At 60.5% G+C, this 57,671-nt stretch carries 38 protein-coding genes (1 of these 38 running past the window's edge); 26 read left to right on the top strand and 12 right to left on the bottom strand.

Translation table 11 applies throughout. The features are described from left to right. Positions 1-184 precede the first annotated feature (184 nt). Both ASE85_RS09000 and cas9 read left to right on the top strand, forming a co-directional pair. On the top strand, positions 185-676 hold the full coding sequence (locus tag ASE85_RS09000) for a type ISP restriction/modification enzyme (RefSeq protein ID WP_056686896.1): 492 nt from the start codon (positions 185-187) through the stop codon (positions 674-676). A gap of 275 nt (positions 677-951) precedes the next feature. Further along, complete coding sequence (gene cas9, locus ASE85_RS09005) at positions 952-2,283, top strand: type II CRISPR RNA-guided endonuclease Cas9 (RefSeq protein WP_056686898.1); 1,332 nt, start codon at positions 952-954, stop codon at positions 2,281-2,283. On the opposite strand, the gene ASE85_RS09010 is transcribed toward cas9, so the two are convergent. The 3 genes from ASE85_RS09010 to ASE85_RS09020 form a co-directional block, all read right to left on the bottom strand. After that, positions 2,280-2,990, bottom strand: coding sequence for an IS6 family transposase (locus ASE85_RS09010; protein WP_056688561.1), 711 nt, complete (start codon positions 2,988-2,990; stop codon positions 2,280-2,282). The two genes, cas9 and ASE85_RS09010, sit on opposite strands and share 4 nt — an antisense overlap. 552 nt (positions 2,991-3,542) lie before the next feature. Next, positions 3,543-7,787 carry an RHS repeat domain-containing protein gene (locus ASE85_RS09015; RefSeq protein WP_056686900.1) on the bottom strand — a complete coding sequence of 1,415 codons (4,245 nt, stop codon included), beginning with the start codon at positions 7,785-7,787 and terminating at the stop codon, positions 3,543-3,545. After that, positions 7,784-8,305 carry a hypothetical protein gene (locus ASE85_RS09020; RefSeq protein ID WP_156358266.1) on the bottom strand — a complete coding sequence of 174 codons (522 nt, stop codon included), beginning with the start codon at positions 8,303-8,305 and terminating at the stop codon, positions 7,784-7,786. Before ASE85_RS09020 ends, ASE85_RS09015 begins: the two co-directional genes overlap by 4 nt. Before the next feature lie 258 nt (positions 8,306-8,563). Between ASE85_RS09020 and ASE85_RS09025 the strand changes: the two genes are divergently transcribed. From ASE85_RS09025 to virB11, 9 genes are all read left to right on the top strand, one after another. Beyond that, entirely contained in the window at positions 8,564-9,154 is a 591-nt protein-coding gene (locus ASE85_RS09025) for a hypothetical protein (RefSeq protein ID WP_156358267.1), read from the top strand. 123 nt (positions 9,155-9,277) lie between these two features. Next, entirely contained in the window at positions 9,278-9,559 is a 282-nt protein-coding gene (locus tag ASE85_RS09030) for a TrbC/VirB2 family protein (RefSeq protein ID WP_056688564.1), read from the top strand. Positions 9,560-9,562: 3 nt separating this feature from the next. Then, positions 9,563-9,847, top strand: a complete 285-nt coding sequence (locus tag ASE85_RS09035) for a type IV secretion system protein VirB3 (protein ID WP_056686908.1) — start codon at positions 9,563-9,565, stop codon at positions 9,845-9,847. Continuing rightward, positions 9,820-12,207, top strand: a complete 2,388-nt coding sequence (locus ASE85_RS09040; RefSeq protein WP_156358268.1) for a VirB4 family type IV secretion/conjugal transfer ATPase — start codon at positions 9,820-9,822, stop codon at positions 12,205-12,207. Before ASE85_RS09035 ends, ASE85_RS09040 begins: the two co-directional genes overlap by 28 nt. Next, entirely contained in the window at positions 12,207-13,442 is a 1,236-nt protein-coding gene (locus ASE85_RS09045) for a type IV secretion system protein (RefSeq protein WP_056686913.1), read from the top strand. The genes ASE85_RS09040 and ASE85_RS09045 overlap by 1 nt, the downstream gene beginning before the upstream one ends. Beyond that, the gene (locus ASE85_RS09050) at positions 13,439-14,224 is read left to right on the top strand and encodes a virB8 family protein (protein WP_056686915.1); all 786 of its coding nucleotides are present in this window, start codon (positions 13,439-13,441) and stop codon (positions 14,222-14,224) included. Before ASE85_RS09045 ends, ASE85_RS09050 begins: the two co-directional genes overlap by 4 nt. Before the next feature lie 62 nt (positions 14,225-14,286). Further along, positions 14,287-14,913, top strand: coding sequence for a TrbG/VirB9 family P-type conjugative transfer protein (locus ASE85_RS09055; RefSeq protein ID WP_056686920.1), 627 nt, complete (start codon positions 14,287-14,289; stop codon positions 14,911-14,913). Further along, positions 14,910-15,989 carry a TrbI/VirB10 family protein gene (locus ASE85_RS23860; protein ID WP_235523447.1) on the top strand — a complete coding sequence of 360 codons (1,080 nt, stop codon included), beginning with the start codon at positions 14,910-14,912 and terminating at the stop codon, positions 15,987-15,989. Before ASE85_RS09055 ends, ASE85_RS23860 begins: the two co-directional genes overlap by 4 nt. Next, positions 15,986-16,990, top strand: coding sequence for a P-type DNA transfer ATPase VirB11 (gene virB11, locus ASE85_RS09065; protein ID WP_082462737.1), 1,005 nt, complete (start codon positions 15,986-15,988; stop codon positions 16,988-16,990). The genes ASE85_RS23860 and virB11 overlap by 4 nt, the downstream gene beginning before the upstream one ends. Before the next feature lie 3 nt (positions 16,991-16,993). Here the strand turns inward: virB11 and ASE85_RS09070 are convergent, their stop codons facing one another. Further along, positions 16,994-17,326, bottom strand: coding sequence for a TrbC/VirB2 family protein (locus ASE85_RS09070; RefSeq protein WP_082462738.1), 333 nt, complete (start codon positions 17,324-17,326; stop codon positions 16,994-16,996). A gap of 495 nt (positions 17,327-17,821) precedes the next feature. Between ASE85_RS09070 and ASE85_RS23865 the strand changes: the two genes are divergently transcribed. The 3 genes from ASE85_RS23865 to ASE85_RS09085 form a co-directional block, all read left to right on the top strand. Further along, positions 17,822-18,331, top strand: coding sequence for a DUF3489 domain-containing protein (locus ASE85_RS23865; RefSeq protein ID WP_056686926.1), 510 nt, complete (start codon positions 17,822-17,824; stop codon positions 18,329-18,331). 18 nt (positions 18,332-18,349) lie between these two features. Beyond that, positions 18,350-18,766, top strand: coding sequence for a DUF2924 domain-containing protein (locus tag ASE85_RS09080; protein ID WP_056688577.1), 417 nt, complete (start codon positions 18,350-18,352; stop codon positions 18,764-18,766). 2 nt (positions 18,767-18,768) lie between these two features. Next, positions 18,769-20,183 (top strand): recombinase family protein (locus ASE85_RS09085; protein ID WP_235523513.1); only part of this gene is annotated, 1,415 nt, incomplete at its 3' end. Positions 20,184-21,281: 1,098 nt separating this feature from the next. On the opposite strand, the gene ASE85_RS09090 is transcribed toward ASE85_RS09085, so the two are convergent. From ASE85_RS09090 to ASE85_RS09120, 7 genes are all read right to left on the bottom strand, one after another. Continuing rightward, positions 21,282-22,310, bottom strand: coding sequence for a serine/threonine-protein kinase (locus ASE85_RS09090; RefSeq protein WP_056686934.1), 1,029 nt, complete (start codon positions 22,308-22,310; stop codon positions 21,282-21,284). Continuing rightward, positions 22,310-22,783 carry a hypothetical protein gene (locus tag ASE85_RS09095; RefSeq protein ID WP_056686937.1) on the bottom strand — a complete coding sequence of 158 codons (474 nt, stop codon included), beginning with the start codon at positions 22,781-22,783 and terminating at the stop codon, positions 22,310-22,312. The genes ASE85_RS09090 and ASE85_RS09095 overlap by 1 nt, the downstream gene beginning before the upstream one ends. A gap of 112 nt (positions 22,784-22,895) precedes the next feature. Then, positions 22,896-24,191: a HEPN/Toprim-associated domain-containing protein gene (locus tag ASE85_RS09100; protein ID WP_056686940.1), complete on the bottom strand. Its 1,296-nt coding sequence runs from the start codon at positions 24,189-24,191 to the stop codon at positions 22,896-22,898. Positions 24,192-24,583: 392 nt separating this feature from the next. Next, on the bottom strand, positions 24,584-25,543 hold the full coding sequence (locus ASE85_RS09105) for a 3'-5' exonuclease (protein WP_235523449.1): 960 nt from the start codon (positions 25,541-25,543) through the stop codon (positions 24,584-24,586). A 2-nt stretch (positions 25,544-25,545) separates the two neighbouring features. Then, positions 25,546-26,415 (bottom strand): hypothetical protein, encoded by an 870-nt coding sequence (locus ASE85_RS09110; RefSeq protein ID WP_162237439.1) that lies wholly within the window; start codon positions 26,413-26,415, stop codon positions 25,546-25,548. A gap of 32 nt (positions 26,416-26,447) precedes the next feature. Beyond that, positions 26,448-29,555 carry an RNA-directed DNA polymerase gene (locus ASE85_RS09115; protein WP_056686947.1) on the bottom strand — a complete coding sequence of 1,036 codons (3,108 nt, stop codon included), beginning with the start codon at positions 29,553-29,555 and terminating at the stop codon, positions 26,448-26,450. An 87-nt stretch (positions 29,556-29,642) separates the two neighbouring features. Beyond that, complete coding sequence (locus ASE85_RS09120; protein WP_056686951.1) at positions 29,643-30,731, bottom strand: CHC2 zinc finger domain-containing protein; 1,089 nt, start codon at positions 30,729-30,731, stop codon at positions 29,643-29,645. An 878-nt stretch (positions 30,732-31,609) separates the two neighbouring features. Here ASE85_RS09120 and ASE85_RS09125 point away from each other — a divergent pair. Both ASE85_RS09125 and ASE85_RS09130 read left to right on the top strand, forming a co-directional pair. Beyond that, positions 31,610-32,893: a PAS domain S-box protein gene (locus tag ASE85_RS09125; protein WP_156358269.1), complete on the top strand. Its 1,284-nt coding sequence runs from the start codon at positions 31,610-31,612 to the stop codon at positions 32,891-32,893. Positions 32,894-33,162: 269 nt separating this feature from the next. Beyond that, on the top strand, positions 33,163-35,445 hold the full coding sequence (locus ASE85_RS09130) for a TonB-dependent siderophore receptor (RefSeq protein ID WP_235523451.1): 2,283 nt from the start codon (positions 33,163-33,165) through the stop codon (positions 35,443-35,445). Positions 35,446-35,885: 440 nt separating this feature from the next. On the opposite strand, the gene ASE85_RS09135 is transcribed toward ASE85_RS09130, so the two are convergent. Next, a complete protein-coding gene (locus ASE85_RS09135; protein WP_156358270.1) occupies positions 35,886-41,948 on the bottom strand; it encodes an HTH domain-containing protein in 6,063 nt (2,020 codons plus the stop codon). A gap of 629 nt (positions 41,949-42,577) precedes the next feature. On the opposite strand from ASE85_RS09135, the gene ASE85_RS09140 reads away from it, so the two are divergent. From ASE85_RS09140 to ASE85_RS09190, 10 genes are all read left to right on the top strand, one after another. Continuing rightward, positions 42,578-45,946: an ATP-binding protein gene (locus ASE85_RS09140; RefSeq protein WP_056686963.1), complete on the top strand. Its 3,369-nt coding sequence runs from the start codon at positions 42,578-42,580 to the stop codon at positions 45,944-45,946. Beyond that, a complete protein-coding gene (locus tag ASE85_RS23345; protein ID WP_056686966.1) occupies positions 45,943-46,416 on the top strand; it encodes a response regulator transcription factor in 474 nt (157 codons plus the stop codon). Before ASE85_RS09140 ends, ASE85_RS23345 begins: the two co-directional genes overlap by 4 nt. Beyond that, positions 46,413-47,633 carry a 5'-methylthioadenosine/S-adenosylhomocysteine nucleosidase family protein gene (locus ASE85_RS09150; protein WP_056686969.1) on the top strand — a complete coding sequence of 407 codons (1,221 nt, stop codon included), beginning with the start codon at positions 46,413-46,415 and terminating at the stop codon, positions 47,631-47,633. The genes ASE85_RS23345 and ASE85_RS09150 overlap by 4 nt, the downstream gene beginning before the upstream one ends. Before the next feature lie 976 nt (positions 47,634-48,609). Beyond that, positions 48,610-49,374 (top strand): ComEC/Rec2 family competence protein, encoded by a 765-nt coding sequence (locus tag ASE85_RS09155; protein WP_235523453.1) that lies wholly within the window; start codon positions 48,610-48,612, stop codon positions 49,372-49,374. Beyond that, positions 49,371-50,048 (top strand): hypothetical protein, encoded by a 678-nt coding sequence (locus tag ASE85_RS09160; protein WP_056686974.1) that lies wholly within the window; start codon positions 49,371-49,373, stop codon positions 50,046-50,048. Before ASE85_RS09155 ends, ASE85_RS09160 begins: the two co-directional genes overlap by 4 nt. Positions 50,049-50,125: 77 nt before the next feature. Beyond that, positions 50,126-50,449 (top strand): hypothetical protein, encoded by a 324-nt coding sequence (locus ASE85_RS09165; RefSeq protein WP_156358271.1) that lies wholly within the window; start codon positions 50,126-50,128, stop codon positions 50,447-50,449. 53 nt (positions 50,450-50,502) lie between these two features. Next, positions 50,503-51,284 (top strand): IS5 family transposase gene (locus tag ASE85_RS22955; protein ID WP_200928331.1). Its coding sequence is split into 2 segments (ribosomal slippage): positions 50,503-50,827 and positions 50,827-51,284, totalling 783 coding nucleotides; the frame shifts between segments, so codons are not numbered across the junction. A gap of 317 nt (positions 51,285-51,601) precedes the next feature. After that, positions 51,602-53,338: a hypothetical protein gene (locus ASE85_RS09180; RefSeq protein WP_056686980.1), complete on the top strand. Its 1,737-nt coding sequence runs from the start codon at positions 51,602-51,604 to the stop codon at positions 53,336-53,338. Next, on the top strand, positions 53,335-55,203 hold the full coding sequence (locus tag ASE85_RS09185) for a hypothetical protein (RefSeq protein ID WP_056686984.1): 1,869 nt from the start codon (positions 53,335-53,337) through the stop codon (positions 55,201-55,203). Before ASE85_RS09180 ends, ASE85_RS09185 begins: the two co-directional genes overlap by 4 nt. Positions 55,204-55,214: 11 nt before the next feature. Continuing rightward, positions 55,215-57,671, top strand: partial view of an SIR2 family protein gene (locus tag ASE85_RS09190; protein WP_162237440.1) — the 5' portion only. Its footprint extends 1,290 nt past the window's final position; only the first 2,457 of its 3,747 coding nucleotides appear in the window; its start codon is at positions 55,215-55,217; its stop codon lies off the right edge, out of view.

Consider the following 57,671-nt stretch of genomic DNA (forward strand, 5'->3'; position numbering starts at 1 on the left):
CGTCACCAACGTCTTCGACAAATTCTACTAGACCATCGCTGCGCGGCCCACGCTTGCCTTTGCGACCGCCCGGTACAAACTCGCGCAGCCGCTCCCACTGATCGTCCCGCAGAACCTCGCCTTCCACACCAGCCTCCAAAAGCCAGTGTTGAATCAGAAATCTGCTAACACGGGAATCCCTAAAATGTCACTACAGCCTAAAGCTGGGCGCGCTTTGGCGGCTTTGCATGTCAACTATGAACAGGTGGAACTTTACCCTGTCACCTTTGCTCGCGGCGACACATCGCTTGTGCCACCCCCCGATCCCAAGAGTTTTTACCGGGTCGAGCAGATGAGGTTTGCGGGCAAGCGACCGAAGCTCGACAAGACCTCGTTGGTCTACAACGCCAATATCACCATAACCGGTATACCGCTCGCCGCATACGAATATGTGGTGAACGGCAAGCCCGCTCTTGAATGGGTTATGGAGCGTCAGTGCGTGAAGACCGACAAGGCCAGCGGCATCGACAACGACGCTAACCGCTATGCCATCGAAACGGTCGGCGACCCGGCCTACCCCATGCGACTGTTCCAGCGAATGATCACGGTGAGCTTGGAGACGATGAAAATCGTCCGGGGCCTTCCGTCGCTCGACATCCAGTCTGCAGGATTGGTCGGACAAAGCATCCCGGCATAAAGTTGTGTACTTCGCGCTGGCGCAGAGACAGCGCAGGAGGTCCAGTCGGTCGGACGCGGTAATTATATAAAGCCAAAACCCCCGCCGGTTTCCCGACAGAGGTCTTGTTACAGAGAAACCTCTGTATCAGTGCTTCAATAAGGAATTTCCCCGGAGGGATGATCCTTCACAGTGAAGCTCTGTTACCGTGGCTTCCCTACCGATTTGCCGCAATCAGATGAACTGGTTGACGCGATGCGGTCAAGCGGTTTCTATCCCGCGCAAGGGGGGGCGTCATGATTATCGAGGATTTGGCTTTTGGCATCGACCTGGGCATCGGCTCTTGTGGCTGGGCGGTGATACGCCAACCAGCATCGATCGAAGAAGCAGGCACAATCGACGGCATTGGAAGCTGGATTTTCGATGTGCCGGAAACCGACAAGGAACGGACGCCAACGAACCAGATACGGCGCGGCAATCGCCTGCTCCGCCGAGTGATCCGCCGTCGCCGCAACCGCATGTCTGAATTGCGCAGCCTGTTCCGGCAATCCGGGTTGCTCTCGATAGATTCCGCCGATGCGCTCAAGCTCAAGGGGCTTGACCCTTGGGAGTTGCGAGCAAGGGGACTGGACAAGCTGCTGACCAACCATGAATTTGCTGTGGCCTTGGGCCATATTGCCAAGCGGCGGGGGTTTAAATCCGCAGCAAAAAGCAAGTCAGCGAATACGGCGGGCGACGACCAGAGAATGCTTAAGGCGCTGGAGGCGACAAGAGAGCGGCTTGGCCGCTATCAGACGGTCGGCCATATGTTCGCACGTGATCCCGACTATGTTGGACGGAAGCGCAACCGCGACGGCATTTATGATCGTACCGCCAGCCGCGACGATCTGATCCATGAGGTCGGCGTCTTGTTTTCTGCACAGCGGCGGCACGGCAATCCTGGCGCTAGCATTGATCTGGAGGAGGCTTATCGCGCCATCGCGTTCCGGCAAATGGCGATGCAGGACAGCGAAAAACTCGTGGGTCATTGTCCCTTTGAAAAGGAAGAAAAGCGGGCGGCGAAACTCGCGCCATCGTTCGAAAAATTCCGCTTGCTGACGCGCCTCATAAATCTGCGCGTGACGACGCCGGATGGCGAGCGCCCACTCAGCCCCGACGAATTGGCGCGGGCCACGTCCGATTTGGGAAAGACCGCGAAGCTAACGGCTAAGCGGGTCCGTGATCTGATTGGCCTGTCGGTCGAGCAACGGTTCACGACCATCAAGCCGGATCAGGAGTCCGGCGACATCGCTTCCAAGACGGGGGAAGCTATGTCAGGCACGGCAACGCTGCGTAAGGCGCTAGGCGACTCTCTGTGGGTCGAAATGGACAGGCAGCCCGAACAACTCGATCAAATCGCCCACATACTAAGCTTCTTTGAGACTAATGATCGGATCGGCGCACAATTGCGCGCCCTAGGTCTCGACAACGCCGTGCTCGATGCGATAATGGCAGCCCTTGACCGAGGCGGTTTCGCCAAGTTCAAGGGCGCTGCGCACATTTCCGCCAAGGCCGTCCGCAGGTGCTGTCAGTCTAATGCGAACTCGTCTCCACCAAATGCATCTCAGGCTAGAAGGGCAGGGGCCTAGCTCGCGATTAGCCGCCACTCTGCCAGAGCGGCAGAGCGTCGTTCCTTGAATGTTTTGCGATCTACGAGATGGCGTTCCAGTGAGAAGTGGTTGTGCAGGTTGGCATGGATGGAGGCGAACTTTTGTAGTGCCTTCATCTGCCTGAAACGGAGCATTGCGCGCTCTCGTCGTCGGAAGGGCAGGTGGCTGTTCTCCACCCTGTTGTTTGCCCAGCGACCAACCGCCTGCTTCTCGCGATTGCCAAGCTCGTTCATCGCCGCGCCGTAGGATCTCAGCCCGTCGGTAGTGATCGCTTCAGGCGAACCGTGCCGCTTGAGCGCCTTCTTCATGAAGACCAAAGCAGCCTTCTTGTCGCGGGTTTTGGTGACGTAGCTCTCGAGGATTTCGCCCTCATGATCAACGGCACGCCAGAGGTAGACCATCTCACCGTTGATCTTGACGTACATCTCATCAAGGTGCCAGCGCCAATGGCGCAAGCCCTTCATGCGGCTGACCCGCTGCCTACGAATGTCGCCGGCAAACAGCGGACCAAATCTGTTCCACCATAGCCGGACGGTTTCATGGCAGATGTCGATACCGCGCTCGAACAGCAGGTCTTCGACATTCCGCAGAGACAAGGGGAAGCGGACGTACATCATCACGACGAGGCGGATCACCTCGGGTGACGAATTAAAATAGCGGAACGGGTTGCCAGCGGGCTTTGTCATGCCCGCTGATATCGCGCCGTCATTTGCTTTGACAGTGCCGAGCCATGACATATCCCTGTCGCCAAATGGGGATTTAGTAAACTGTCACCGTAATTCGTAATTCACCGTAATTCCGTAATTCTAATTCCCGTAATCCTAATCCTAATCCAATCCGTCCACCGTAATCCGTCACCGTAATCCGTCACCGTAATCCGTCACCGTAATCCGTCACCGTAATCCGTGTCACCGTAATCCGTAAACTGTCACCGTAATCAATCCCGTAATCCTAATCCTATCGCTCGATAGGGATTTAGTAACTGTCACCGTAATTTGTAATTTCGTAATTTCACAGAAGTCCTGACCCTAGGCCTTGATCACGGCTTTCCGCCCTCAGAATTTCCAAATAATATAAACGATGGGACTATGCAAAATATGGCATAGATCAATATTTTTAGAACGAAATTGCCGCCATTTTCACCGAAAAACATTAAACCTGCTCCATATGTCGAAAAAAATAGCACGGACATAAGGGAGGCATATCTCAGAATTTTGTAGATCATCTGATCACCATATTTATTTCAAGGCATTTTGACAGGATTTTTTCGCCTTATTTTCGAGAGCCTCGATTTCATTTCTATAATAATATGACAAGCCTATCGCGGCAATTGCCGTGAATACGCCAGCCTTTGCCCTCCCGCCCCACCGAATTGAGCGCTCAAGATTTCCAAGACCGGTGCTACCCTCAGGCATTCGAAATTTATTGACTCGCTGGTTGTATCGAACAGCTATTTCACCCCCAGCGGCGCCCACGATGCCACCGACCGCTATGGCACCGGCTTCTTGCGCCACATCGGAGATTAACTTCTGAGGGTCGCCGAGGGTATCGACAAGTATTCTACAAATGGTCGACGCTGCCTTGTCGCCCATTCCGTTTTGCGGCGACGCTGTGTTCGTTGATTCACCGCCCGTTATCGGCCAGCATGAAGCAGAATATCCATAGCTGACATAGCCCGGCGGACATATCGCCTTATCTGGCCCGAGCGTATATTGCCCATTTCCTTGCGGAACCTTCCTGACACAGCTCCCTTGAGATAAGTATGAGCCTAACCGACACTGGCCCACAACGACGATTGTGTCTCCTTCAAGCCCCGTCGGATCCACCATATTCACCGGATCCCCACCGACATAATTATACCAGTTCATGCCATCGCCATAGCCGATGGGATCGGTTTGCATGAACCGCCCCAGCAGCGGCGAGTAAATCCGCGCCTTGTAGCTGTACATCCCCAGTTCCGGCAGCCAGGCCTGCCCCGTATATTGGAACATGCCCACATTGCCGCTCGCCGGGATGCCATATTCGTCATAGCTGTTGATCTTGACCACCGCGCCGGCAGTGTCCGTCACCGCCACCACCGAGCCGCGCTCGTCGGCGGTGAGAAACTTCTTCACCAGGCTGCCCGAGCTATAGTCATACCACACCAGCGCCTCGTCGCTGCCGGGGCCATAGACATAGCGATGCTGGATCGACATGTTCGCCGGCTTCCATTCGGTCGCGATCTGCGCGCCGTCATAGTCGAACATCCGCGTCCACATCGTCCCGTTGCCGATGAACTTCATCCGTCCGATCGGGTCGGGATAGACCTGCGCGCCACTGTTGGAACTCACCAGCATATTGTTGACATTATAGCCATAGGTGACGCCGGTGCCAGTGGTCGATCCGCTCGTCATATTCCCTTTCGCATCATAGGTCGGGGTGATGGTCGAACCGATCTGCGTATATTGGTTGAGCGCGTTGCTGGTATAGGATCGCCCGGTGTCGACATGGGCGGTCCAGGCATAGAGATTGTTGGATCCCGCCCGCGACATGATCTGCCCCGCCGGGTTGTAGGCAAGATCGATCGCCTGGTCATTGGTGGTGTTGGTTCCAGCCAGGTCGATATTGAAGTCGGACATGTTGGGGCCGGTATAGCCGTAGCTCGTCTTCGCGCCATTGCCCAGCAGCAGCGAAGCACGGCGGCCCAGAGAATCGTAGGCGAAGGTCGCGAGCGTAGTCGAACCATTTTCCTTGATCGTCTTCAACATGCCGGTCGGATCATAGTCATAGGTGACGTAGAAATCGTCGCTCCAGGTCAGCCGCGTGCGCCGACCCGCGCCGTCATAGGCCATGGCAAGCGCATTCGTCTCATCGCCCTGGCTGACCACGCGGCCCAGCGCGTCATAGGCGTAGGTGACCTTGCGACCCAGCGCATCCTGCGCCAGCGTCATGCGGCCCAGATTGTCATAGGTGAAGCTGGCGTCCTGATCATAATAGCCGGTGCCGGGATAATCGACATTGGTCACCCGGCCGAGCGCGTCATAGACATATTGGGTGATGCTGGTTTCCGAGGAACCGCGCACGCTGGTGCTGACGAGGCGCTCCTTCTGGTTGCCGCTCGTCCCATAGACATTGGCGATCTTGTCGCTCGCCGCGCTGGTGCAGGTCGCCGCGTTGAAGCAGGTCCGTAGCAAACGCCCATGCCCGTCATATTGATAGGAAGTCGCGTTGCCCTTGCCGTCGATCGCCTTGATCACCGCATCATTATTATCGCGGTCGTAATGCGCATCGACCCGCTGCGACGATGTGCCATAGCCGCTGATGGTCTCGACCAGATTACTGGCGTCGTCATAGACATATTTCGTGATCCGGTCGCGACCTGTGCTGCCGGTCGCGCTATGGTTGCAGGCCGATACGGGCAAAGCGCCATAAGCCGCAACATTCATCCGTAACGCCACGCAATCCTGGCGGCCGAGCGGATCATAGCTGATCTGCGTACGCGAATAATGGGTGCCTTGATAAAGTACGGTCTGCGTCAGCCGGGCATAATCGTCATAATAGAGAATCTGATGCTGGATGCCGCCAAGGCCGGTGCCGTCATAATTGATGGTGGACTTGCTATACTGGCTGGGCAACCCGTTCGTGCCGTAGATGGTGTAATTCGCGCGCGGCTTGGCCGAACCGGTGCCATCCGGATCAGGAGTCCAGGCCAGGGTGTTCTGACGCGCCTTGTTCCAGCGGAACTGATAGACATTGCCCGCGCCATCGCTGCGGCTCTGGAGGTTGCCGATATCGTCATAGGTCAGCGCGATCGTCTGCGTCTGGTTCGGATCGCTATTGCCCGAGCGGGTCTCGACCTGTTGCAGCATTACGTTGGTTGGTGTGGGTCCCCCAAAATAAGTATATTCTGTCACTGTCTCTTTGGTGGTGCCAATACATGTCGTCGCTGGAACGCCAGTAGCGCTGCCCGATGAACAGGTCGAGAGGGCCAGAGGAAAACGAGTCACGGCATCCGTGACCACCGTCGCACCAGCCTCATTCTTGATCCAGGCTTGGAGATTGACGAACGTGGTGCGCACCTCCGGCCGAGCCGTAGTGGAAGTCGGCGCTGGTGCAGTCATCTTAGCGACCATGCCGGAAGAACCGTCATAGACATAATTAGTGACCTGGAGGGTCTGATCGGTCGTGCTCGTCGGCTTGTTGCACGTCTTCTGGTTGGTACAACTGCTCGGATAGATCGCCGACGAAGCGACATAGGCCGACCCGCCGGCGCCGGTCTTGGGAGTGACCGTTGTTTCGGTCACATTGCCACGTAGGTCATATTTGTAAGCGACCTTATTGCCTTCCGGCATCGTCACCTGCTTCACCAGATCGGTAGGACAGTTGGCATCTGCCGCGAGGCAATAAAGATAGCTGGTCGTGTTGGTATTTTCATCGGTGTTGGACGTCAGCAGCGTGGACGTGCTGTTGAAGGCGATCGAGCGATTTTTGTTGAGTGGATCATTCACTGTCGTGGTGCCGGTGCCATAGCTGTAGGTCCAGGTCTGGCCAGCCTTGGCAACCTTCCACACTTTGGGCGAGCTGGACGAAATATAGGTCACATCGACATTGTTGACGCTCGCGCCGGGCAGCTTGATGCTCGACAGCTTGCTGTTGGTGTAACCGTAGGTCGTCACGCGGCTTTCCGGATCAGTGACGGTGGAAATGAAGCCCCCGCTGTTTACGTAGCTGACATAGGGCCATGCGCCCGTAAGGGTGCAACTGTCCGCAGACCAGCTGCAATATTCCACGGCATTGTTGATGGCTGTCACTCGCGTCGGCATTGCCCATGCAAGGCGGCTGGCAGCGTCGGTCATCGTGTTGGACGCATAGCTCAGTTTGAGCTGATAGCCGGTCGAATTGGCGACGGACGCAAGTCGCGAGATCGTGACTGCTGCACATCCGGAGCATGGCGAGTAGCTGCCGACTTTATAGTCGAACCACAGCATTGTGCCATCAGGATAGGTCACCACCCAGGCCCGGCCCAAATTAGACAGCGAATCGTAAAGCGCCAGGCCATCCGTCGTGAAGCCGATGGTAAGGCCATCTCCAGACGTGAACGTTCCACGATCTGCGGTCAACGTGGAGCCATCCTGATCATCTGGCACGAAGGGAGACGTCGCATTGGCGCGCGTGAAGCTGTAGGATCGCCCCTCAAAAGTGATCGTCGGTGAATTGACGCTGCCGCTGATGACAGGAACGACGGCTTGGCGCCATTGCGACGAAACCCACTGACGAACATATTTCAATCCGTGATTGCCGTCCGGACCGATGGAAATGTCGGTAACCGACGTTACCAGACCACCAGTTGTGAGGTTGACGGATTGGGCATCGATTGCAGCCCGCGTCGGTGGCGGCGGTGCACCGTCCTGAGCCAGAGCAGGCGCGGCTGCCAAAGTGACGATGGCGGCCAGCAGCCCAAGCCATTTCCGGACGGCATGCTTCTGGTTCGACATGACGATCATTGTTCCCCCTCCTGCTGCGTGCCGACGGCAACGACGCGCGGCGCCTCCTTGGGTAGGGTTTGCTCAAGCGCCACATCGGCCAGCAGTTGATTCAGGGAAAATTCCTTGGGGGTTACTGCGCCCCGCTTGGCGGTGCCAGTCTCCTGCACGGCGATGACGCCGGTTTCAGCAAAGCTCGACATATCGATCGTCAAATCGGTCAAGCCGGCACCGGGCGCGCGTCCGGCTTGCCGGGCAAGATCCGGCGTGATGATATCCAGGACCGCATTGCCATCTGCATTCGGGCGGACCAGCAAAACCTGCGTGTCGTCGGCGCGCTGCACGATCGCCACGACAACCCCAGTCTTGGGGTTGGGATGCGCCTCATAGGTGGACGCCACGCCCAACATCACTGCGCTCTTCTCGCAGCTACCAATGAGTGACAGCCCCACCTCATCGCGACTTTCTCGAATTTCACACTGAACAGGCGCAGCAGAAGCCAGCGACGCCTGCGCCGCCAACAGCAAAAATTCGAGCATGTCTTAACCCCCGTGAGACTCGAATCCGATTTTCATCCAATTCGATAGACCGCACGATGGCAGGATGAATTTATTCATGCAATCCATAAAGATAGATTGCGTCGAAGAGTATGTCGTGCGAGCGGTGTCTCTTGTTGATTTCGCTTCGCACATAGATTTTGGCGACTCTCGCACGCCTGCTTGACTCTGCGATGGCTTTCGATGATCCCCGCCATGGAGCGATGCCGGGGCACGCGCTTGTGGGGAAATGGGGGACCGATGAACAGATTCTCGGCCGTTTTGGCAGCAGTTTTTCTTGCGCCGATCGCGGCAACGTCAAGTTCGGCAGAAACCCTCAGCTATTCTTACGATGCATTGGGACGGCTGGTGGGTGTCGTGGCCGACCGGGGGCCAACGGCCACGGCGACGTCGCTCTATCGCTATGATGCCGCCGACAATCGCAACTATGTGGGCGTCGCCAAGGCAGACGGCACGAAAATCCCGATTTTTCGATTTTTCAAGAATCCCAATCGCTTCTACACGACCGACTATATGGAAGGCAGCGAGCTGGGGTTCGATCCCGAGCAATTGGCCTTCTCTCTTTATCCCAGCAGCGGTTCGGGACTGGTAGGCCTGTATCGCTGCTACGCCAGCGCCAATGCGGCCTATTTTATCACTACGGCCAGCAATTGCGAGGGCCAGACCGTGCAAGGGTTGATGGGATATGCCTATACGACGGCCGGCACAGGCCGGCGCGCGCTCTATCGCTTCTACAAGGCCAGCACGGCAGATCACCTGGTCACGGTCAGCTATGACGAGGGCAATAATAACGGCTACACGCTCGTCTCGACCCTTGGCTATGTCATCTAATCCATAGCACCAGAGCCAGTTCTATTATGACAGCCCTGCCTGCTGGAATATTTTGTAAATTGGAATGTGTCGATGTTTCGCCTTATTGACCGGCTGGGCTCATACAAGCGCGCGCTGGTGCTGATGATGTCGGCCATTTCGACTGCGTCTCATGCACAATCCGGCTATGGCGACCCGGCTGGCTCGGGACCGATCGTTGGTGCATTGCAATGGCTTCAGGGCACGCTTCTGGGTACGGTTGCGACCGTTGCCGCCGTTATCGCTGTAGCAGCGGTTGGCTTCATGATGCTGACCGGCCGCATGAACTGGCGCTATGGCGGAGTGGTAATCTTGGGCTGCTTCATCCTGTTTGGCGCTGCCAGCATCGTGGGTGGCATCCAGTCCACTGCCTCTGCCGGTTACTGATCCGTGAGCGTGCTTGATCGTGACACGCTGTTCGTTGCGCTGGCGCGCCCGCAAATGTTTGCGGGCGTGACCTACAGCTTCTTCGTCATCAACGCGATCCTCACGACCGAACTGTTTCTAATCCTCAAGTCCCCATGGGTATTGCTCGCGGCGGTAGTGATCCATGCAGTGGGCTATCTGGCCTGCCTGCGTGAGCCACGCGTCTTCGAGCTATGGCTGGTAAAAGCCGCCCGCTGTCCCCGCATCCCCAACTATCGGCGATGGCATTGCAATTCCTATCATCCCTGAGCGTGACCGAGAAAGCGGCCAGACGCGAACGATCGGTCGGCAGCCGCCTTCCTTACGCCTCGCAGATCGATGACCAGACGCTGCTGACCCGCGATGGCCTGTTGATGCAGGTCATCCATCTGGGCGGCTTCCTGTTCGAGACGGCCGACACCGACGAACTCAACTATCGCAAGGGGTTGCGCGACACGATGCTCCAGGCGGTCGGGTCATCACGCTTCGCCGTCTATCATCATATCATCCGTCGCCGTGTCGATACCGAACTCGACGCCAGCTATCCCGACAGCTTCAGTGCCCGTTTGGATGAGGCATGGCGCGCGCGCCTCGGGTCGCGCCGCCTCTATGTGAATGATCTCTTCGTCACCATCGTGCGGCGTCCGCTGCAAGGACGCGGCGGCATTGCCGATCGCCTGTCCCGCAAACTAACGGGAGCGAGTAGCGCCCAGGCGGATCGCGTGGCTGACCAACGCGAACTGGCCGCCGCGACCGAACAGCTTGTTGCCGCGCTGGCCCATTACAAGCCGCGTATCCTCAGCAGCTATGACACCGACCTGGGCCTCTGTTCGGAACCGCTCGAATTTCTCTCGATGCTGCTTAATGGCGAGGCTCGGCCCGTCCGCCTGCCAGAAGGCGATATCGGCGAGTATCTACCCTATCGCCGTATCAGCTTCGGGCAGGATATGGTCGAACTGGCAAGCGCTGGCACCCTGCCCCGCGAGTTTCAGGCGATCCTCTCGATCAAGGATTATCCGGGACAGACCACGCCGGGCATGCTTGATGACCTGCTCCGCCTGCCGGTGGAAATGGTCGTGAGCCAGAGCTTTGCCTTTGTCGATCGGCAGGCAGGGCTTGGCCGCATGAACCTGGCCTTGCGCCGCATGCGGGCCTCCGATGACGAGGCGCTCAGCCTGCGCGGAGAACTGGGCAGCGCCAAGGACGATCTGGCCGCCGGTCGCGCGGCTTTTGGCGAGCATCATCTCACCATCGCGGTACGTGGCGCGGACGTGGCCCTGGTCGATGCCCAGGTCGCCGAAGTGCAGTCGGCATTGACCGACCTTGGCCTGATCGCCGTGCGCGAGGAGATTGGCCTCGAGGCCGCCTACTGGGCGCAGTTCCCCGGCAACTTTCCCTATATCGCGCGACGCGCGCTGATCTCCTCCCGTAACTTTGCGAGCATGGCCAGCTATCATAATTTCCCCAGCGGCAGGGCCAGCGGCAATCATTGGGGCGATGCCGTCAGCGTCCTGGAATCGACGGCGGCCGGTCCCTATCATTTCAATTTCCACCAGGGCGATCTTGGCAATTTCACCGTCATCGGCCCTTCTGGATCGGGCAAGACCGTGGTGCTCAATTTCCTCCTCGCCCAGGCGCGTAAATTCACGCCACGCATCATCTTTTTCGACAAGGATCGGGGTGCGGAACTCTTCATCCGTGCGATCGGCGGGATATACGACATTTTGCGGCCGGGCATGTCCGCTGCGCTCAATCCGCTCCAGATTGACGATACGGCCGAGAACCGCCGCTTCCTCGCCGATTGGCTTGCGCAACTGGTCGGCCGCCCCGGCGAGGCGCTGACACCGCAGGAACTGCTTCATATTCAGGAAGCCATCGACGCCAGTTTCGCGGTGCCGCGCTCGCACCGTCGCCTGCGCCATGTCGCGCAGCTGTTCCGGGGCAGCGAAAGACCGCATCCCAATGATCTCTGGTCACGTCTGCGTCCCTGGTGGGGCGAAGGCGAACATGCCTGGCTGTTCGATCATGCAGAGGATCGCACCGACATTGCGGCCATGACGGTCGGGTTCGACATGACCCGCATCCTGGACACGCCCATCCTGCGCACGCCGGCCATGATGTATCTCTTCCATCGTGTGGAAGAGCGGCTTGACGGAACGCCGGCGATCATCGTCATCGACGAGGGCTGGAAGGCACTGGACGACGATATCTTCGTCCACAAGATCAAGGATTGGGAGAAGACGATCCGCAAACGCAATGGCATTGTCGGCTTTGCCACGCAAAGCGCCGAGGATGCCCTGTCCAGCAAGATCGCCAGTGCGATCGTCGAACAGGCTGCCACGCAAATCTTCATGGCCAATGCCAAGGCACGGCGGGAAGATTATTGCGATGGCTTCGGTCTGACCGCGCATGAATATGATCTGGTACGCAGCCTTGCCGACAATGCCCATTGCTTCCTCATCAAGCATGGCAATGACAGCGTGGTCGCCCGCCTCGACCTGAGCGGCGAAAGCGAGATACTGACCATTCTCTCGGGCCGGGAACGCACCGTCCGCCTGCTGGACGAGATACGCGCCCAATATGGGGATGATCCCCAGGCCTGGCTGCCGCAACTGCTCAAGGTCGCCTGATGGAAGGCTGCGCACCCTTTGATGCGACCCAGGGCTATGCGATGGCGCTGACCCGCTATGTCGATTGTCAGGCCGGACTGTTGGGCGAAGCTGGCTATGCGGCCTTGTCCGCAAGCAATTCGCCGATCATCATGGCATTGGGCAGCCTGCTCACCATCCTCATTGCCTTTCAGGGCTATCGTCTGCTGCTCGGCGATCAGCTGCAAATCCGAGACGGAATCCTGCTCGCCGCCAAGATCGGCCTTGTGCTCGCCTTTGCCACCCAATGGTCGGCCTATCGATCGGTGGTCTATAATCTGGCAGTCGAAGCGCCGCAGGAGATCGTCGCGCTATTGCCAGGTGCTGGTGGTGGATCAGGTCGCAGTTTCCCCGCCCGTCTCCAGGGCAGCTATCAGACGATTGCGGAACTGACCCGTCCTGCTGCGGTCGCTGCGCCGATAGCGCCACCAGCGCCTGAGACGGGCGCTACAGCCCCGGCCTCGCCACCACCCATGGCATTCTCGCTTGCCGGTAATCCGCTTCTCGCAGGCGCTGGTATCCTGCTACTGATATCGGGTCTTGCCATATTGCTGTCCGTGCGGCTCATCACCGGACTGCTGCTGGCGCTTGGTCCGCTCTTCTTCGCCTGCCTGCTCTTCGATACGACGCGCGGGCTGTTCGAGGGGTGGGTTCGCGCGCTGCTAGGTGCGGCCATAGCCAGCGTGGCTGCCGGTCTGCTGCTTGGCATCGAGTTGTCGATCATCGAACCGCAACTCGCCACATTGATCGGCGCCATGCAGGCCGGCACGCTCCCCGTGCTCGCTCCGGGCGAAATCCTTGCGACCATCATCATCTTTGGCCTGGCTTCCCTGGTTGCTCTGGCCGTCTCGATGAAGATTGGCGCGGGTTTTCGTTTTCTTGAACAGGGCCGGATTCTGGGCTCGCGCCTGTCGGGACGCTGGCGTTCTTCGACCCTGCCGCCGGAAGCGAACAGGGCGAGCATTCAGCCCACCGATGCTCGCGCTGCCGAAGCGGGCCGCTCCCGCGCCGCGATGATGTCGGATGCCATCAATGTGAGCGATCAATGGCGCATGCGTCCTGCGCTGGCGGGGCAAGACGCGCCAGGCGACCGGCGCATGAACCTGCCTGATCGCGCCGATGGTGAGGTCCGGGCGACGCCCTATGGCCAGACCTACAGGCGCACGGGCAACCAGCGTAAAACCAAAAGCATAAGCCAGCGGAATGGCCGGACATGACCGATAAGAACAAAACCTCTACCGAGACGAAGACCGACCGCGAGGCCTATTATGCGCGGGCGACCAGCTGGGCGGAAGATGGTCAGGAGCGGCTGCGTCAGTCGCGTCGCATCGCCTGGCTCGTAGCCGGAATAGCCTGCGGCGTCGCTGCCATCGCGATCGTGGCGATCGCGCTGATGATGCCGCTCAAGACCGTGGTGCCCTACACGCTGCTGGTCGACCGGACGACCGGCTATGTGCAATTGCTCAAGGGCGATGGCCGGCAGTCACTCGCGCCCGACGAGGCTTTGCTCAAGTCCCTCCTCGCCCAATATGTCATTGCGCGCGAAGGCTTCGATATCAGCAGCATCCAGGCGGACTATCGCAAGGTCGGCCTGTGGTCGGCCGAGCGTGCGCGTAGCGACTATATGGCGATGATACCTGCCTCCAATCCGGCAAGCCCGTTCCAGCGCTATCCGCGTACCAGCGTGGTGGCCGTCGATATCAAGAGCGTGTCGCCGCTTGGCCCCGGTACGGCGCAGGTGCGGTTTGAAACCGAGCGCAAGGACCAGGGGCAGACGCAAGGTCCGCGTCAGGCCTGGGTAGCGATCGTCCGCTATCGCTTCATCGATGCGGCCATGTCGATGGAGGATCGCCTCATCAATCCTCTGGGGTTCCAGGTGCTGCGCTATCGTCGCGATCAGGAGGCCATGATCGAGGCGCCGGTGCAGGTCATTCCGGCGCAACAGGTGGCCATGCCTGACGGAAGTACGGCTCCGGTGTCCAGGGCACAGCAGCCATGATCCGCGCGTTCGCATCGGTCTTGTTACTTTTTTCCTGCGCACCATCTGCATGGGGCGAGGTATTGCCCCAGCCTTCCCCCGGCGACCCCCGTATCCAGACGGTCGATTATGACGCCGATCAGGTCGTGCGGCTTCCGCTCCAGATGGGTTTTGCACTCAGCATCGAGTTTGCCGCAGACGAGCGGATCGAGAATGTCGCCATTGGTGAAAGTGCAGGCTGGCAGGTCACACCCAACAAGCGGGCGGACCATCTGTTCATCAAGCCCACAGAGGGCGCGGTCGATACCAATCTCATCGTGCTGACCGATGCACGGCGATACAGCTTCCTGCTCGCCCCAGGGTCAGCCATCGGCATCAGCCCCTATATCGTGCGTTTCCGCTATGCCGGCATCGATATGGCGCAGCCGACGATCGTCAGCGAAAGCCACGCCACCTATCGCGTCAAAGGCGCAAAAGAGCTTATCCCGACCGAAATGTCCGATGATGGCCTGGCGACCATGATCCGCTGGCCAGCCGAGGTCGCCATTCCTGCCGTCTATGCGGTCGATGACCAGGGCGATGAGACCCTCATCAATGGTGCGATGCGGGACGGCGCCTTCGTTGTGGATTCGATCGCGCCGCGTTTTGTGTTCCGCTCGGGCAAGCGCAAGGCGGTGGCTCAGCGCCAGATCGGCAAGGCTCAACCATGAGCGAACAGGATGTCGATCCGAGGAGCGAACTGGACGAGCGTGATGTCGGGCCGATCGTGCGCAAGCCGTCGGCCGGGCTGTCAGGCATAGCGATCGCCGGCATATGTGCTGTTCTGGGTCTATGCCTCTTTCTCATTCTGGATGGCAATAGGCGCAAGAGTGACGAAGCCAATCGCCGGCCCGTGACCGTCGAGGCCGTGCTGGCCTCGCCTCAGCCCCTTGCGCTGCCGCTGGCGCCGCCAGTCTCGATCATAGCCGATGCCCCCGTTGCAGAACCCATGACGGGCGCTGCTCCGCCCATGCAGCAGCCTGTCGATCGGCAGCCATCTGCGCCATCGTCACCCACCTATTCGCAGCCCATGCCGCCGCAGTTGGCGGCTGAGCAGGCTGTGCCGCGCCCAAAGCGTGAAGGGAATGATTCTCCGCTGATCATCGATCTTGCCTCTGGGGATGGCCTTGGCAACGCTGCGTCTGCCGCAGGAGCGGCAGGCGACGATCAAGCCGTGCGCGCCAGCGTCATTCGCAATCGCGCCAATCTCGTGCCGCAAGGGTCGATGATCAATGCAGTGCTGGAGACACCAATTGATAGTCGCCGGCCCGGACTTGTCCGCGCCGTTGTTTCGCGAGACGCGCGTGGCTTCGATGGCACGCGAGTCCTCATTCCGCGCGGCAGTCGCCTGATTGGCGAAGCAGCGGGCGACGCCAAGGCGGGGCAACGGCGCGTTCTCGTCACCTGGACCCGACTGATCCGACCCGATGGTGTCGCGATCCGCATCGGCTCGCCGGCGGCTGACGTGCTGGGCGGCGCTGGCATTCGCGGCAAGGTCAACAATCACTTCATCGAGCGGTTCGGCAATGCGGTGCTGCAATCGGCGCTGACCATTGGGGTCAATATCGCCTCGCGTCCAAGGAGCAACTCGGTGATCGTCGGCCTGCCTGGGCAGATTGGCGCTACGGGTCAGAACCTGCTGCCCAACGTCGATCTGGCGCCCACCATCAAGGTGGCTTCGGGCGCGGAGATTTCGGTGTTCGTCGCCAGGGATCTGGACTTCAGCGGAACCGGGTTGCGCCGATGAGCGATGCCGCTTCATCCGGTGAAGGCAGTGCACCGAATGTACCGCTGTCGGACTTCCCGTTCCTGGACGCCTATCTTGCCCCCATATCCGGCATCCTTGTCCAGCCGGATGTGACCGACATCTATATCAACCATCCCGGAGAAATCTGGATCGAGCGACTGGGGGGCGGCATTGAACGGGAGGAAGTCCCTGCGTTGACCGAAGCTGGACTCTGGCGGCTTGCACGACAGATCGCCAGCCTGTCGCATCAGGGCATCAATCGGGAGCATCCCTTGCTGTCTGCGCGGCTGCCTGACGGATCGCGGGTCCAGATCGTTGCGCCGCCAGCGACGCGCGGGCCGCTCGCCATGGCGATTCGTCGCCATGTGTCGGCCAGCCTCACGCTGGAGGATTATGCCAGGAGCGGTGCGTTCGACGAACCGGAGCCTGAAACGGCGGAGCTGCCAACTATCGGTCGTGACGATCGGGTATCGATGTTGGCGGACGCCGTGCGGCAGCGGAAGACCATCCTTATCTCAGGCGGCACGTCTACGGGCAAGACCACCTTCCTCAATGCTCTGATACGCGAGATACCCCGCGAAGAGCGACTGATCCTGATTGAGGACACGCCGGAATTACAGGTGGATCATCCCAACGCAGTCGGGCTGGTAGCGGTTAAAGGAGAGCTGGGAGAAGCTAAGGTCAACGCTGACGATCTGCTCCAGGCGTCGCTGCGTATGCGGCCCGATCGTATCATCCTGGGCGAGCTTAGGGGCAATGAGGCCTACACCTTCCTGCGTGCTATCAACACCGGACATCCTGGTTCCATGACCACCATCCATGCCGACAGTCCGGTCAAGGCGATCGAGCAACTGGCGCTGATCATTCTACAGTCGGGCACTCGGCTTACGCGGGACGACATCGCCCATTACATTCGGGGCACAGTGGATCTGTTCGTCCAGTTGGAACGGCGCGGCGGCAAAAGGTTCATCCGCACGATCGCCGACAAGGACGCGCTGTAGGCGCTACCAACCGGGCGGTAGCGCCGCACCGGCATAGGGATCATATTGCTCTGGCGCGCGAGGCGGCGGAGGCGCAACTTCTGTCTCTGCGGTCTGACGGGACATGGCTGGCGCGCTCGCATTCACCGACACAGGCAGTCCCGATGTGATCACTGGCGCGCCGAAGATCAGGAAGCAACCGACAATCGTCCGCGCGCCGCGTCGCCAATCCATCCGCCCTTCAAGCAGCATGAAGCCGACAATGGCGACAGCCAGCGTGGCCGCGATAGTCGCTAGCGAACCGAGCATCATGCGCTCGATCCACTGCACTGCCGTAACCAGGCCGTTTGATGGCATATGTCCGCCTATGTCATGGCGCCGTGCGGCTGCACCCAACGGTTAGGACACAACCCAACATATGGCAAATTCACACCTCCACCATATGTCGCGACAGGTCATCAATGTCCAGATCTGCCCGCAGATGACGGTCGCTGATGTCTGATCGCTGGGGGTAACGTGAACTATCCGTTCGAAGACAAGCCGCCCGAACAGAAGGCTGCCGATACTCCCCAACGGCATTGGCCGCGTTCTCGATAGCGCGAGCGATACCGCTGATAATTTTCTGTATGAGGCCTTTATCGGGGGTGAGCGTCGATCACGCCATTGCATGCTGTCACGACACTTATCTTTGTCCACCCCGACAAAGAGCTCGACTTCGCCCCGCACCAGAGCGACAGCGGTTGCACGCAATCGCGCTGCGGATGGAACCGGCGCGCTGCCCCGCCACGCTGCTGGCCGGGGCTCTGGGTGGTGGGAGCGGCGCAGTGCCGCTCCTTGCCAAGGAGACGATCCATGCCCCGCAAGCCCCAACTTACCGACCTGCAGCTCATTCTTCTCTCGACCGCATGTGCGCGGGAGGACGGGCATCTGTACCCCCTGAAAGCCAGCATCGCCAGCAAGGGCGAGGACATCACCGCCGCGATCAGCGCGCTGTTGAAGCGCAGGCTGGTTGAGCGCGTCCAAGTCAGTGATACCGCGAAGGCGTGGATGCAGCAGGGCAATAGCCAGTGCGGCCTGGTGTTGACGGACAAGGGTCGCGGTCTGATCGATGGACATGGGGAGAGCGACGACCAGGTCGCGATACCCGCGCCATCCGTTCCACGCACCGGTTCGAAAAGCGAGATGGTGCTGACCCTGCTTGGCCGGGAGGACGGCGCGGCGCCCGCCGAGCTGATCGATGCTACCGGCTGGCTGCCCCATACGATGCGGGCAGCACTGACGGGTCTGCGCAAGAAGGGGCACGCCATAGAGCGCGGCCGCCGCGGCGACCTGAACGTCTATCGCCTGATCACCGGCGCTTGATCCATGAGCGCGAGCGCGATGAACGAAAGGATCGATACGGAACTGGCGGAGCTGGAGACGCTCTCCTCCCGCCTGCTTCGCGATCGATGGACCGCCATGGCGCTGGGGCCGATGCCACGGATCAGTCCTGCCATGCTCCGCCTCGCCCTTGCCTGGGAAATCCAGGCAAGGGCGCTGGGAGGCCACAGCCGCGCGACAAGTCAGATGCTGACCCAGCGCATGGCGGCCAAGACCAGCACGACCCTCGCCCTGCCAGGCATGCGGCTGGTGCGGGAATGGAATGGCGTCGCCCATATCGTGACGGTGGGCGAAGATAAGATCATTCGCTGGAACCAGCGGGAATGGCGCTCCCTGTCAGAGGTCGCCCGCGCCATCACCGGCACGCGCTGGTCGGGCCCGGCCTTCTTCGGGCTCAAGAAAAGGCTGGCGGCATGAAAATGGTCCGCTGCGCCATCTATACCCGCAAGTCGAGCGAGGAGGGGCTGTCCCAGGACTTCAACTCGCTCGATGCCCAGCGTGAGGCCTGTTCCGCCTATATCCTCTCCCAGGCCAGCGAAGGCTGGAACGAGGTCGGGGATCGCTATGATGATGGCGGCCTGTCCGGCGGGACCTTGGAACGTCCCGCGTTGCGGCGCTTGTTGAGCGATGTCGCTGAAGGCAGGATCGACATCATCGTCGTCTACAAGGTCGATCGGCTTACGCGGTCGCTGTTGGATTTCGCCAAGCTGGTGGAGGCGTTCGACAAGACCGGGACCAGCTTCGTCTCCATCACCCAGTCTTTCAACACTACGACCAGCATGGGGCGGCTGACTCTCAACATGCTCCTCTCATTCGCCCAGTTCGAACGAGAGGTCACTGCCGAACGGATCCGCGACAAAATCGCCGCCTCCAAGGCGCGAGGCATGTGGATGGGTGGCATTCCCCCGCTAGGCTATAAGCCCGACGGCCGCAGCCTCGCCGTTGTCGAAGAGCATGCCGATATCGTACGCACTGTCTTCGAGCGCTATCACGCCATCGGCAACGTCCGGTTGCTGGGCCACCAACTCAAAGCCGACGGCGTCCTGTCACCCGTACGCACCACCGCGACCGGTAAGACCATCGGGGGAGGGGCATTTACCCGCGGTCAGCTCTATCTCATGCTCAAATGCCGCACCTATCTGGGGGAGGTGCAGCATAAGGATAATGTCTATCCCGGGTTGCATTTACCCATCATCAGCCAGCCCTTATGGGATAAGGTGCAGGCCCGGCTCGCTGCCAATCTGCAAGGCCATCGCAACGGCATCAGGATGAAGGCGCCCAGCCTGCTTGCAGGCCGGATCGTCGATGAGAAGGGCAACGCCCTGATCGCATCCCATGCAGCCAAGGCCGCAGCAGGGTCAGCCGAGGCGAAGATCCGCTATCGCTACTATATCAGCGATCCACGCCACAGCTGCAGCAGCGATAGCGGCATGCGCATTCCCGCCGTCGAGATCGAGGCAGCAGTGACTGAACGGATCGCCCAGGCTTTTGACGACCCGCTGACATTGCTGGAACAGGCTAAGCTGCCGCTTGAGCCCGCTATACTGGCGCATATTGAACAGCGATCCACCGAACTGGCGGCACGCATCCGGCTCAGAGACCATGAACTGGTCCGGGAGATCGTCATCAGCACGCTGGTTGAGAAGGGGAGGGTAACAATCCTCTGTTCGCTCATCCAGATAGCGGCGTTGCTCGACATCGACGCAGACCTCGACGCCGCAGCCGAACTGAGGCTCACTTCCGCCATCCGCCTGACCCGGTCGGGCCGGGCGATGCGGCTGATCCAGAGCAATGGCCAGCATGCCTCTCGCCGGGTCGATCCGGCGCTGACGAANACTTCCGCCATCCGCCTGACCCGGTCGGGCCGGGCGATGCGGCTGATCCAGAGCAATGGCCAGCATGCCTCTCGCCGGGTCGATCCGGCGCTGACGAAGCTTATCGTCCATGCGCATCGCTGGTGGGCGGAGATCAGGCAGGGCGAGATCAACATCACCCGCCTGTGCGAGCGCGAGCAGGTGTCCGACGCCTGGGTCAGCCGTGTGCTACGGCTTGCCTTCCTTTCGCCCAAGGTGACCGACGCCATCCTGCGCGGCGAGCAGCCGGCCGGTCTGAGCAGCGCGGCATTGCTGGCCACAGGAGCTGTCGCGCCTGGTTGGCGGGACCAGGAGAGGGGACTGCTGTGCGGGGGGTAATGCCCATGACGGGCCGCATGGCCGATTGCGCTAACAACCCGCCATTGAAAGCGCGTGCGTCAGCGCTATATCAGCTCCTGTCACTCTTCCCCCTTTGGAGTGACAAACCTCCCTGAACTTCGGCCCCGTCGTAGAGCTCGCTCCGGCGGGGCTTTTTTTATGGGCACGTCGGCTGTCGAAAGCACGGAGCCGGCCGACTGTGGAAGGCGAAGGCGAAGGTTGCTGATCGCCAACGGAGAACTCACAGGCAGGTCGCGACCAACATACGTCACTCAGGCGCAAGCACTTAAATGTCCGCTTACGCCGAAACCCGTCTATAGCTTAGCCCTCAATCTCTGGGTCCGAGACGTCCTCATGTGTGCCGCGTCAAGGGATGAAAGGCGTACCGTGAGTTGCGGATCGTTCATGAGCCGAAAATAGGTATACTGACCACGGAAACCCCGGAGCGAGCGCGCGCTTGACATCGAAGGAACGATGGTTCACTTTTTGTTCACCGCCTGACATCAAGATGGCAGGGATACCATGAGCCGGAAATCGCCCAACCTGACCTTGAGTCTGCCGAAATGTCGCCATTGCGGTCGGCATTGGCGTCCCGTGCGGGGCGTCGTGGCTGCCGCGGCCTTCTGCTCGAAGTGCTCGGCCGAGCGCACGGCGACAGCAAGCGCCAGGTTAGGTCTCAAGAAGATCACGGGTTCCGATCTTACCGGCAGCTATCTCCTTCCAAGGGGATTGAGGCCGCGCTAGGCGAAGAAGGCCTCTAGCCCCTTCAGCGCCACGCTGCGACTCACGATGCCGGGCGATCCCGCCAGGCGCTTGTCCTGTCCCTTGCCGACCGGCTCACTCCGGGCTTCCCATTCATGACGCCGCGGCGAATGGCGCTTCCACTCTACGATTTGGCGGCGAGCACCTTTGACCTGTTCCCAGCGCACCAGCTCCGGCGTGACGCTGGATTCCCATATCGGCGTGGTCGGCAGGTTCGCCAGGGCCTTGAGCGCCTGCGACGCGCTCTGGCACCGAACCGCATCGTCGTCATTCAGCATCTTGCGGATGGCGGTGCGCCACGGCTTCGTGACGTGTGGTAGCCAAGTTAGCGTCCCGGCGAATCCGCCGTGTCTTACGATTTCTTGGGGATCGGGCGCGTCGTCGTACCAGATCTTACCGTGAAGCAGGCGATAGAGCGTCATTCCCACCGCCCAGATGTCCGACTTCGCGCTGGTACCCTTACCGTTCCAGACCTCGTAGGCGATGTGATCGCTGTACCCGGCCTGCGAAGCGTATCCCAGGACGAGTTCGTCGGTGACGAGCCCGAAGTCACTTATCTGCGCCTCTGCCTTGCCGTTGAGCAGGATGTTCGCGGGTTTGATGTCACGATGGACCATGCCGCGCGAATGCATGGCGCCCAAGCCCATAAGGGTCTCTGTGCCGACCTTGCGCACGGCGGAGAGTGTCATCGGGCCGCGGTCGAATGCTGACTGTAGAGAGCCGCCAGGACAGAAGGCCATGCAGATCATGACGCTGTCGCCATCCGGTGCCTCCACGACGTGATGGACCTGGACGACGTTACGGTGGCTTGCCTTGGCCAGGCTCTTCGCCTCGGCCAGATAGCCCGCCTTGTACTCTGGCCATATCGCGTCGTCGTGGAACACCTCGCGCTTCAGTACCTTCACTGCCACCTGGCCGTGCGCCGGGTCCTCACCTTGAAAGACCTCGCCGAAGTGGCCATTGCCGAGCCGAGCGCCCAGCTTCAGGTCGGAGACGAAGCCCGCCATCAGTCGTTCCGCGCCGCGACGATGAGCATCGTCGTCTCCCGGCTCAGCTTGCGAAGCGTACCTCCGGTGGTCTTGTCAGCCCAGAACGCGTCGTCACCGACATAGTCGTCGACGTTGCGATCGCCGTAAGTCCTGCTGATCACCGCCTTCGACAGGGCCTTCACGGGGCACTGCGATGCGGCGGCCGCAATGACGACGCCCCGCACCTCGGCACTGAGGAGGAGGCCGAGCGTCGCCGAGCCCTTGCCGGCTACGGCGCTCGCCTTCACGACCACCGCATCGATCCCGTTCTCCTTGATATGGTCGGCGCACTGCTGATGCAGGACGTTATATGCCGCCGAGCGGTCGCCTTTCTGGACCTTCCAGGTATCGTCCATCCTGACGACGATCGGACCGTCATCGTCCGGGATCTCGGCATCGACGACGATCACAGAATCCTTCGAGGCGCTCAGCCCCAGCCACCGGCTTGTCATTCAAGTCCCCCCTAGTTCGAACGGAATGAGTACAGGAGGACCCCATCAAAGGAAATCGGGATCGCGATAGAATCCGCGATGATTCAGCATCGAAAAGTTGGGTTGATAGGACTCATTTCTTCCCCGAGGCAAGGATCGTCGCTTCGGCTATGAGCGCATCCAGCACGCGTTCCAGCTTCTCCGTATGGTAGCCTTCCCCAGCGAGCTCAGCATCTGTCCGTTGAAAGAAGTGCTTCGCATAGCTCTCCTTGTATTCGAGCGCCCCGTGCCAAGCGTCGACATCCTTCTTGTAATTGCTCCACACGATCTGCGCCTGACCATATGACGGCAGTTCGAGATCGAGATAGCACTCGATCGCGGCAGCACGCCCGTTGATGTCGGCAGTCGATAAACCCTGCGGTCCATAAGCCGGAAAATCCCGGAACGCTTCGTGGTCGGGCAGCACCATCGCCCGCATATTGGAAGGCATGTCGAGGCCTTGCAGGCGACGGTACGCATCCTGCCCCTCCGCGTCGTTGTCCAGCAAGAACAGAATGCTGTTCTGCACATCTATTCTCACTAACCCTTCGGCGAATTTTACCAAGCTGCCGGTGCCCCAGAATGGATGATTCTCGTTCACGTCGATGAAACGGAAAAAGTCGGCGATATCTGGCCGGAGGACGTCGAGGGCGCGCTTAATGATACGGGCATCCGACGTCCCCTCGGTCGCGACGAGGATCGTACTGTAACGCCCTATACCCGGAACGAAGGACGACGCCTTCTCCCAGCCATTCTCGACCAACGGACCATACAGCCAGACGATCTCGGCGTCGGCGTTGGCGCCGTTATGCCCGAGCACCTGCATCATCGGATACGGATCCAGGATCATGACGGTCGAGGCAAAGAAACTCTTCTCCGACTGCCCTTCCTCACGCATCCACGGATAATAGTCGGGTTCGGTCGGTATGCGGCGTACCTCGTCAGCGTGTGCAGCGAAGCGGCCTGGAGGTGTCGTCTCCTCCCCCTCTAGGCCGGGCGGTATTCTGCGTGTGTCGAGGCTCGATAGCGGGTATCGTGAGCAAAAGGCGCAGAATTCCTCGAAGGACATAAACTCGGTTGGCAGGGAGACGGACGTGATATCGCGGGCGGTCTCGATAGCTTGCGACACGGCCGCTTCGTATCCGGCTCGAGCCGCCTCGATGTCGGCGCCGAGGAGATTCAACCGCGGAAGCGTCCGTCCGAGCGAGCGCACAAATGCCGCGTCAAATGGCTCTTCGTCATCGGCCTCGTCGGATGCGTAATCGACTTGGTCGCTCCGTCGGCGGGCTTGATCACCTTTCTGGAACAGGGTGCCAAAATCGATTCCCATGGAATTTTTCGACCAGCAAAGTTCGAGGCCATCGATCGTCAGGTCAATGATGGTGCCCATTGTGGTTTCTCCCCGTGATCGCGCGTTTGGACGACCAAGTTTTCAACTACGATAACGGCCTGTTAATGATCTGACGATCGCCATGATGCCTTGTCTGCAAACGGCCAATTGCGGTCGCTCTGCAAGCCCATCGGGCGACCCCTGGGTGTCGGGTTTTGGCAGAGAACCTGTCGCTAAACACCTTGCGTGGGAATGACCGAAAAGTACCACGAAGCGGCGTTCCGCTTCCGGCAGCACGCGACCAGACTCAGTCGCTCAGGTGCGCGCTATTGGTCGTCCGGTCTCGACAAAAGCTGCCACCGTCGGCAGCGCCCGATATCGATCATCTGGGTAGCTCTAGGGCGAACCTGCAAGCCTACATTTAGTCTTGAGTCTGAGCGCAACTATCGCGCCTAGCCGTCGCGCTTGAAGCGCGTCCTCGGCGTGATCGGAATGGAGCGCGGGCGGCCTCGGCCACGATACACCTCTGTTTCGAGCCAATCCTCTTCGTGGGAGAGCTCGGAAGCCTCTACTTCGCGCCACCAATGGCGACGGACGGCGTCCCATCTGTAACCCCGTGATTTCAATCCATCCTTGGCCTCGAAGGGCGCGCCGATGGCGTCGATACGATGGCTGTCGCGTTCGCACCGGTCCAGAAGGTGCGCAAGTACGGAGCGGCCATCTGGCGCCATGGTTCCAAGTAGCGTGATTAGCGCACTCGTGTCGTTTCCGGCGCGGTGGCCATCGAAGAACCATCCGCTCTGCAGCACGAGGTGGCCCAGTGCCCGACCGTCATAGCCGAGGTCGCGCCAATTCAGCTGAGATAGGCTGCATGCCCAAGGTAGGTCCGAGAGGCTCGGGAATCGCCGGTCTAGGAAAGGGCGATCGAACGCGGCGTTGTGGGCAATGACGATGTCAGAAGTGCCGACCATCTCGAGGATTGCCTCGTCGTCGAACCGCTGCCCGCACAGGTCGCGATCGACGAGTCCGGTCAGCTGTGAGATATCGGCGCTGAGAGGGCGTTGCGGGTCCTCCAACCACGACCTCGCGCGCTCGATCTCGACGATGCGCTTCCCGCCATCGAAGATCATGCGTTGGATAGCGATCTCGATGATCCGGTCGTTGGTCGGATCGAGACCCGTAGTTTCGGTGTCAACGACCGCCGCGATGCGCTCGCCGGCGACGGCGGCCCGCAGCTGCTCGACGCCGGCATTCGTATCAACTTCCCGCAGGACACGATAGCCAGGGATCGACGACAGCCTGAGTGCGAGATCCTCGCCGCTGAGCGCGTCGGAACCCGACGATCTGCCTCCCGCGCGGTCGGCCGGCGAACCCGCGAGGAGATGACTAATTTGGTCGAAGATGCCTGCCACGATTAGAGGTCCACGATGTGCTGATACAGCGGGGCGGCAAACTCGTAGCCCGGTGGAAGGCTCTTGAAGAGGTTGACCCCGTCGCTCTGCGGATAGTTGAGGTGCTGATGCTCATCGAGCTTCGAGACGGGCACCTCGATCACCTGCGCGGTGGCGAGGCCAGCACCCGAGTGCTGGTAAATCGTCCGCCGCTCAGGCAGCCGGTATGGCGAGACGGCGAGCGATCCGCCGTAGTGTCCGCAATTGCAAATGATCACGTTGCAGAAGGCCATCCTGGCGACGGCCTCCGCGACGTGACGGAAGGACGTGGCATCCTTATTGAGCGCGAGGATGAAGAGATGGTGGACCTTGCCACGATACATCGCGATCCGCTCGAGATCGAGGAAGTCGTAGCAGACCATCACGCCGAAGCTGCCAATATTTCCGCCATCGAGCAGCCAGACCGATGGGTCCTCCTTGAATGAACACGATATCGCCTGGAGCTTCTTCTTTTCCTCGGGTGCCGGATAGGTCTTCCCAATCCGGCGCGTCGTTGTCTTCGCTCCCATCTTCTTTCCGCGCCAAACGCGGGGAACGATGAGGAGCGCGTCGTTGTGGACTTGTCCTGCGGAGTTTCCATCCCGGTAGTCGAAGCCAGCGATCACCACAGATTCCATCTTCGTCGCCATGGTGCGCAGCTTTGCTTCGAAACCAGTAGGGACTGCCAGTTCGGGAAGTACGATGATGTGTGGAGGTGGTTCCTCCTGATGGAACGCCGCGAAGAAGGAGCGGATCTCGATGATCGCCCGCTCCTCCTCGCATGCGGTCATCTTCGTGTTCGTCACCCAGGCCGCGGCGGGATCGAGCGATGTCTGAATCAGCCCGATCTTCAACTTCTCCTCGAGGCTGGACACGTGTGGTGTAGTCATTGGAGATCCTCCGGATCGACCGCATCGCCCTCGCCCAACCGTCCGACGTGCTGCAGTCGGACAGGTATGAGCTGCCTGGGCTCGTATTCCAGGACGGTCATCTGGCTGCGGGTCAAGACCAACTGCGCCCTCTCAATCACATCGATCAGTTTGGGGAGGCTCTTGATCGGCCGGTCGAACTCCACGTCGTCGGCCGCGCCACCGAAGAGGTTCCCGAACAATGAGGGAAAGTCGAGTAGGAGGGCACTCTCCAGCGAGCGGGGAAGGAGGCATGCTTGAAGAATCTTGAGTGTGAACGACGAGATGGGCAGACGCTCGAGATCCCAGGCGACCAAGTCCACTAGGCCGCGCTCCTGTCCCCGGATGTTCCAAGCCGAAGGAAGGCTGAAGTCATGCCGCAGCGTTCCCCAGAGCAATTGGCCCACCGGTCGGAGCCGGCGTGCCCACTTGCGATCATTGTCGTCCAAGTTCTCACGGTATCTGTAATCCTCGAGCCCTTCCGGACGGAAGTGCACCGGCTTCGCTCGCGCCACCGACCGCCAGCCTTCCCAAGTAAGGCGCTCGTTCGTGAGGACGTCGGCCGGCGGGTCCTTCCAGAGCGGGTCGACGAAGACGTTCTCCGGGTGGATTAGGTCGAGGCCATCTATCTCTGGTCCGCCGAACTCGCAGAAAGCCGACAGTATCTGCCTTGCGATCTCCAGAGCGGTCCACTCCGATCGGCGCGGATCGTTCGGCCCTCGCTCCTTCGCAAAGACCGCCCAGTCCAGCAACGTCATCTCATTGTTCTCGGCGGCGAGGCTCGCCTTTACGGAGGCAACGACGGGATCCGATGGCGGGAGGCTGGAAAACTCCGTCGGGTTCGCGCGAGCGGCCTCGATCAGCCAGCCCGCATCGTCCGTGCGAAGCAGATCCGGAGAGCGGACAAGACGCGCCCACGCTTTGGCTGGCAGCCTTGCAGGGTATCGCCGCAGATTAAGCCAATCCTGTGGAATGTCCGGGTCGTGCGCGGCTTCGATTCTCGGCCAGTAGGACGGCGGAAGATCCCGATGCGCGCGCGTCGTTGACAGGAAAAGGTGATACCAGCTGCCGATCGGAACACGGGTGGCTGCGGCGAGTGCCTCGAACGTGTCACCGCCGATCGCCGCCATGACGCGCTGACGCATCTTCTCGGAGAGCTGAGGGGCGCCTTGCTCTACCTCTGCGGCGCCGAGGAGCAGAGCGGCGACATAGACCCGCCTAGCGTCATGCTGAAAGTGCTGGAGGGACGCCGTCTCTGCGGCCATGGGGACGAAGCGGTCCAAATCTGCGCCTAGCACGCTCTCCAAGAAGGAGATCGCAGCATTCCTCTCCCGGTGTAGCAGGTTAGGCCGGTTGGCGTCCGCGCAAGCGGTCAGGATGTGCTTGGAGAGTGCCTGGACGGCCGTCGCGCCGAGGTAGCAGCACAGGAGTCGAGTTTCCCCATCCCGGTTCTCGTCCATCCACCTCGTCAACTTGCCTAGGCCGTCGTGGCCTGTCGTGCGGCAGAAGTCTATGACGCGCAGGAACAGTCGCACCTTGTCCGGATGTGCTGCGAAGGCCTCGAAGAGGAGGCCGAAATGTCGATCCAGAAGATTGCGCCAACCCGTCCTTTCGAGATTGTCGAGTTCCGCGACGCGCTTCTCGAGCTCAGCGATCTCCACCTCGTTCGCTTCGTCGGCGGCTTGGCCGCGACGCCTGTTCTTTTCTCTCTTGTCGAGGTGGACCTGCATCGAGCGATGTGCGGCGAGAAGATCGTCGTTTGGGCGGAAAAGAGCCGGCGTAAGCAATGCGATCCGCGCGGCGGCGAATGCCATGCGGGTGTCGCCGCGGATCTCCTGCTCGGGTATGTTCGCAAGCAGCAGCCACTCTAGTTGCTCCAGTCGCTGACTGCGTCCGGCATCGGTCAGTAGGTCGAAATCGGTCGCGGCCAACATCGAAACTTGGGCGAGGGTGCGGGTCATGAGCTGCGTGGGCTTGCGCCCGTCGACCATCGACGCCTTCCTTGCGCGCCTCATCGCCTCTTCTGCATTTGGAGGCTTGTCGATCTCCTTTTCGTCCTCCAGCCTCTCTGGATGGAGGAGCCACTTGAGTTCGGGAGGCACGTATTTGTCGGGCTCGACGTTCACGCCGATCCCAGATGCTTCCAGCAATCCGGTGTAAGTTCGGATCCAGTCCAGAAGGGCATCGAAATCGTAAGCCAGGACCTCATGGTCGTCGACGAAGCGGAAGTGGGCAATTTCCCGGTTCTCGAGCAGCAGCCGGTCGGCTTCCAAGTCGATCGAGAGCATTGCCACGTTCGCAAGGAAGCCCCCTACGAAGAGGCCAGTCGGAATTCCGTCGAACTCTCCGGATGACACAAGAGGATTGATCGCTTCCCTCATGTCTTTCGAGACGCCTGAGGCATCCACTTCGAACACGAGCATCTGGCGGAGCAGTTCAGCCAGAACCGGTTCGCCGCCGATGCCGTCGACATGATCATGGAAACCCCGACGGATTGCTTCGACCCGCACGGAGGGATAGAACTTCATAAGGTCGAACGATCCGGCGAACATGGTGCCGCCGTCCGGAGCCTTTCTAACCCAGAACTGCGCATCAAGGTATCGCAAGCCGTCCGATTGGTCGAGGGCACGACGATCGCCTTCGTCGAGCAGCTCAGGGTCGAGCCGTTCGTTCACCATCCGCCGCACCGTAAGCGAGATGTGGCGTCGGTATAGTGGCCAGCTATGCTTGAAACGGCGATAGAGATGTCCGGCAGCATGCCTGTAAGGCCCGATGTTGAGACGCGATGGCTTTCCTGCTTCGCGTTCCTCATCATACCACGCGGCGCGATATAGCCGATTCCCGTAGCTCCAAGCGGGCATCTTTCGGTCCAACTCGGGTCCCAGGACCGTCGCGACCGCTGCCCAAGCGACTTGGTCGCGGACGGACACCTCGAAATACTGCCGCATCCTTGGCGCCCCCTGCTTGTCCGGGCTTTTCGGCTGCGGCACTAAGCGCAGGGGACGGTTGGACCAGCTGCCTTCGGCGAAGTCCGTGCGGATGGCGTCGAGTTCGGCCTCGAGATTTAGCTCGAAGGGCTGGATCATACAGGCTGTCAGCCGCCTGATATGCGCGGCGCACCTTGTGCCACGCCCAGAGCACAGTCTCTGGAAGCTGCAGCAACTCATGCCAAATCATGCGGCAATGCCTTTGATCCTTCGGAGATGGTCGTTTAGATCATTGGCTCCCAATGGCAGCCGCTTCGGTATCGCCGTTACCCCCATCCCCGCGAGCCGATCGACTAGGCGCCGGGCGAAGCGGGAGCCGGCGGTATCGCGGTCACCGAAGATTGCGACGTTGCGGCCGCGAAGCAAGTCGAGAGTCGTATCGTCGAGACGGGCATTGGCACCGACGAGGCCGATGGCGGGTATTCCGAGTTCGTGGGCTGAGATGACGTCGGTGACGCCCTCGCAAATGGAGATCGTGGCGGTGCTGTCAGACAGCGCGGACCGGTTAAACACGGGAGGCAGGAGGCTGTTCGGACAGAGCCAGCGCCACTGCGTGCCGCTGTCTGGGCGCCGTGCCTGAAGATACGCGATGTTGCCGTCTATAATGAAGGGGAACAGGAGGTAGCCGGCGGGAAAAACGAATCGGTTACCGAACTTGCCATCGCAGACGAGCCCGCAGCGCCGCAATCTTTCCAGGCCGAAGCGGGCTACCGCCGTCTTCATTGCTTCGCCGCGATCACCGATCTGGCCGACACGGAAATGCGCTATAGTCTCTGCACTAAAGCCGCGGCTGGCTAGGTAGTCGTAGCCGGACGAACTCAGCTTGGAAACGAGTAGCAGCCATTCGAAGGCTTCGTGGTCGGGCGCGGCGGCGTGTTCCGTCTTGGCGGGCACGATCGGGGGTTGCTTGGCGGCCGCCTCTCTATCGGCTGGCCTTTGCCTCATTTCCGGACGCACTGACGCGCCGCCGAGATGCCGACCAGTGAGCCATTCGCAAGCGTCGACGAAACTGATATCGCGCATCTTCATCACGAGATCGATCACGTCGCCGTTTTCGCCGCATGCATAGCAGGTGAAGCGGTTGGTCGCTGATCGAATAGAGAAGGAGGGATTGCGATCTTCGTGGCCGGGGATACGGCAACGTCCGGTGCCGCCTGCCGTCAGCCCGAATCCGAGGTCGATCGCGACCGCACGCATCGGGATTGCGCGGATGCTCGCAAGGTCGAACTTATTGCGGCCTGCACTGGCAATGCTTTTATAGTTCGTGAAACGCATCAGCTCTTCTACGTCTTGGCGACAGATTATTCCACGGCCGTTATCACTGGTCGATATATCTCGAGACTTCCAGCCTCTAATGTCAGGTTCTGCCGATACTCGTCGTTCGACGGGAATGCACCGAACGGCCGAAATGTCCCATTTCACGGCGATGAATGAAGGTCCGGAATCGGGCAGCCAATCTTGGCTCGGGAACGACCGGAATCAGGGCGGACGTTCCAGGCAGAGCAGAGGGCTTTTGGTAGATTCCCATGAAATCCGGTCACTCGATGCCCGCGGCATGAACGACTATCCCCGCCAATACCGCTATTCCTGCACCGACTTTGGGCTGCCGGGTTATCGAACTTGGGGGCTGCCACGGAGAGCACAACACCCCGGCTAGAGGCTTGACGACCAGGCAACTACGCTTGGGGTCCCCCCTTTATTGCCTGCCGAAGTGCTTGGCGCAATTGATCTGCGGAGTAGGGCTTTTGCGGCAAGCCCACGTCCGGCGCTCACTTCTGTGCAAGAACGTGGCTATGGGCATGGCTCCACCTTCGCACATATCCACCGCGCGCTGTGGATCGTAAAGTGCGCCGGGTACACGCCGACCGTAAATGCCTCATCGCCCAAAGCCGCCTGCGTATGAGTTGTCGGGGCAACCAACTGGTTAGTGAGACCGTTGCACAGCTTATCATGGATCTAGGCTAAAGAAAAATGTGGGTGCCCAGAGGGCAAGAAGCTTTTACTTCGGTCGAAGCCGATTACGACCAAGTTCGGCATCATCTTGCGAGTGTCGCAGGCGGCGATGGGAGGGCTTTGAGGAAGGTCATGCGCTCAATTCGAGCAGGGTCTGCGCCATGGGCAGAACAGCAGGGCAGGAAAACCTACGGATGCGCATGAACGAGATGGACGATCCGGAATCACGGCGGCTTTCCGCATTGGTTCGGTATGAAATATTGGATACACCTCGCGAGGTCGCTTTTGATGAACTGGCGGCGCTCGCGGCGAAGCTTTGCGATACGCCCATTGCGGTCGTGAACCTCATCGGCGACCGGCGCCAGTTCTTCAAGGCAGAGGTCGGCCTCGGTGTACGGGAGACCCCTTTCGAAAGTTCATTCTGTGCCAAGGCAATTCTCGAACAGGACTTCCTGCTAGTTCCGGACGCGACTCAGGACCGCCGTTTCGATTGCAATCCGCTGGTGGTCGGCGAACCCCATCTGCGCTTTTACGCCGGTGCCCTTCTCAAGACGGACGATGGCCTTCCTATCGGCACGTTGTGCGTGTTGGACTATGAACCAAGGCAATTGACCGAATTGCAGCAGGAGGCACTGCGCGTGCTTTCCCGACAGGTCATGATGCAGCTAGAGCTTCGTCGCGCATTGCAGGAGAGGACACGGCAACTCGAGGTAGCGGAGGCTCGCGAACAAAGCCTTCGCTTTGCCCGCGCCGAACTGAGCGATAGCGAGGCTCGGTTCCGCAACATGGCTGATAACACCCCGGTGATGATGTGGGTGACTGACCCGCAAGGTTACTGCACCTATCTGAACCGAAGCTGGTATGAATTCACTGGTCAGGCCAAAGACGAAGCGCTTGGCTATGGCTGGCTCAATGCGACACATCCCGAAGACAAGCCAACAGCAGAACAGGCTTTTCTTGAAGCTAATGGCGCCCAACGGCCGTTCAAAGCGGAGTACAGGCTGCGGCGTGCCGACGGCTCCTATCGGTGGGCGATAGATGCGGCAAGTCCCAGGTTTGGTCCCGCGGGTGAGTACCTCGGCTATGTCGGTTCCGTAGTCGATATCGATGAGCGGCGAGAAGCCGAGGACGCGCTGCGGCGGGCTAACACGCTCCTCGAAGCGGTGATGGAAGCAGTTCCTGGCGTGGTCTACGCCAAGGATCACAAAGGACGGATAATCGCGGCCAACCGCGGCACCACAGAGCTGGTAGGCAAGCCGCTTGAAGAGCTTATCGGCCGCACTGACAAGGAATTCCTGGACGACCCGATGCAAGCGGAAAAGGTTATGGCCAACGACGCCCGTGTTATGGCTCAAGTTCGAGCAGAGGCACTAGAGGAAGAAGTCAGCTTCCCGGATGCGGTCGCATGGGTCAGCGAGGTTGATCCCGACCTCCAGACTGCCGCTGAGGCGGCGAAGCGCTGTTTCGGCGAACCTGGCCCATAGAGGCTCATGTTTTTCAGCTGCTCATTCAGCGAAACTTCGGCGAGGCGGCGAAGGGCTCTCTGACATACCTGCCCTAACGTTGGCTCGGAAAAGGCTCAAAGGCTTGCCTCCAGCGGACGCATGATCAAGCCGATCGGGGTGCACGGCGGATTATGTCCACAGTGTATTGTGTGAATGACCGGTGACTTTTGATCGTCAGGATCCGTCTTCACCCACTTGCCCTCGCTGCGCCGGTGAACTCGATAACAAACCACTTTTAGGCGCTTCGAATGGCTTTTGACACTGTTGACAGTACACAATTGCGGCCCTATCGGCTGCGAATAATTCGCAATATCGCATCTGGCGCAGTGCTCGGGGATTCGTACGTTATGGTTAATTCGGGGGCCTCGGGCCGCATTCGGCGCGGACTTTCTTTGTTTGTGGCAACGTCCCTTTTGATCGGAGGAAGCGCGGCCGCGTATGCAGAAGCAGCGTCCGGTCCCAAGAACGACAGTGAAACGGATGAGCCGGGAAGCACCGACATTATCGTCACTGGTTCCTACACGACCAATGAAGAGCTCTCATCTGCAACAGGTCTTGGGCTTACCATCCAGGAGACGCCGCAGTCGGTGACCGTCATGACCGCGCAGCGTCTTGAGGACCAGGGGATCCGAACGCTGAGCGAAGTGATCAACAATGCCGCAGGTGTTTCATCCAAGGCGTTTGATAGCACTCGCAACGGCTTCTCGGCGCGTGGCTTTGCCATCGACAACTATCAGATCGATGGCGTTCCCCTCCAATGGGACGCGGGCTACAGCGCCGGAGAATCCGAGATCGACGTTGCCTTGTACGAGCGTGTCGAGATCGTGCGCGGGGCAACGGGGCTGCTTTCGGGTGCGGGCAACCCGTCCGCTTCTATCAATCTGGTGCGCAAGCACGCCGACAGTCAAGAATTTACGGCAACGGTTACGGCGGCGGCCAGCCGTTGGAACAACTATTTCGGCATGGTGGACGTTACCGGCCCCGTGACCGGCGACGGCAATGTCCGGGTACGCGGCGTTGCCAAATACGAGGAAAGCGATTCCTTCATTGACCTCGTCCACAATAAGAAGCTGGTCCTCTACGGCGTTCTCGATGCAGACCTGACGCCCGGTACCAAGCTGAGCATCGGCGCCAGCTATCAGGACAATTCGCCGCGCGGAACGCTCTGGGGCGGATTGCCGGTGTGGAACAGCGATGGCACCCGCACTGACTGGTCCCGGTCCAAGACAATCGGCGCAGACTGGACGAGTTGGTCGTCGACCAACCAGACCTACTTCGCCAATCTGACGCAGTCGCTCGGTAGCGACTGGGCCCTCAAGGTCTATGGCAGTTATTCGCGCAACCAGAGCGACATGCAGCTGCTGTATCTCTATGGGCAGGTCGATAAGGCCACAGGGCTTGGCATGAATCCGTCGCCGGCCAACTACAAGGGTGACCTTAAGCAGATCGACGTGGGCGCGCGCCTCACCGGCAAATACAAGCTCTTCGGCCGCGAGCACGAACTGATCCTCGGTACGAGCTTCGCACGCCAAACGCTGGATTTCTATGGGTTCGCGCCGGATTATGAAAATCTCGATCCGATCGGAAACTTCTACGAGTGGGATGGCTCCTATGCAGAGCCCGCCTGGGGAACGGCGTCGCATGACGTCGACTGGCGGACAAAGCAGTGGGGCTACTTCGGCGCCACCCGCCTTTCCGTCAGCGACCAGTTCAAGGTGATCCTGGGCGGAAGATTGAGCTCGTGGGAGCGCACGGGTGTGTCTTACGGCACGAACGCAGACTTTGGTGACCGCAATCGGTTCCTGCCTTACGCCGGCGTGCTCTACGATGTCGTACCAGGCCAGACGGTCTACGCCAGTTATTCGAAGATATTCCAGCCTCAGAGCAGCCAGGATCGCAACGGTGGATTTTTAGCCCCGGTTTATGGGGTAAACTATGAAGCGGGCCTCAAGAGCAGCTTCTTCGGCGGCGCGCTCAACACCGCGCTGTCGGTCTTCCGTATCGAGCAGGACAACTTGGCCCAGGTCGACACCGGCTACCTTGTCCCTGGCACTATCAATCAGGCATACTACGCTGCCAACGGCGCACGAAGCACTGGTTTCGAGATTGAAGCCAACGGGGAAATCTTGCCGGGTTGGGCGTTGAGCGGCAACTACACTCAGTTCAAGGCGAAGGATGCAGACGGTCAGCGCATCAACACGCTTTTTGCGCAAAAGCTGCTGCGGGTGTTCTCGACCTACCGTTTCGACGGAGCGCTCGACGGGCTCGCCGCTGGCGGCGGTGTCAATTGGGAAGGACTTAGCTACACCGATACGATGAACCCGGTGACTGGCGCTGCCGAACGCCTCAAGGTGAAGCCCTATGCACTCGTCAATCTGATGACACGTTATCAGATGGCGAATGGACTTTCTCTTCAGGTCAACGTCGAAAACCTTTTCGACAAGAAATACTACTCGCAGATCGGCTTTTACAACCAACTGGCATTTGGCGAGCCGCGTAATGTAACTTTCACCCTAAGATACCATTACTGATCACAATCGCTATGCTCGATGGGCCGCGATACGATCCATCGAGCACATAAATTGGTCGGAACGGATATCATATCTGGATTGGGTTCGGGCGGTCTACGGTATCCATTTTCGAAAAATTGATCGTCAACAGCGGATGCCGCGGGGTAGGCGTAACAGCTTTCCAAACATTGTATTTACTTCCTGCGACATTTCAAATTCGGTTCTTTGCTACCTGAACAACTGACTGCTTTCAGGCAGCCAACTGTACCTTGGGAGCGTCCACAATCAGGGCGGAAATTCGTGCGAGGGCAGGGCGGTAGTGGCAGGTCGCGACCAACTCAAGCCGTTCCGGCAAGGCCCAGGAAGGTCGGCTCGTGCCGCAACCGGTCATTGGTGGGGCGAACGGCGGTCGAGCAGGTATCGCCCCAAGCGGTCATTTGCGTAGGCGCATAATCTCGCCATCAATAAGTCGCGATTAGTTCGCCGGCGACATCCACGAACGGCTCTGCCTGCTGTCCCGACAGGCTACGAGCGAAATGGCGAGCGGCGACAATCGCCTGCTCGCGGAGAGGCTCGTGACGCGCGAGCCGAAGAAGGTCGCGCGCCAAAAATTGCAGGCGTTCAGGAATGTCGGCGATCAATGTCGCGCGCCAAATCGCGATCTCGAACAGCACCATGGCTTCGTCATCGCCCGCACGCGGGCCAAGGGCAGACGCGGCTGCATCAATCCTGTCACCCTGATCGACCCAGCCATTGACTGCGGCGAGCGCGGCAAAGGTGAGGAGGTGAAAGCGCGCGCTTTCCAGTTCTTCGCCCGGAATAGATAGATCCCAGTCCTTGGCACGCTCATGCGCAATGTCAGCCAAATTCTTTGGCAAGGGCGTATCGGCGCTGGCCTGACGCAGCAGATGCCAGCCGGCGAGAGCCTCACGGCTTGCGGGCTCGGCAGCAAGCAACGCTGTTAGAAAACTCTCGACCTTGTCCCGGAATGTTACGCCGGCATTGGGATAGACTGCATCGAACACGCCCCCGAGCGCAGCGTGAAGCCGACTGGCCATCGCGTTATCCGGCGATAATGACCCGCGGATGATGTCCATTCGCGGACGCTCACCGTCGTCGTTGGTTTCGACCACCAGTTGGCGAAGCTTGGCCTCCGCCCATTGCTGATGCGAAGCGTGTTTCTGAAACTGGATCAACGCGGGTGCTGCAATATGCGCCCGCAAGCGATCGACCGTCATCTGCTTGGGATTGGCGGTATCGTGGCTGAACAGGTCTAGTTGCTCGACCAAGATACGCGGTGAGATAAGCCGATTGCTCGCGATCATATCGAGAATCTTATCGATGATCACATGGCCTGAGACGAGGATCTCGGACAGCGCACTGGCGTGTGACCAACAGGCGGCGAGCTGCTGTCGCGCGGTCAGCGTGGCCCAGTCCGGGTCGGCATAGGCTTCGATAGCTGTGAACCGCGCTAAGGCAATGTAAAGGTCCCATAGGGGAGTGGCCTCGTCAGAAAGCGCGCGGTCGATCCAGCCGCGCACTCTGGCCGATATTAAGTCGCTCATGTCACAGGCAGCCAGCGCATCGGCAAGAAAAAGCTGGGTCCAGGGAGGTGAAGTTTCACCTTCGACCTCATCGAGGAAGCGGGCGATGCCGGGCTGGTCGAGCGACGCGAGGGCAGTAGCGATCGATGTTGGTGGGGTAATGGGGAGGCCGCCGAGCCTGCGCACAGCCACAACCAGTCCGCGCTCGTCGATGAGCGTCTGCGCTGCCCGCTCAAAATCGTGGTCCAAGCGAAGGTGACGGGTGAGCTTGCCGATCGCATCGGGTTCAAGATCGGCCAACGCAAAGGCACGCTTCTCGCGAACACCTGTGTCAAGATCGGCGTACCATTGCTGCATCGCCTCATGCGATTTTGCGAGGCTCGCCCGCACGCGCATGTAGGTCGGGTTCGTCGAGCCAAGCGACGCATTGAACGCGCCCAAGTCCTTGTCCGACATGTCCATGACGCCGGCCCGCTCTTGAAGCGCTTCCTTTCGAACAGTGGAGTCATCGCTGGCGACGCGACGCGGCCAAGCGTCGAGACGCATCTTTCTCCGACCGACCGTCAGCTTCAGATGGGGATCGCCGTCGCTCTCGATCCACGCTAAAGTCGCCGCTTCGCCGCGCATCGTCTTCAGTTTCTTGACATGACCGACAGCGGCATTGACGACGGCGTCCCAGAATTCCAGTTCATCGAAGTCAAGACCGTCGATCGTGATCTGCCCGTGATCGGGAAGATTGAATGCTTCGCGCATACCTGGGCGCTGAAGCAGTGGCACACGAAGTGGCAGCGGCATGGCATTTAGCACCCGTCCTGACAGGGCAAGCCACAGGCGATCTTCCATCAGTCCGTCGTCGGTCCGCGTGAGATGGCTTTCGATCATCTCTTCAAGGCCGTCGCGAATTTCAGGGCGAACGCGCAGCGCATTCGCAAGCACGTGCCGCCAGAACCAGTCGAAATAGGCGCGCTGACGCTCGTTAGACCTCTTGCTTGAAAATATCTGGATGGCGACGAGCGCCAGCCCGCCCAGATGGATGCCGAGTAGGCTGTCCGATCTAGGATCCCCGGCCGCCAGAACTTGGAGGGGAAAGAGGCTCATTTCTAGCGTATCGACGATCCAGGCCGAAGCGACTTCGGCATCATCAACGGTCCAGCTGTCATCGTTCCAGATGGCTGCGAGGGCTTGGCTTATAGCATGTCCGGAATCGAGCAAGAACGGAACTTCGCCTTTGTTACCTTGTTCGACTGCGGTCGGCTCGGGCCATTGCAGGCGCCGGCGATGGATAAGGGCATCGCCGATGTACCGGCGAATGATGGCTAGGTCGTCGGTCTCTCGAAGCTCGCCATTTCGCACCGCAGGTCGCATGAAGCGGGCGATCTCATCGCCCCGCAGCGGCATGAAGAGCCAGCGCGCGGCGCGCAGGCGCTGGCGAAAACCGTCACGCTGACGCTCTGTCAGCCGCCCATATCGAAAAAGTGCGTCGAGAAGTTCTACGGTCGTCGCGGTCCGGAAATCCCTATTGCTGATCGATGAGGTATAGCGGTCGTCGACCCATGCGATCCCTCCGTCCGTCGCCAGCGACTGGAGGAGTTGCATGAAGCTCCGGCCCGTATGCTCTGGCTGCTGAACATCGCTGACCGGAACGCTCTTGTAGGTGCCGTCCTCAAGGCCAACGCGGATCTTGCAGATAATGGCCGAGAGACTTTCCACGGTCGCCATGCGCCGATCGGCGTCAGCGATCGTTGCGCGCATATCAGCGATATCGTCCGCCTGGATGCCGACCTGAAACTGCGCGCACAAGGCGCCGAGGAGATTGGCTTCTTCCAATGTTACCGCGATGCCGTGGTCAAGCGTGACGACCGCGCCATTCGGAGGGGTTGCACCAACGGCAGCAGCGTCGAGGGTCGTTCCCAACGCATCGCGCGCTTTCGTCTCGATCCGCTTTCCGAGCGGCTTCGTTATGACGTCGAACAGGCGATGGAAGGACAAGGTGGAATTTGGCTGTCCGCCATCGCCTTCCCAAAGCACGTGAAAGGTGTCGATCGCGGATAGCTGCACCTGATCGTGAAGCCCGCCATCACCGAGGCGCGCCAGAACTGCGCGCATTGCGTCGATGCGTTCAGGCTGGGTCACCTCGCTGTCCGATCGTAGCGCCAGCAAGCCAGGAACGGCTTCGGGCGCGATCCAAAGCGGCGCGAAGGCGCGCTCGGCGAGTTCCAAAATCCCGAGCCCGTGCGCTGTCAGTAGAGCCGTGATATCCACCAGAAGCCGGACATCCTTGCGTTCATCCGGCCATGGGTCTTCCTCCAAACGCCGACCGTAGCGAGTCGAGAGAATCGAACGGCGTTCCGTGGGTTCGGGGGCCTTCAGGAGTGGGCCAAGATAGGTAGAGGCCAGCGCTTCTTGTCGGAATCTTGCCAAAACATAGACCGGCGCGTGCCCGTTGGCATAAAGCTCGAAGGTGCGCTCGACCTGCTCGCGGCGCTCCTGCATCATCCTTACGATGTCGTCGATCGAGATGAGCGTGACGCCGCCGCGCCCTTGCTCGCCCAATTGTTGGAGTCGGCCCGTGAGCACACGCTGTTCGGCCGCCATTTTGAGTTTAAGCGCCAGATCGAAGGCCGCTGTCACATATTCGTCGGGGGCATCGGCAGAAATTTGCCGGGTGATGCGCATCGCCGCGTCGGGATGAGACTGCAGGATCGCTCGCGCCAAGGCGATATGCCCTGGTGATGGCTTCGTCAGGGCTTCGGCATGTTGTTCGTACAGCGCCAGAGCTTCCGGCGCCGCCCCAATCGCAAGTTGGAGCTGAATCGAGCGCCACAGATCGTCGGGCCGCTTCGTTGAGTGGGCGATCAACAAGCTGACATCGCGTGCGCCGACCAACTCACCTGCGGCCACGAGACTGTTTGCGCGCAGTCTCTCGAGTTCAACGGGGAGCGTTCCGCCCGGGAAGGCGTCCAGATGCTTAAGCGTTGATAACACCTGCGAAGGCTGCCCATTTCGATAATAGGCATGCGCGGCCGCCGCCAGAGCCTCGGCGGTGCAGATCTGTTCGGTGAGATAAGGCGCCGCTTTCACCGCGCTTTTATGCCAGCCAGCTTCGATCAGCATTTGTGTGGCAGCCAAGATGACGCGTGGATCGCCGCCGCCGGCAAGCTGCTCTTCCAGGACCGCGGCGATAGCGACGCGACGCGGCTTTTTCCGGCGGGTGTCCATTGCGCGGCGAAGTCGGAGCCAGGGATGCGCGTCGAGCGCGCTCTCGCCTAGTGGGCGATGTGTCTCCATGTCGATAACGGCGAGCCAATAATCCCGCACCTCCGCATGGCCAGCGGTTGCTAGTGTGTCTGAACGCGTCTGAAGGATCTGACGCGCGTGCGAGAAGTCGCGATCCGCGTTTGCGAGCGCCACTCGGATAAACAGCGTCTCGAAATCATCGGGATCCGAGGCAAGCGTTGCATCACATTGCGCGATGGCGGCTTTTCTGTCGAGCGGGAGCGCGCGGGACAATGCCCACGCAATGAGCGGTGTGGGTAGGGCTCCATCGGCTTGCAACTGGGCGAGCCGCTGCGTCGTGTCTGCGTGACGCCAGGGCATGCAGGCCAGGACACCGAAATGCCACATGACCATAGAACGGTGCGCGGCCAAAACAGGATCGGCGATCAACGCACTGAGAAGAGATTCCGCCCTTTCCAAGTCCTTCCGGGCCGCATCCGACAGTCGGACCAAAGGCTGGTCGATCGGCGGTGGCCATTCACCCACCGCGATCTCAACGGATGGCGCTAGGGCGCGGTGAAAATAGCAGATGGCGAGCGCCTGCTGACAAGCACGCGTCTCGGGTTCGCGGGCAAGAGCTTGCTCTGCCAAGGCGACGGCCGCTTCGCGATCGTTCGCGGCCAGCTTTGCCAATGCCGCGAGCCGAAGGGTCTCGGCCCGAGCGTCATTCCCGTCGATGTAGGCTGCTAATTCATCGTAAGCTGTGTGCGGTTGACGCTGACGAAGCAGCGCCACCGCCCGCACTTCTGCCAACTCTGCCATATCCTCGGCCGAAACGCCGTCCAGCAGGGGCTGTGGGCCAAGTTCTTCAAGCGTTAAAATTGCTCGCAGCCTGATCGACTCTCCTTCGAGCGCGTCGGCTTGATCGAGCAGCTGTCGTACTCGGGTGAAGTTTTCCGAGGGGATGAGCAGGCCAGCCAAAAGCCGCAGCTTCTGGGCTTTGACGCTCGCACTCAGGGCGTCGGCGGCTTCAGAGCGCAGCGCACTTTCAAGTTCCGCGATAACACGAGGCGTTTCTCCCCGCCTTGCACGACGTTTGAGCTCCGCGATCTCACCGGTCTCAGCCTGATTGAGCCGGGTCACATAATGTTGGAGGCTGACTGCGCTCAAGTCCCAGCCGCGCTCGAGAGCCTGCTGCAAGCCGGTTAGTGGCCCTGTGGGCTTGCCGAATATTCGCTCATACCAGTCTTGGCCAAGATAGGTTCGAACTGCGACATTCGCACCGGGCAGCCGATCATAGATTTCGGACGAATCCCACACCGAAAATTGGATGCCAAGGGCTGCAAACTTCTGAGTTTGGGCGATGATCTCGTCAGTCGCCTGACGGCTCTTGATTGCGCAGCCAACGAATAGGATGAAGTGACGAACGTCCTTTTCCCGCCAGTGATCGTCCCAATGTTCGATGAACTTGTCAGCGGCTGCACGGATGTCACTTTGCCCGAACCGCCGTTCGGCTTTGGATTGACCCACTTCGAGATAAGGCACCGGGTCGTGTCGATGAAATGCTATATGATCAGCACCAAACTGCTCTTGTCCATCGGGACCGTAGAGGTTCGTGCTGAGGATGTCATGCTCGGCGCCATGCAGTGCGCGCGCAAATTGCTCGAACCTCCGTGAGCCGAGCTCCCAAAACGCATGTTCATCTTGCGGATTTTGCGAGAGCTTGGGATAACTTGGTTGCGGAGCGACCGAAGACTTTTTCATCGCCGTAGACAATATCTGGCCGCAATTAAAAGCGCCAGCGTTGAGCGCAAAGAACTACCAGTTTTGGCACAACCGGACGTTCTGGCGGGTGGCGGCCAACGGTAGCTTTGTCCCACGACGCGGCGTTCCGCTTCCGGCAGCACGCGACCAGAGTCGGTCGTCCCCGTGGGGTTCCAAGAGGGGCAGCTTACGCCGACACCGGTCATTCCGAGGTCATTGATCGCTTTGGTGGAGGTCGCCGACATAGCCGTCATTCCGTGCTTCGGATTAGCTCGTCTCAAGCGGCTCTACATTCAGGGATTTGAAAGCGACAGAGAAGTCGACGCAAGCTCCCGATCGGCTTGTAGTAAAGTGAGCTTCAATGCGCCTGCGCTGCCTCTCATTCCGCGCAAGCACTCTGCCTTAACGAAGGCAAAACAAACTCGATCTGGCTTTGCGTGAAACTCGCTGCTGGCTAGCGTTTGGATGAGGGTTGTAAAGAAAGGTCGACTTTGAGATTCGAGGTTTACATCTTGATTTTATTGCCTGAGATAGCCAAATCAAAACCTTGATCAAGATATATTCGCCGATCAGCGGGTCGCTCTTCGACTACGGGTTACCCATGTAATTGTGGACCAGGGGGCTGTCCGTTGCCGCGCAAGACCACTCGCAGGAAGCCGCGTGCGCAGCACCTCAACCAGGTGCGCGGGGCCGGGCGTGGCCCCAAAGCCCTGCTGCTTGCCCGTATTCTCTCGGCGACGGGCGAACGATCGATCATTCCCTGGACGGTGCGCAATCTGCGGGTTGCGGGCGCGGTCTCGGCCTTGCGTCCGCACTCGCCGCCTGCACTCCACAGCCAGCCCATTTTGCCCTCGCTCGAACTCGGCGTCGAACTCCAGTGGGCGGTTGAAAGCCTGGTTACCTTTGCCCCGCAGGTCCTGACCGGGCTTCGCCTGCAGCGCGAGATTTCGGATCATCTGATTGCGGGGCAAGGTGATCAGGCACTCGCGGCACTGGACGCGATGGACGAGGCCATCGGCCTGTCGCTTACCTCGATCGCCACACGGCTCGCAGTCCTCCAACTCCACGGAGGGCTTGAGGCGCAGAAGGACGAGCTCGCTCGTCTTCGCTCGAGCGGCGTCGCGCAGAACGTCCAGTTCTTCGCCTACTGGTGGAGCGTGCGGGCCGAAGAGAGCTCATCCTGGAAGAACTTCGCGCGCAATTTCGAACGGCGTATGGCCGTCTGGGACATCAGCCAGGAATTGCGCACCCACATTGCATTCCAGGTCCTGCGCCGGCTTCCGCCCGCCGGCGATGAAGCCCAATTAATATCGGCATCCCACCAGGGCGCAGCGATCGATCTTTACAACGCGGTGCTCGCCTGTGCGGGCACCGCCATCGCCGAGGACCGGCCAACGGCAGGCATACTCGCCAGAAGTTGTTCGCGGCTCGCCGAGCATATCCACGATCCGCGGCTTCGAAAACTTCTCACGCTTCATGACCCCGACGCGGCCGCGCTGACCCTTAAGCGCGCGCCAACAGCATGGCGCGATTTCGGACTGGGCATCGGACCAGAGCCTGCATCGCCTCCCGCAGGCATCGGCGACCTCTTTGCCCGCGCCCTGCCGTGCCTCGAGCCCGATGCCCGCGGCACCCTCTCGCAGCGTATCCGCCATGCCCTCACCGAGATCGCCAGTGCCGGGGGTGACGAAGCAGGCCGAGCCGAACTAGCCAAGCTCGGCGCGATGTTCGATCATCTGCCCATGGGTAACTGGATCTCCGAGCACTGCGGACCCGGCAATCCGTTTTCCGCGGTTGACCCCACCCGCGCGCGGTTGCTTTTCTGTCTGACTGGCGAAGTCGAACCCGAAAGCCTCGCCTGGCTCGACCCTGTCCGGTATACGCGCCTCGTTGCGCTGACCGGCAGTGCCGCGCCGCTGAGTTGGGACTGGCACCGATCCTGTGCCGGCAATCTGGCTCCAGCCATGCTCGCGGCGCGCCTGTCACCGCAGGCCTCTCTCGAATTGAGCGCAATGCTCGAGCTATCCGATGCTCCAGCATCTCGTCTCAGCACCCTCGCCGACGAGCTCGACGAGCATTCGGGCGCCCCGAGCGAACTTTCGCTGCAGTGCCGCCTTCGCGGGCTCGAACGGTCTGCGGGCGTCGAAGCAGCAATCGCGTTCTGCGTCGACCGCATGCTGGCCGATGCGAGCCTCGCGCATTGGCTGCCGCTCGCCGCGCTCGCACGAAAGATCGAAGACGAGGAGATTCCACGTTCGAACATCGATGTGCCGATATTTCTCGATTTCACGGCGCGGATGCACGGTGCAGAGTTCGCCCCGGCGCGCACCTATGCCGCCGAGGACTTTGTCCTCACGGTTGGTGCAACTACCCCGTTGGGCCTGGCCGGCACCGGAAAGCCCGAGGATGCAAACGACCGTCTGCGCTACTTCTTCGGGGAAGTGTGCGTTCCAGCTACGCTCAGGACATCGACCCTGTTCACGACCCAGCAGGAACTCGAGACCGACCGGATCGGGCTTTGCCTGTGGCTGATCGACGCCGATCCGCGCCAAGCCGACCGGTACGAAGAGGAAGCGCGCGAACTCGTCCGCTCGCGCCACATCCGGCAAGGGCTCCAGGCGCTCCAGGGAAGCAAGCTGGCGCTCGATATCGACAATCTCAGGCGCTGGGCCGAACGCGTCGTCAAGGAAGACTACGAACGTTACATGGACTTGCTCGAGCAGGGCATCTTCACACTAGACGAAGCGTTCCACAAGTCGGTTTACGCTGCACTCGAGGCCGGTTCCGTGGCGCAGAAGGCGCTGGAAATTCCCGACAACGAGGCTGCCGCTCTCTTCGCAAGGCTGTGCCGGACGGTGCTGAAGGAATTCGCGCTGAGCCCTGAGCACGGGCTCGACGCCTATCTCAGCCTGCGGATCCGGCACGGCACCTTGTCGGGCCACCTGCGCGGCCCGATCGAACGCGAACACCTGATCACCCGCAAGAATTCGGCAGGAGCCTACACGGATAACGACTATTGGATCGAGCATCTTGCCGGTGAACTCGGCTTTGCAGAACTCGAATGGCTTGACGATGCCCTCAAGGCATTCTCGGCGGGGTACGACGGCCTGATTGCCGAATTGACCAACGAGTTTATCCAGATTCGCAGCGAGGACAAACCCAAGGGAATGATCTCGACCATTCCATCGAGCACTCTCATCACCCTGATGATCACCGACATCGCGCCCGGCCAGTCCTTCGACGACTTCTTCGTGCGCTCGGAAGAGTATTTCTGGACCGTGGTCGCCTCGAGCAAGGAGGAGATCCACCGCGGGATCGAGGCCGTAACCGAACGGATGTCCACCCTCTTCGACCGACTCGACGACGCCGTCCGCAGCGTCGCCCCCGATGGCGCCGGCCCGCTCAGGGATGCCCTGATCCGGGCCAAGGGCGCCGCGCTGCAAGGCGTCGCATCGATCGCGCAGTGGCTCAGTCCGCCCACCACCCAGGGATCGCTGATCCTCACCGTCGAGGAGCTCGTCCACGTGTCGCTCGAAGTGGTCAAGGGGTTCTATCCCGACTTCCAGCCCAAGGTCGAACTCGATATCGCTGAACTGCCGAGCTTTCCCGGTGTCTTGCGGCTATTTTCCGACATTTTCTTTAATATTTTTGAGAACATCGTGAAATATTCGGGAACCCCGACCGACCCCGTTATCAAGATCGCCGCATGGGACGGAGAAGACCAGATCTACTTCCGGGTCGAAAATTCGGTCGCGGCGATCCGGCCCGAAGACCTCGCCCGGGTCGAGCGCGCCCGCGCCATCATCGCGGATGGCTCCTTCCGGCACTTGGTCCGCGGCGAAGGCGGCACGGGGCTGCCCAAGCTGGCAAAGGTCATTGGCTACGGCGCGGGTGGTGGTACCTTGAGTTTCACGCTTGACGAGGAAAGCAAGATCTTTGCCGTGGAGTTCAGTCTGCGCAAGATCCTGGTTGCGGAATTGGCGGGAGGACAAGCATGATCAAGCTGCTGATCGTCGAAGACGACCTCAACAAGAAGGAACAGCTTCTCCAGCTGGTGGCGCAGAGGTTTCCAGCCTTCGAGGTTCGAACCGCGGAATCGCTAATCGGCGGCGTGCGGGTCTTGCGGCAATGGAAACCCGATCTCGTGGTGCTGGACATGACCCTGCCCAACTACGATCCTGCAGCGGACGGTGGGTCGAGCGGGGGTATGGAAGCCTTTGGCGGGGAAGAATTCCTGCGCCAGGCCGACCGGTTTGGCCTCGCACCGGCCGTGATCGTCGTCACCCAGTTCGAGACCTTCGGCGACCTCGGCGAAAGCAAGGACCGCGACGAACTAGCTGCCCATCTCATCCAGGCCTTCCCGAGAACCTACCAGGGGATGGTCTACTATCACGCCAGTCTGAACGCCTGGGCCGACGAACTCGAAACGAGCATCCGGTTGGCGCTGCGGGGAGCCCTGAAAACATGATTATCGGAATCGTCGACGATGATGTCTCCAAGCGCGAGACGATCCGGGCGATCGTTGCCCGCTGCGGCGGCGATTCAACGATCCTCCAGTGCGGCTCGCTGTCGGCGGCCCGGCGAATGCTGCGCGATAGCGCGCTCGACCTGTTGATTTTGGACATCGCCCTGCCCGAGCACGAGGATTCTGGCGACCCGGTAAAAGACGGCGGCATTACCCTGCTCGGAGAGCTTACCGCCAGCAACCGCTTCAAGATGCCCAAGCATGTCATCGGTCTGACCGCTCTTGCTGAAATCCACGAAGACGCCGTGTCGCGGTTCGGAAGCGAACTATGGTCTGTGCTGCGCTACGACCCGGCCAGCGAGGAATGGGCCGAGCGACTTTCCGCCAAGGTTCGCCATCTGCTGCGCCTTAAATCGTGCCAGGCAAGCGCAGAACCCGGCTGCGACCTCGCCCTCATTGTCGCGCTCAAAACTCCGGAGCTCGACGCTGTACTCGCCCTCCCGTGGGACTGGGCGGTCGTCGACCGCGACGGCGATGCTACCGTATACCACCGCGGGACCTTTCGCCGACGTGATGGCACCCTGGGGACCGCCATTGCCGTGCGCGCAGGCCAGATGGGCATGCCGGCCGCCACCGCGCTCGCAACGAAAGTTGGGCTGCTTTTTCGCCCACGATGCCTCGCCATGGTCGGAATCTGCGCCGGCAACAAGGATGGCACCGCGCTCGGCGACCTCATTGTCGCCAATCCGACCTGGGATTACGGCAGCGGCAAGCACGCGATGAAGGACGAGACCCCGTCATTCGAACCGGCGCCCTACCCTCTAGCGCTCTCGACCCGGGTTCGCAGCATAGTCGAGCGCCACGAAGGCGAAACCGATATGCTGAGCGCGCTGCGGAAAGCCTTTCCGGGCAAGCCGCCCGCAAGCGTGCCGAACCTCCATATCGGGCCGTTTGCCAGCGGCGCAGCCGTTGTGGCGCGCGGCTCGATGGTCACCGAGGTCAAGGAACAGCAGCATCGAAAGCTGCTTGCCATCGACATGGAGGCGTACGGGGTCGCGATGGCCTCGCACGAATTACCCGAGCCGCAACCCGAATTCCTGATCGTCAAAGGGGTTTCCGACTTCGCCGACGAGGACAAGGGCGAAGCACACCGAGACTATGCCGCCTTCATGAGTGCACGTTATCTGGCGCTCCTGTGCACCGATTACGCGCTTTGCTGACGTTTTGGGCGAAAACGGTGGGCTCCACTGATCGTGAAAACGGCTCCCCATTCAGTCCTTTTCCGCAAGTTCCGGCCGCAAACCAGCGAAGAGCAGCCAGGGTCGGCGTCCCCCTTAACGAAGCAGCCGACACCTTCCTCATTCAGGGATCTGACCCACAATGGCGATTCCCTACAATTGCCGCTGAGACACCTGGGGCTAGCGAAACGCGGCGACCCGAACGACTTTGATTCTCAAAGTTCTCAACTGAAGCGGCGGTGCCCGACGGTTGCCGCCGCTCTTTCTCCACCACACGCTCACTCGTCCGATCCGTGGCTTGTGTAACGCGCACAACCGATTAGGACCGGTCACCTATCGGCGCAGCGCCCGCACCTCGCGCACCAGTAGCAGGGTTTTGAAGCGTTCGATAAGGCCGCGCGCGCTCTGCCGAGCAGCTGACCCGCCGGCTCGCTCGCGATATTGTCTGCTATCCCCGATAGTGATCCTAAAAGGAGCCGTTCCGGTCAGTCCGTAATCCTGGACAAGCGAGAGAGGCGTTGCGCTGCTCTACGAATGACCGGCTTCGGTTTAGCCAGACGTTCAGAGCCGTAGGAATATACGACCGGTTTGTCCCAGGCCCTCCCTTCCGGTGTCGACCCTTCCAAGACGCTCAGTGCTGATTTTGCCGTTCTCAGGTGCAGCCCGTCCGCTTTCCCGTTCTGGATGTCCAAGTCTGGCTGTCAGCTTCTGGCATAAAGATAGTGAAACCTGAAGATCGCGCCAGCTACCTGAAGCCAACGATTAACGCCGAGCGCGAATGCGCAGAGAGAACAATTATTGAACATGCGGAACGACCGCCTATCTTGATGACAGAGGTTTCATCGGGGGAAGGCAAGTCGTGCTTGAGGGGGAAATGGTTCTTCGGATATGGGATGTTGAGCACGGTGCTTGCGCTATGCTTCAGCACCAGATCGGCGCCTACGGAGGTCGTCTGGCCATGATCGATTCTGGCTGCACGGATACGTGGCACCCCAGCTCCTACATCAAAAACCACATGGGCAGATCAGTGCTGGACTATCTGTTCATTACGAACGCCGACCAAGATCATATGTCTGATCTGAAAGGGTTGGACTCGTCAGGTGTCGCGGTCACGACGCTCGTTCGGAACCCGACCTACTCGGGTCAGCAGATGGCGGGAATTAAGGCAGTGAGCGGTCCGTTGACGCGCGATGCTGAATGGTACGTCAGCGCCTGTGACCGATTCAGCTCGCCGGTCAGCGAACCGTTCGACAATCACATGGCCGGGATAACTGCGACTTGGTTCTTCAACCCCTATCCGCAATTCGTGAAGACGAATGACCTCAGCTTGGTCGTGTTTATCAAATATGCCGGTTTCAAGATCCTGTTCCCCGGCGATCTGGAAGGACCAGGCTGGCGCGCCCTGCTTGATCGAGCCGACTTCCGAGCAGAACTGATGAACACCAATATCCTCGTCGCATCGCATCACGGCCGGTTTAGCGGGTTCTGTGAGGAGGCGTTCTACCACTTCAAGCCCGATGCTGTCGTAATCTCCGACAAACCTATCATGCACGAGACGCAGCGTATGGTGCCTGATTATCGCCGTCTGGTTTCCGATCAAGGTGTCATGGTTCGGACGAACAGTAAGCGAAGGCACGTTTTGACCACGCGCCGAGACGGATGGATACAGTTTCGTGTGGACGGTAACGGCGGATACTTCATTGACACGGAATACGCCGGATGAGCAGCAAATCGCTCAAATCAGAGTATCAGAAATGGCTCTGGATGCTGGCAACGGCAGACCTAATCGTTGTGCTTCTGGCCTTGGTCCCCGGCATTCCTTCCAACGCTAGCCTTGCACAATTGGGGAACTGGCGATTGCTGACCACGGTTGTCGTGCCGATCGGCATCCTGCTGCTCGTAAACGTCTTGCCGCACAAGGTGAAGTGCATGCTGGTCTATTGGAAGCCTTATGGTTGGCTTCCCGGCTGCGAAGTGTTCAGCAGGTTCGCTCCCGATGATGTTCGCATCGACATGGTAAATCTCACGAAGAATGTCGGGCCTCTGCCTACCCACTCGGGCGCGCAGAACGCGCGCTGGTATCAGCTCTACAAGGTGGTGGAGAACCAAATCGAGATACTGGAAGTGCATCGCACGTTCTTGATGTATCGCGATATGGCGACCCTCAGCCTTCCCTTTGTCGGTCTAGCTCCGCTCTGCCTGTATTTTGCAGGCGCGTCGCAAAAGGCGCAATGGATCGGGGCTGGCATCTTCCTCATCCAGTTCATTCTCACCGCGATAAGTGCACGGTGGAGCGGGATACGTTTCGTCTGCAACGTGCTGGCGATCCACTCTGCCCGGAAGGTCGCGGGTGCGACGACACCGCGCGCGCGCAAGGCGAGGCCGAGTTTACGTTAGGCGGCGTGGACAAATTCGTCCTGTGATGCGGAGAGTGTTGACGACCGTGGTTCGTCCGGTAGCTTCAGGATATGTTGATGAACCGCCTGTTTCTTTTCGGCTATGAATCGCCGACCGAAAGACAGTCAAATTCGGACCATGGGACCGACTTTGAGTCCAGCACTGGGGTTTGGATCGCCAGCGCGTCCGAACAGGAAGCTGTGGACTGGGGGCGAGCGATTGCGGAGCGCTTTGTGACTTGGCTGTGCGAACACGAGGGGAAGCCCCCATATTCGTGGATCACCGGTCAGTTTGCGCACTGGGTCGAAAACGATCTGGCCGTGCTTTCCTCCGCTAATGATCTTCCCATCGTCCCGGTTGGCGGAATGCCGGATTTTGCACTGCTGACAAATGCCGCCTGAGGCATTGACGTAGCGAGAAGAGATTGATTCAAGACTGCTTTTTGGAGGCGGGCTTGAGCAGGGGCGATCTAACCGAAGCGGAATGGCACGTTCTGAAGGACTTGCTGCCGATCGAGCCTGAGAACCGTGGCCGAGGCAGGCCACCCGAGCAGAACCGCTCCATCATCAATGGCATTCTATGGCGGCTCCGGTGCGGAGCGCCATGGCGCGACGTTCCGCCTAAGTATGGGAGTTGGAACACCATCTATCGTCGGTTCCGGCGATGGAGCGAGGCCGGGGTCTGGGAGACCGTAGCGGTGACACTGGCCGAGATCATGGCGGACAGCGGCCACTACAGCATCGACAGCACCACAGTCCGCGCCCATGTCTCGGCAGCGGGCGGAAAAGGGGGGCTCATCGACGCGCTCTTGGCCGCTCGCGGGGCGGGTTCACCAGTAAGCTTCACTGCCTGGCTGATGCCCTCGGACGACCGCTCGCCTTCCATCTAACGGTCGGCGAGGCGGCAGATTGCAAGGCGTATGATGACCTGATCGGGCTGCCGGAGCGGGCACCGGTCGCGCTGCTTGCCGACAAGGGCTACGATGCTGACGCCATCCGCGCCGATCTTGCCGAACGGAATATCGCCGCCGTCATCCCCGGCAGATCAAACCGCCGCGTGAAGATCGAGCATGATCGGGCGCTCTACAAGCAGCGTAACCGCATCGAGCGCATGTTCGGCCATCTCAAGATCAACCGCGCCATCGCCACCCGATATGATCAACTCGCCAATAGCTTCCTCGGAATGGTCCATCTCGCCACCGCCAGATACTGGCTCAAATTTGTCCACGCCGCCTAGGCTTCGTCAAAGGCGCCGCATCTGATTGCTCACACCATCATAGGTTATGGCCGCTTTCGGGATGGCTAGTGAGCATTTCTAACGGCCGAATGAGGTCACCAGTGCGTATCGGCGCAAAGATGCGTTCGATAAGCACAGGGTCTTGTTAGATTGGACCAACTATCTTTTCGGGCAATCCGCAGCGGGCGAGCAAGCCGCTTGCGGCCCCGATGAAACACCACCAATTGCCGAAAAGGGGATTGAGGCCGCATAGCGAGGTTATCCAAACGGTTGGGATGGCGCTTGCAGGGGGGCGGCAGCGGTGGTTGGATCGCGGGATGGCGAAGGATCACGATTCGGACAAACTCGATGCCAGCGGTCTGCGCGCTGCGGCGCGCGAGGGCGATCTCGAACCGTTCCTCAAGCGTGCTCAGCAAAGCTTAGACGACCAAGAATGGGCGGAACTTGTCGCTGAAACCGTCGGCGCACACCGTGCTGGCGAGATCGATTTCATCGCAGCGCTGACCGCAGAGAACGACGAACGGACCAACTACGCGACCCAGCGTTTTTTGGAACTGGGGCTGCCGCAGCTCGACGTAACGCTAGTTCAGATTCTGGATCTATTGACTGCGCTCTCCCACCGCGATTCGCGCCAGGGCATTCCTTATTATCTGGTGGAAGGATTTGGCGGCTGGTGCGAGGCGGCGCCGGCACGCCCGTTGGCGGCGATCGCGGCGATTCGCTCTGGCGAAGCGCCGATCGAGCTGTTACGCGCAACGCTGCTCGCAGGCCTGCGTGTCGATCGCGTGCATTTCCTGCCGTTCGCGCTCCGGCTGCTGCACGACGGAAATGCCGAGGAATATACCGTCGCGGCAAGCTTGCTCGGGCTGTTCGAGGCGTTCACCGGTGCCGAGCTTGATCAAGCGGTCACTGGGCTCGAGCAAGCGCTACAGGCTGGCAATGGTCCGTCGCTGGCACCGACACTGCGGGCACTGCTCGCCATTGCGCTGCGCGTACCCGAACGCGAGTCGACCGGACTCGCAGCGCTCGACGCGGTGGCAGACCGCGCAGATGCTGGGTTACGCGAAGCCATCGCCACTGAATTGATGTTCGCGCGCGATAAGCTTTCGCCAGCATTAGGCCGCGCGGCGCTGCCGCTGCTACGCGATACCCAGCCGAACGAAACGTCGGCGATCGATGCGATCGACCATATGCTCTCGCAGCATCTCCACGGACCATTGGCACCCGAGATGACCGCACTCCTTGACCATTTGCTGGCGGAGCGCGTAACCAAGATAAAGGCGCTCGATTCGACCCGGTACGCGATCTACCAAGACGCGGACAGCCTGCTGACTGCAACGGTCGCGCGCTGGCTGGTGTCGGAGCGCCTCGCCCACACCCGCGCGGTCAAAGCGATGTGCCGCAATGTCGCGGGGGATCCGCTTGAATTCACCCTCGACTTTAGCGGCTATGGCTTGAACGCTATCGAAGCCGAGCGGATCGGGCGGCGCTGCTGTGCCTTGCTGATGGTGTATCCCGAGACATTGGCCTCAATCCTGGCCAGTCTGTTACGCACGGGTCCCAGCGAAGCGGGTCATGCGATCGAGCAACTGATCGTCAATCCGCTGCTGATCACCTACTGGATCGGCCCCCGTCGCACGCTGGAACGCCTGCTCCCTACGGCGGACACTGCCCTAGCGGCTGCCCTGACCCGCATTTTTGCCGCGCATGACGACTATAAAACGGGAATTGAAGCCGTACGCAGGTTACCCGAGCTTCAGCCCTCATCGCATCACCGCTTCCTCGTCGCGACCATGAAGCGCGAAGAGCAACAGAAAATCGCGAAGGCCGCGCATCGCGAGTCGATCCTCGGCAGCCTGATGTCGACCTCGATCCTGCTCTACGGGGATAGCGCGATCTATGAAATGCATGTCGAGCCGGGGAAGACCGTGCGCCAGGAGACCCCGCTGGTGTCGCGGCGATACTCGCACGAGCTTCCCCGCCTCGACGTGATCGATCCCTTGGGCTCCTGGTATCAGCGAACCGTGTTGCTGCGGGATGAGGGGGACGAATGAATCCGATCGTTCGCGAGTTCTTTCGTGGACTCAAGGAGCGCAACGAACTCGACGCGATCCTGCCCGAATTGCTGACCACAATGGGTTTCGAGGTGATTTCGCGGCCGATGATCGGCACTGTCCAATATGGCGCCGACGTCGCAGCGATCGGGACCGATGACGACGATGTCCGCAAACTGTTCCTGTTCGCGATCAAGCGCGGGGATTTGGGACGCGAGGGATGGGATAATGGCGTGCAGGCATTGCGCCCCTCGCTCAACCAGATCCGCGACGCCTATCTGCTCGGCGTCGCGCCCGAACATAAGAATTTGCCGGTCGTCGTGGTCGCCACGATCGGCGGCGTGTTGCTAGAGACCGCCAAGCTTTCAGTTAACGGTTACCTTCAGACCGAAGGGCGTCCCGGCCTCGAATTTCGCTTGTGGACCGGTGACACACTGACCGGGAAAATCGTCGATGGTGCGCTGCGCGAGGAAGTCTTCTCGCCCGAGCTGCGCGGGCATTTGCGGCGCGCGGCTGCCTTGGTCGATGAGCCCGAGTCGGCGCTCGACCAATTCATGCAGCTGGTCGAAAAGGTTATTGTCGATACTAGCCAGTCCGCCCCGTCTCGCATCCGCATCCTGTACCTGGCACTCTGGATTTTGACGGTCTGGGGCCGCGAAGCTGACAATCTCGACGCACCATACCGGGCCAGCGAGTTACTCGTGCTGCGCGCGTGGGAATTGCTTTGGCCGGAGGTCGAGCAGGAAAAGGGGCGCAAACGCGAAGCCAGTTACACGCTGCATGAGGTGATCCAGCTGCATTTGCGCATCTGGGACGAATTATACGGGGCCAAGATCCTGCCGCGCGCCGCCAATCTCCATGCGCTGAGCTTCGCGGTCTGGTCGCATGAGAGCGTCGATATCAATTTGGCATTGTTCGAGACGCTCGGGCGGGTTGCGCTAGGCGGGCTGTGGCATGCCTGGCTGCGCATGCCGCCGGATACACCGCTAGGGCTCCTCGAAGCGAATGAAGACAAGGTCACCGACATTGCCGTTGCGTTGCTTGCGCTGATCGAAAACAATCCGGCGCTGCTGACGCCGATATGCGATGACCAAGCCATTGATGTCTGCCTAGCCTTGCTGCTGTTGACGATCGTCCCCGATACCCGCGCCGCTGCGGCGCATTGGGTTTCGCAGATTTCCATTGCAAGCGTATTCAGCTTCTCGCGAGGGGCCGGCTATCCCATCATCTCGCGTGATTACGCAGACCTGATCCGCCATCCGGGAACGGGCGATGACGAATATGTAAAAGAAATGACTGCCGGCAGCATCCTCTATCCGCTGCTCGCGGCGTTCGCGCGTGCGCTTGGGGAAGACGAGGTTGTTACCAAGCTTGGCGGACTGCAGACCGTCCAGCTCGCCCATAGCAATTTCCAGACATGGGTCCCCAATCCGCGCAGCGAAGGAGGCTTGTGGCGCGGCAAGAATAATGGCTCGTCGCTCGGCAATCTGTCTATCGGTGCCGACGCCGAAGCGCTCGTTGCCGCGTTGCGCCGCGAGGTCGAGCAGGACGGTGCCTATGCCGGGCTCTCTGCCATCCGTCTCGACCACTGGCCGATCCTCCTGCTCGCCTGTCGCGCCCATCGTTTCCCACCGCCGCCTCATATCTGGCTGCCGCTGATCGACGCGCTCGAAAATCCCGCGCTCGACCATGTCGGCCGCTGGGTCAGGTCGCACCGGCGGATCGGCAGCCGTCGCATCGCCCGAGCCGCAGCGCTGATTTCCACTGCGCGCGAAGCGCTGACTCATCGCCTGCCGCCAGTCGATCTTTCAAGCCTGACGCCACCCGCCGTTACCGCCGCCAAAGCGCCGCATGGAGCCGACTGAAGATGCGTTTCTTGGCCGACGGTCCCGACATTCCCGATACGCTGATCGAAGCACGCGATCTCGGCGAAGTAGTGTTCTTCTGCGGTGCTGGCATCTCCGCGCCCTCTGGGCTTCCCGATTTCGGGGGATTGGCCGACGCGCTGCTCGATCGTCTCGCGGCACAGGAATCGCGTACCGCGCGGGTACGCCAGGAGAGTCTCGACCGCGTATTCATGGCGATGGTCAAGGAGTTTGGCGGCACTGCGGTCGATCGCGAGATGTCGCGGGCGCTACGGACGCCGCGCGGCGCCGATCTACGATTCCACCGCGCGGCGATCGACCTGTCGCGCGGCGTCGACGGCGTCGCCAAAATCGTCACCACCAATTTTGACCTGCTGTTCGAGCGTGCAGACAAAGGCTTGCGCGCCTATGTGCCACCAACACTCCCGGATCTCGCGCAACTCCAGCCGATCCAGGGGGTCGTCTACCTGCATGGTCGGGTCAACCGCGCCGAAAGGGCCCGCGCCGGCTATATCATCACCAGCGCCGACTTTGGCCGCGCCTATCTTGCCGAAGGCTGGGCCGCCCGCTTCGTCCGTGCGCTAAGCGAGCGCTATACGATTGTCCTGCTAGGCTATTCGGCGAACGATCCGCCGATGCGCTATCTGCTCGAAGGGTTGAACAGTCGCGACGACCCGGCCCGGCGGTCGCAAATCTACGCATTCGCGCCCGAAGGTCTGGCCGCCGACGACGAAGCATGGCGCGACAAGGGCGTCATCCCAATTCCCTATTGCCCCGGCGACCGGCAGCATAGCGGCCTGTGGAATAGCATCTTCGCCTGGGCCGAGACCGCGCGCGACCCCGATGCCTGGCGCGCCCGGCTGGTCGCGCTGGCGCAGCGTCAGCCGGCCAGCTTGCAACCGTTCGAACGCGGCCAGGTCGCGCATCTCGTCAGTACCAGGGCGGGCGCCGGCGCTTTCGCCGGTGCCACTTCCGCACCGCCGGCGGAATGGCTGTGCGTGTTCGATGGGTTCAGCCGCTACGCCCGTCCCGGGCGCGTCAGCTGGCGTGACGGCGTGCAGGTCGATCCGCTCGAGGTCTTCGGGCTCGACAATGATCCGCCTCGGCCCGACCCTCGCCCTGGCGGCGGCATCGACGTTCCCGGCGAGGATTTGCTCGGCTGGCGGCGCGGCGATGAAAGCTGGCCCGAGCGGATGCGCTTGTCAGGCTACCGGGCCGAGTGGAGCAACCAACTGCCGGCGCGGCTCTATCAGTTAGCAAGGTGGTTCGGCCTGGTCATGGACCAGCCTGCTGCGATCTGGTGGGCCGCGGGCCGGCCGTTTGCGCATCCCGGCTTGATCCGCGAGATCGACTATCGGCTCGACCGTGGTGCCGCACTTGCGCCCGAGGTGCGTCAGTTCTGGCGCTGCTATCTAGACGCGGTGCGCGCCCACGCCGAGGATGTGCACGACCTGCGCCAATATGAAGTGCTCGAACGCATCAAGCGGGAAGGCTGGAGTCCCTCCGTCCTGCGCGAACTCGAGCGCGCGCTGGCGCCGGCCTTCACCATCGAGCGCACCACGCTCGGATCGCCTATCCCGCCTTGCGGCGAAGATGCCGCCGAGCTCAGACACGTCGCCACGATCAAGGTCGCCGTATCGCGCTGGGCGGACGGACTCGATCCGCCGCCCGAAATGCTGGCCGAGGTGACGCGCTTGGTTAGAGACTCGCTCAAGCGCATGGCGGCGATGATCGGTGAAAGCACGATGCGCCTCTTCTGGAGCACGCCGACGCTGCACCCGACGGGCGACCGCGGCGAGTCCTTCGATTACGACCGGCAGGCCAGCCATTTCCTGAAGTTCAGGGATCTGTTCGACGCGCTGGCCAAGCATGACCCCGACGCCGCGCGGTATGAGGTCGCGGCATGGGACAGCTCGGATCCGATCTTCTTCGCCAAGCTCTTCCTTTATGCTTCTGCCAAAGCGGAACTCGTCGACGCTGGCACCTTTGCCCGTCAAATCCTCGCCATGCCCGACGCGCTCTGGTGGGAAGGCAATATGTCGCGCGAGCTGCTGCTAGCGCTCCGGGCGCAGTGGCCGCGCTTGCCGGAGCGCATGCGCAGGCGAATCGAAGTCCGTATCCTTCGCGGTCGGCCGCGCTACGATAGCGAATCGCGCGCGGATTATCGCCGCGGAAAGGCGGCTTGGTCGGCAAGCTGGTTACGTTGGCTTGAATTGCATGGACGCGCGTTGTCGCCCGCGACTGCCGCCAGGCTTCCAGCACTTCAGGCGGCCGATCCGCGCTGGTCCGATGCCTGGGCATGGAGTGCCGATGATAGCCTGGGTTCGCGCGGCGGCTTCATCGAACGGGTGTCCGATTCGCAGGGGCTGGAGGAGGCGCCGCTTCCCAGCATCCTTGCCCTCGCCGCCGAGCTCAGCACCGACGATCATCGCCAGCTACGCGACTACCGGCCGTTCGATGGCCTCGTC

The organism is Sphingobium sp. Leaf26, from assembly GCF_001421665.1.
GTDB lineage: Bacteria > Pseudomonadota > Alphaproteobacteria > Sphingomonadales > Sphingomonadaceae > Sphingobium.

Coding starts and splice junctions, on each gene's coding strand:
- ASE85_RS09000 (WP_056686896.1), top strand. CDS start 185: ATGTCACTACAGCCTAAAGCTGGGCGCGCTTTGGCGGCTTTGCATGTC.
- cas9 (WP_056686898.1), top strand. CDS start 952: ATGATTATCGAGGATTTGGCTTTTGGCATCGACCTGGGCATCGGCTCT.
- ASE85_RS09010 (WP_056688561.1), bottom strand. CDS start 2,990: ATGACAAAGCCCGCTGGCAACCCGTTCCGCTATTTTAATTCGTCACCC.
- ASE85_RS09015 (WP_056686900.1), bottom strand. CDS start 7,787: ATGATCGTCATGTCGAACCAGAAGCATGCCGTCCGGAAATGGCTTGGG.
- ASE85_RS09020 (WP_156358266.1), bottom strand. CDS start 8,305: ATGCTCGAATTTTTGCTGTTGGCGGCGCAGGCGTCGCTGGCTTCTGCT.
- ASE85_RS09025 (WP_156358267.1), top strand. CDS start 8,564: ATGAACAGATTCTCGGCCGTTTTGGCAGCAGTTTTTCTTGCGCCGATC.
- ASE85_RS09030 (WP_056688564.1), top strand. CDS start 9,278: ATGATGTCGGCCATTTCGACTGCGTCTCATGCACAATCCGGCTATGGC.
- ASE85_RS09040 (WP_156358268.1), top strand. CDS start 9,820: ATGGCATTGCAATTCCTATCATCCCTGAGCGTGACCGAGAAAGCGGCC.
- ASE85_RS09045 (WP_056686913.1), top strand. CDS start 12,207: ATGGAAGGCTGCGCACCCTTTGATGCGACCCAGGGCTATGCGATGGCG.
- ASE85_RS09050 (WP_056686915.1), top strand. CDS start 13,439: ATGACCGATAAGAACAAAACCTCTACCGAGACGAAGACCGACCGCGAG.
- ASE85_RS23860 (WP_235523447.1), top strand. CDS start 14,910: ATGAGCGAACAGGATGTCGATCCGAGGAGCGAACTGGACGAGCGTGAT.
- virB11 (WP_082462737.1), top strand. CDS start 15,986: ATGAGCGATGCCGCTTCATCCGGTGAAGGCAGTGCACCGAATGTACCG.
- ASE85_RS09070 (WP_082462738.1), bottom strand. CDS start 17,326: ATGCCATCAAACGGCCTGGTTACGGCAGTGCAGTGGATCGAGCGCATG.
- ASE85_RS23865 (WP_056686926.1), top strand. CDS start 17,822: ATGCCCCGCAAGCCCCAACTTACCGACCTGCAGCTCATTCTTCTCTCG.
- ASE85_RS09080 (WP_056688577.1), top strand. CDS start 18,350: ATGAACGAAAGGATCGATACGGAACTGGCGGAGCTGGAGACGCTCTCC.
- ASE85_RS09090 (WP_056686934.1), bottom strand. CDS start 22,310: ATGGCGGGCTTCGTCTCCGACCTGAAGCTGGGCGCTCGGCTCGGCAAT.
- ASE85_RS09095 (WP_056686937.1), bottom strand. CDS start 22,783: ATGACAAGCCGGTGGCTGGGGCTGAGCGCCTCGAAGGATTCTGTGATC.
- ASE85_RS09100 (WP_056686940.1), bottom strand. CDS start 24,191: ATGGGCACCATCATTGACCTGACGATCGATGGCCTCGAACTTTGCTGG.
- ASE85_RS09115 (WP_056686947.1), bottom strand. CDS start 29,555: ATGATCCAGCCCTTCGAGCTAAATCTCGAGGCCGAACTCGACGCCATC.
- ASE85_RS09120 (WP_056686951.1), bottom strand. CDS start 30,731: ATGCGTTTCACGAACTATAAAAGCATTGCCAGTGCAGGCCGCAATAAG.
- ASE85_RS09125 (WP_156358269.1), top strand. CDS start 31,610: ATGAACGAGATGGACGATCCGGAATCACGGCGGCTTTCCGCATTGGTT.
- ASE85_RS09130 (WP_235523451.1), top strand. CDS start 33,163: ATGGCTTTTGACACTGTTGACAGTACACAATTGCGGCCCTATCGGCTG.
- ASE85_RS09135 (WP_156358270.1), bottom strand. CDS start 41,948: ATGAAAAAGTCTTCGGTCGCTCCGCAACCAAGTTATCCCAAGCTCTCG.
- ASE85_RS23345 (WP_056686966.1), top strand. CDS start 45,943: ATGATCAAGCTGCTGATCGTCGAAGACGACCTCAACAAGAAGGAACAG.
- ASE85_RS09150 (WP_056686969.1), top strand. CDS start 46,413: ATGATTATCGGAATCGTCGACGATGATGTCTCCAAGCGCGAGACGATC.
- ASE85_RS09155 (WP_235523453.1), top strand. CDS start 48,610: ATGATCGATTCTGGCTGCACGGATACGTGGCACCCCAGCTCCTACATC.
- ASE85_RS09160 (WP_056686974.1), top strand. CDS start 49,371: ATGAGCAGCAAATCGCTCAAATCAGAGTATCAGAAATGGCTCTGGATG.
- ASE85_RS09165 (WP_156358271.1), top strand. CDS start 50,126: ATGAACCGCCTGTTTCTTTTCGGCTATGAATCGCCGACCGAAAGACAG.
- ASE85_RS09180 (WP_056686980.1), top strand. CDS start 51,602: ATGGCGAAGGATCACGATTCGGACAAACTCGATGCCAGCGGTCTGCGC.
- ASE85_RS09185 (WP_056686984.1), top strand. CDS start 53,335: ATGAATCCGATCGTTCGCGAGTTCTTTCGTGGACTCAAGGAGCGCAAC.